The following is a 57,671-nucleotide window of genomic DNA, read 5'->3' as shown; positions in this document are numbered from 1 at the left end:
GACCTGCTGAAAGAGCTTGAGGGCTTCACGGCCAAGCAGCAGAAGCTGGAGCTGTCTAAGCTGCTGGAAACCGCTCAGCCGCATCCTGGCAAAGCGGTTTACTGTACCGAGAACAACCCGCCGTTCGACAACGGCGTGCTGAACGCACAGCTGCTGCAACAGGCGAAGCCGTATGTGGATGAGAAGCAGAGCAAAACGTTCTGGTTTGATATCCGCAACACCGACCGTTCCGTGGGTGCGTCCCTCTCCGGTTACATCGCGCAAACGCACGGTGACCAGGGTCTGGCGTCGGATCCGATTACCGCGCACTTCAGCGGTACCGCGGGTCAGAGCTTCGGCGTGTGGAACGCAGGCGGAGTTGAGTTATACCTGACCGGCGATGCCAACGACTACGTCGGAAAAGGCATGGCGGGCGGTCTGCTGGCGGTGCGTCCTCCGGTTGGTTCAGCCTTCCGCAGCCATGAAGCGAGCATCATCGGCAATACCTGTCTGTACGGCGCAACCGGCGGTCGTCTGTTTGCCGCGGGCCGTGCGGGCGAACGTTTTGCGGTGCGTAACTCCGGCGCCATCACCGTGGTGGAAGGCATCGGCGATAACGGCTGTGAATACATGACGGGCGGAATTGTGTGCGTCCTGGGTAAAACCGGCGTGAACTTTGGCGCGGGCATGACGGGCGGTTTTGCCTACGTCCTGGATGAAGACGGTGAGTTCCGCAAACGCGTGAACCCGGAGCTGGTGGAAGTGCTGGACGTTGATACGCTGGCCATCCACGAAGAACACCTGCGCGGTTTAATTACCGAACACGTGCAGCATACCGGTTCTTCGCGCGGCGAAGAGATCCTGGCCAACTGGCCGGCGTTCTCTGCGAAATTCGCGCTGGTGAAGCCGAAGTCCAGCGATGTTAAAGCCCTGTTGGGTCACCGTAGTCGTAGCGCAGCAGAGCTGCGCGTGCAGGCGCAGTAAGGAATTCAGATGAGCCAGAACGTTTACCAGTTTATCGACCTTCAGCGTGTTGATCCGCCAAAGAAACCGCTGAAGATCCGTAAAATTGAATTTGTTGAAATCTATGAGCCGTTTTCAGAAGGCCAGGCCAAAGCACAGGCAGACCGCTGCCTGTCCTGCGGTAACCCTTACTGCGAATGGAAGTGTCCGGTCCATAACTACATCCCGAACTGGCTGAAGCTGGCCAACGAAGGGCGTATTTTTGAAGCCGCCGAGCTGTCTCATCAGACCAACACCCTGCCGGAAGTGTGCGGCCGCGTGTGCCCTCAGGATCGTCTGTGTGAAGGCTCCTGTACGCTGAACGACGAGTTTGGCGCGGTAACCATCGGCAACATCGAACGCTATATCAACGATAAAGCGTTCGAGATGGGCTGGCGCCCGGATATGACCGGTGTGCGTCAAACCGACAAGCGCGTAGCGATTATCGGCGCGGGCCCGGCAGGCCTGGCCTGTGCGGACGTGCTGACCCGTAACGGCGTGAAGGCGGTGGTCTTTGATCGCCACCCGGAGATTGGCGGCCTGCTGACCTTCGGTATCCCGGCCTTTAAGCTGGAGAAAGAGGTCATGACCCGCCGCCGCGAAATCTTCACCGGCATGGGCATTGAGTTCAAACTCAACACCGAAGTGGGTCGCGACGTGCAGCTCGACGACCTGCTGAAAGATTACGACGCCGTGTTCCTGGGCGTAGGCACTTATCAGTCCATGCGCGGTGGTCTGGAGAACGAAGATGCGCCAGGCGTGTACGACGCGCTGCCGTTCCTGATTGCGAATACCAAACAGCTAATGGGCTACGGCGAGACCGCCGATGAGCCGTTCGTCAGCATGGAAGGCAAACGCGTGGTGGTGCTGGGCGGCGGTGATACCGCGATGGACTGCGTGCGTACCTCCATTCGCCAGAATGCGGCGCATGTCATCTGTGCCTACCGTCGTGACGAAGAGAACATGCCGGGCTCTAAGCGCGAAGTGAAAAACGCACGTGAAGAGGGCGTCGAGTTCCAGTTCAACATCCAGCCTCTGGGTATTGAAGTGAATGCCAACGGTAAAGTGAGCGGCGTGAAGATGGCGCGCACGGAGATGGGTGCGCCAGATGCGAAAGGCCGTCGTCGCGCGGAGATCGTGGCCGGTTCTGAACACGTGATCCCGGCTGACGCCGTGGTGATGGCGTTTGGTTTCCGTCCTCACAGCATGGAGTGGCTGGCGAAGCACAGCGTAGAGCTGGACTCTCAAGGCCGCATCATTGCGCCAGAAGGCAGCGATAACGCGTTCCAGACCAGCAACCCGAAAATCTTCGCCGGTGGCGACATCGTTCGCGGCTCTGACCTGGTGGTCACGGCGATTGCCGAAGGCCGTAAAGCGGCTGACGGGATCATGAACTTCCTGGAAGTGTAAGCCCCTCTGACTCCCCGGCAGAAGCATAAAGCGGAACGCTGGGGAGCCTGTTTTCAGTAGCCTACCCTTAAGTTAATGGTACCTTTTTAAGCCAAAAAGCAGCGCAAATCCCGACGTAAACGTTTGCTTTCATGAAAAAAATGTATATTATGCGGCGGATTTTTTGGCCAAAATTCAAGGAGGCGTTGTGTCGCAAGATAACAATTATAGCCAGGGCCCCGTCCCTCTGGCGGCGCGGAAAGGCGTGGTTCCACTCACTTTTGTGATGTTAGGGTTAACGTTTTTTTCCGCCAGTATGTGGACCGGAGGCACGCTCGGTACCGGTCTTTCCTATAATGATTTCTTCCTCGCAGTTCTCTTCGGCAATCTCCTCCTCGGTATTTACACTGCTTTTCTTGGCTACATTGGCGCAAAAACCGGCCTCTCAACCCATCTTCTTGCGCGTTACTCGTTCGGTATAAAAGGTTCCTGGCTTCCCTCCATGCTTTTAGGCGGTACGCAGGTAGGGTGGTTTGGCGTCGGCGTAGCGATGTTTGCCATCCCGGTGAGTAAAGCCACGGGCATCGACGTGAACATCCTGATTGCAGTTTCCGGCCTGTTGATGACGTTAACCATTTTTTTTGGCATCTCGGCACTGACGATTTTATCCATCATCGCCGTACCCGCTATCGTCATCCTGGGTAGCTACTCCGTCTGGCTGGCGGTGGACGGCGTGGGAGGATTGGACCACCTCAAATCCATTGTGCCGCAGACGCCGCTCAACTTTTCCAGCGCGCTGGCGCTGGTCGTAGGCTCGTTTATCAGCGCAGGCACGCTGACCGCCGACTTCGTCCGCTTTGGCCGCAATGCCAAAGGTGCCGTTCTGGTGGCGATGGTGGCATTTTTCCTTGGCAACTCGCTGATGTTTATCTTCGGTGCGGCAGGCGCTGCCGCCGTAGGACAGGCCGATATTTCTGACGTGATGATCGCCCAGGGACTGCTGCTGCCGGCCATTGTCGTTCTTGGCCTGAATATCTGGACCACCAATGACAACGCGTTGTACGCCTCTGGTTTGGGTTTCGCCAATATTACTGGCCTTTCCAGCCGTACGCTGTCGGTGGTTAATGGCATTATCGGTACGCTGTGCGCGCTGTGGCTATACAACAACTTCGTTGGCTGGCTGACCTTTTTGTCGGCAGCGATTCCGCCGGTTGGCGGGGTGATTATCGCCGACTACCTGATTAATCGCCGCCGCTATGCCAGCTTCGACCACGCAAAATTTGTGTCCGTTAACTGGATTGCCATTTTCTCGGTCGCCCTGGGTGTTGCTGCCGGGCACTACATTCCGGGAATTGTCCCCGTTAACGCAGTATTGGGTGGCGTCTTCAGCTATTTGGTGTTAAACCCATTCGCCAAACGTACCCTTGCTAATCCTTCGGAGGTTTCCCATGCAGAATAATTCCCTCACTATCCGTCAGGCCCGTTTGCAGGGGCAAGAGGGTTTATGGCAAATCACGATTGAGGACGGACGCTTCAGCCGTATCGATCCTCAGGAAACCGCCTCTGCGCCAGTCGGTCAGGTGCTGGACGCCGAATGCGGGCTGGTTATCCCTCCTTTCATCGAGCCGCATATCCATCTGGATACAACGCAAACGGCGGGTGAACCGAACTGGAACCAGTCCGGCACGCTTTTCGAGGGAATCGAGCGCTGGGCCGAACGCAAGGCGATGCTTACCCACGAAGACGTTAAAACTCGCGCGATGCAGACCCTGAAGTGGCAAATCGCCAACGGCATTCAGTACGTACGTACACACGTTGACGTCTCGGACCCCACCCTTACGGCACTGAAAGCCATGCTGGAGGTGAAGCAGGAAGTCGCCCCGTGGATCGATATGCAAATTGTGGCATTCCCGCAGGAAGGCATTCTTTCTTATCCGAACGGTGAAGAACTGCTTGAGGAAGCCGTGCGTTTAGGGGCGGATGTCATCGGCGCAATCCCCCACTTTGAATTTACGCGTGAATATGGCGTTGAGTCGCTGCATAAAACGTTTTCCCTGGCCAGAAAGTACGACCGACTGATCGATGTCCACTGTGATGAAATTGATGATGAACAATCGCGCTTCGTTGAAACCGTTGCCGCACTGGCACATCGTGACGGAATGGGTTCACGCGTGACCGCCAGCCATACCACGGCGATGCACTCCTATAATGGCGCGTATACGTCCCGACTGTTCCGCCTGTTAAAAATGTCAGGCATTAACTTCGTGGCAAACCCGCTGGTTAACACGCATTTGCAGGGCCGTTTCGATACCTATCCCAAACGCCGAGGCATCACACGCGTCAAAGAAATGCTTGAAGCGGAGATCAACGTCTGCTTTGGTCATGACGACGTTTTCGATCCGTGGTATCCGCTGGGAACCGCGAATATGCTTCAGGTTCTGCATATGGGGCTGCACGTTTGCCAACTGATGGGTTACGGGCAAATAAATGATGGGCTTAATCTGATCACTACCCACAGCGCGAAAACGCTCGATTTGCAGGACTATGGCGTGCGCGTTGGGAATACAGCAAACCTGGTGATTCTCCCGGCAGAGAATGGGTTTGATGCAGTTCGTCGCCAGACGCCGGCACGATACTCTGTTCGCCACGGCAAGGTGATTGCCGAGACGGTGCCCAGCCAGACAACCTTGCACCTGACGCAGCCGGAAGCGGTGACGTTTAAGCGCCAGAATATCGAATAACATTGCCGGATGGCGGCTGCGCCTTATCCGGCCTGCAAATTACGTTATGCCCGCAGGCCTGATAAGCGAAGCGCCATCAGGCCTATAAACTACGTATCCAGCAAGCGGGCGCGTACCTTCACCACGACTTTCTTTATCTCGCCTGGCTCAAGGATTGCGCATCCTGGCTTATGTGGCTCTCCCGGCATAAATACGGCGCACATCCCCGGCCGGAGGGTGACACACTGTTCACCTGCAATCTCACTGCACAACTGATAATCTTCTTCAGGATGAAAATCTTCACGCTGGCGTGCCGAGCCCGTCACGCCAAAGAGGATGCGCTCTTCTCCCGTCAATAACACCTGGATATCAATATATTGCTCATGCAGTTCCGCTTTCTTCTGGTCTGGAAACTGCGTGGCAAACGTCATCACGTTCATGAAGATATCCTCACCGCGAAGCTCATAACGTCCTGCCGCTTTTTCCAGCGGACGGGCAGCCAGCGCGAGGGTTAGCGCCTCCAGAAGAACGGGATGCAACCCCGTGGAGGGAAGCGTCCGAATCTCACCAAAAAACATCATCTTTCTCCCTGAGCTAACAGCGCCGCGCCCAGTAAGCCCGCATCGTGTCGATAGTGCGCGGCGGTTAATTCAACGTGATAAACAGAAGGATGCTCCTCAAGATACGCGCGGACCCGCGCCAGATACCCTCCTGCCAGCCCGATGCTGCCGCCAATCACCACGCGCTGGCAGTCCATCACCGCTTTCGTGTCGGCAATAAGCCGCGCCAGTACCTGTGCAGAACGTTGGACCAGTTCCGCCGCCTGTTTATTTCCCTCTGCCGCGCGCGCAAAAATCGTTTTTGCATCGCATCCTGCAAGCTCTCCCCTGGCTGCGGCGGCAATACCGCGACCAGACGCGATGGCTTCCACGCACCCCACGCGACCACAGCCGCATTGCGGGCCGTTTGGATCGGCGAGCGTATGCCCAAGATGCCCTGCCAGTCCGCCGCTTCCGGTCACGAGTTTCCCGTTACTGACTACGCCGCCCCCCACGCCCGTTGAAACAGTCAGGAATACCATGTCTTTAATTTCCTTCGCACTAACGTGATATTCCGCCCATGCCGCAGCCTGAGCATCATTGATCGCCAGGGTCGGCAAACCAGCAATGTCTTCGAGCGTCTGCACCAGCGGAAAATGGTGCAATCCTCCGAGATTTTGCGGGTTAATCGCCAGCAGATTGCCGTCCTGAATGATTCCGGTTGAGGCAATGGCCGCACGCGTTGCCTGGGTCTGTAACGGCTTGACCAGCTCAGCCAGCGCCTCACGCAGCGCGTCAGGCGTCTTACTGGCGGGCGTAGGGCATTCGCGTCGCGCGTGGATCTGTAAACCGTCATCCACCAGGGCGGCGGCAAGTTTAGTTCCACCTATGTCTATCGCCAGTGTCGTCATAGCACCGCCCCGCTCGGAAATGTTTTTATCCCGTTGTGACATACTTCATCCCTTACGAATGTGCCCGGTACAGGTCCGGGCAAGCGGATTAACTTTTGCTTTTCGCTAAAGCGCTTTTATCGCCGCCAAACGGGACGGCTCCGCTGAAAGGTTTACCGTCAATAGCGTCATGCGTACGCAGGGCTTCTGGCCTGATCCAGCGCTGAACGCGGGAGGGCATATCCAGACCAATAAGCAAGATCACCACAAACGTCAGGCCAAAGGAGAGCGATCCCAGGGCCGTGCCCAGCGCCATATCCTGCGACAGCAGCGCGCCAATCACCGGGGCAATCGCGCCGCCCAACGCGCCAACGTTGTAGGTAAAGCCCAGACCCGCCGCACGCTGGTCGGTATCGAAATAGCCGCCGATGAGTTTGGGTAAGATCCCGGAGATCCCCTGCCCCAGCATCTGCTGGAAAAAGAGTAACAAGCCCAACACCCAGACATTGGCTCCGCCGATCGCAAAGACGGGAACAATCAGGAGCTGTGAGGCCAACAGGCTACAGACATAGGCCTTGCGGGTGCCAAGCCAGTCACCGAGAAAACCACCCACGCAGCAGCCTACTGCCGCGCCGAAGCCGCTAAAGAACAGCACCTTCGCCACCGTTGAGGGATCATAGGCCAGGTCGGTTTTCAGATAAGTGGGTAATAGCGCCTGAATCGGCCAGGAGTAGAGAAAGGCGAAGAGCACGACAACCATCAACGTGACGCCCGTCGGCCAGCGTTTACCGCTGCTTTGCACCATAAAGCTGATAAAGACGATGGCGCAAAGCAGGCCGAGAATAACGACCAGCCCCGCGTTGTTGAGTTCGCCTGCAAAACAGAACCACAGCGCCGTACCGGCAAACAGCGTCATCGCCATATTGATGATGCGGTATTTGCCGCGATACAGAATATCAACCATGGTGCGCACCGGGGCTTTGCCTTCGTGCTTCGCTTTCCAGTCCTCAGCTTCCGGAATATTTTTCCGCAGCCACAGGGCAAAGACGATGGGCAGAATGCCGATAAAGAACAGCGCCCGCCAGCCCCAGACGGGCACGACAAGGCTGTAGACCTGGGCCGCAACCACGGCGCCGACGGAGAAACCGGAAATCAGAAAACCACTCGCCTTGTTGCGCAGGTGCTTTGGCCAGCTTTCAATCACATAGGTTGCGCTGGAGCCATATTCCCCCGCCATCCCCATGCCTATCACCATGCGGGCGATAAACAGGGTGACGTAACCCGGCGCAAAACCGCAGGCCAGCGTACCGCAGGAAAAGAGCACGATGCTGGTGATCATCGCCAGCTTGCGGCCATAGCGGTCGCCCATGGCGCCCAGCAGCAGGCCGCCGAACCAGCGCGATATAAAGGCCGCCGAAATCAGGCTCGCCGCTTCCACTGTCGTCAGGGCAAACTCGCTTTTTATTTCTGTCAGGACTAAGGCTATCAATACAAAATCGAAGCCATCAAGCAGATATCCCAGCCAGGCGGCGGAGAAGGCGCGCCACTGAGGACGGGTAAGATGGCGGTACCACGGGATGCTTTGGGTAGACTTACTCATTTCACTCTCCCGACGATTTCTCTGTCGTTTTGCCGGATGGCGGCTGCGCCTTATCCGGCCTACGTAGCATGTTTTTGTAGGCCGGCTAAGACGAAGCGCCCCCGGCTATGCGTTAGCGTTTTTCCGCCATTAGCTGCTCCGCCAGCGCTTTCAGCGCTGGCACGAATTTTTCATCCACAGGGGCAAACGGCTTACGGCACAGCGGCACGGATACCACGTCCATATAGTGCAGAACCGTTTTCAGACCACGGAACACCCCGGCTTTAATCAGCAGATCGATCACCGTGTTGCATTCGCTTTGCAGGCGCTGTGCGGTGGCGTTATCCCCTTCACGAACCGCTTTAGCGATCGCCTGGTAGCGCCAGCCCATAATGTTGTAGGTGCTGCCGATCCCCCCGTCCGCGCCGGCCAGCAGGCCGGAGGCGAAGATCTCGTCATAACCGTTGTAGAGCACCAGATCCGGCTGTTCACGACGGATCTGCTCCATCTGGAAGAGATCGCCGGAGGTTTGCTTCAGCGCGCCGACGCCGGGCAGCGTTACCAGCGTGTTGATCTGATCCAGCGTTAACTTAACGCCGCTTAGCGCAGGGATGTTATAAACCACCATCGGCAACCCCTCCGCGGAGTCAATAATTGCACGGTAATGATCGCAATGTTCTTCAAAGCTAAAGGGATAGTAAAACGGTGTGACGGCGGACACAGCGTCAAAACCGACGCGGGCGGCGGCCATGGCTAACTGCTGGCTTTCCGCCGTGCTGACGCAGCCAACATGGGCGATGAGCGTGATTTTCCCCTTCGCCTCTTCCGCCACAATCTCCATCACCTGCTCTCGTTCCGAAAGGCTCTGTACAAAGGCCTCTCCCGTTGAACCGCCGACGTACAGCCCATCGATACCCTGTTCAATATTGAACCGCACCAGACGGCGCAGGCTTTCTTTATCCAGCATCTGCTCAGAGTTAAACGGGGTCAGGAGTGCGGCCATTACGCCGCGTAATTGCGTTGCCATAGTTACCTCAATCGATCGTGTGTTTGTTATAACGACATACCTTTATACCTGTTATACCAGATCAATTAAGCAGCAGTAGAATACAGAACGCTTATATTGCGATCTGCTTCACTAAAGGATCGTTATTTTTTGGCTTTTGAATGCTGGCCGAAAGCGTGCCAGGTGGCGGAGACGCTGTTAAGGTGAGTTTGCAACGCCCGATCCGCTTCATCGGGATCGCGGCGGCGGATCGCATCCACAATTGCGATATGCTGGCGATAGCTGACTTCATTATGCTGGTAAAGCTCTGCGTCCGGCACTTTAGGACGCGCCGCAATTAACCAGTCAAGCAGCGCAACGTGGATCGCATTGAAGATCGGATTGCCGGGGATCTCCGCCAGCACGCGGTGAAAATCGACATCGGAACGAATAAATAGCGTGTTGTCATCCAGGGACTGGCTGTTGATCTCCAGGGCTTTCGTGAGCTGCGCAATCTGATCGTCAGTGGCATATTCTGCGGCATAACGAACGAGGCTGGATTCAAAGAACAGGCGAAGCTGCTCGAAATGGGCAATACCGCCGGGCTGGGTCAGAAAGTCTTTCGCCATTCCCGACAATTCACTGATGATGGTATCGGCAGACGGCATGGTTACGCGGGCACGTTCACCGTTGTTAATCTGCACCAGCCCTTTACGCTTTAGCGCCGCCAGCGCTTCGCGCACCGAGGGGCGACCCACGTTGAAGAACTCCATCAGTTCGCGCTCGGAGGGTAACTGCTCTCCCTGAGCAAATTCCTTCCGACGGATCATCTGCTCAAGCTCTTCTTCCACCATATCAGACAGTTTTTTGCGCGCCAGCGGCCGACGGCGCAGGCTGCGACCAATGGTTTCATCAGAGTTTTCAGCTTTAAGATCAGTCGGTTTCATTGCAGTCCGGTGCCATTGAAGGAAAACAGTTCATCATAACACAGGAAATTAGAGGGGGCGAAAAGGGACCGAAAGCAAAACAGGCCCGTCGGGCCTGTTTGTTTATTTCACAACGCGCAGTGCGGGACGACCACCGCGTGGTGGTGGCTCGTCATCCGGATCGGTGTCGTCATTATGATCGGGTTTATCGCCATCGATGACAGACATTACCGTGTCGCTTTCGCGTTCATCGGATGCCTCATCATCATTCAGGCTGGCAACCTCTTCATCATAAGCCGCTTCCGGCTCAAACATGGTGCCCGCACCGTTTTCACGGGCGTAGATAGCCAGCACAGCTGCCAGCGGCACGGAAACCTGACGCGGCACGCCGCCGAAGCGCGCATTAAAGCGCACTTCGTCGTTCGCCAGCTCCAGGTTACCCACTGCGCGTGGCGCAATATTCAGTACAATCTGTCCGTCGCGCGCGTATTCCATTGGAACCAGCACGCCCGGCAACGTCACATCCACAACCAGGTGCGGCGTGAGCTGGTTATCCAGCAGCCATTCATAGAAGGCGCGCAGCAGATACGGACGGCGTGGTGAAAGTTGTGACATTTCCACAGTCATTAGCCTCGGCCGAGACGCATTTCACGTTCCGGTTCAGTTAAAGATGCCAGGAAAGAGTCGCGCTCAAAGACGCGAGTCATGTAGCCTTTCAGCTCTTTCGCGCCAGGGCCGCTGAACTCTACGCCCAGGGTTGGCAGACGCCACAGCAACGGAGCCAGGTAGCAATCCACCAGGCTGAACTCGTCGCTCAGGAAGAAAGGCTTTTGACCAAATACCGGCGCAATCGCCAGCAGCTCTTCACGCAGCTGTTTACGTGCAGCATCCGCTTCAGAAGAGGAACCGTTGACGATAACGTTCATCAGCGAGTACCAGTCTTTCTCGATACGCTGCATGTACAGGCGGCTTTCACCACGCGCAACAGGATAAACAGGCATCAGCGGCGGATGCGGGAAACGCTCATCCAGGTATTCCATAATGATACGGGATTCCCACAGGGTCAGCTCGCGATCCACCAGCGTCGGTACGCTTTGGCTCGGGTTGAGATCGATCAGATCCTGAGGCGGGTTATCCTTTTCCACATGCTCGATCTCAAAACTGACACCCTTCTCGGCCAGCACGATACGAACCTGATGGCTATAAATGTCAGTAGGACCAGAAAACAGCGTCATTACCGAACGTTTGTTGGCAGCGACAGCCATGAAAACCTCCAGGTATATTCAGAATTTTTACTGCTACCAGCCCAACGGGGCCAGCCAGATGATGTATCGCCCATCCCAGAGAAGACACATTGTTCAAGAATCGAACAAAAATCGAGTATTCACCGATATTTGGGCAGAAAATTGGATGATAGTTTACCAGATTTTGATGGCTTTGTGGTGAGGGGATTCCGGAAATGTGGAAAAAGAGAAGATATATGAAATGTTACTGTGGATAACCTGCGCATTATCCATAAAAAAACCCGCCGAAGCGGGTTTTTCGCCAATCGTTCTGCGTAAGCAGAATGGATTAACGTTTGGAGAACTGTGGACGACGACGTGCTTTACGCAGACCCACTTTCTTACGTTCAACCTGACGAGCGTCACGAGTAACGAAGCCAGCTTTACGCAGTTCAGAACGCAGGGATTCGTCGTACTCCATCAGCGCGCGGGTGATACCGTGACGGATCGCACCTGCCTGACCGGAGATACCACCACCTTTAACGGTGATGTACAGATCCAGTTTTTCTACCATATCAACCAGTTCCAGCGGCTGGCGAACTACCATGCGGGCAGTTTCGCGACCGAAGTATTGTTCCAGAGAACGCTGGTTGATTACGATTTTACCACTGCCCGGTTTGATGAAAACGCGAGCTGCGGAACTTTTGCGGCGACCAGTGCCGTAGTATTGATTTTCAGCCATTGCCTATAATCCCGATTAGATGTCAAGAACTTGCGGTTGCTGTGCCGCGTGGTTGTGCTCGTTGCCTGCGTAAACTTTCAGTTTACGGAACATAGCACGACCCAGCGGGCCTTTTGGCAGCATGCCTTTAACCGCGATTTCAATCACACGCTCAGGACGGCGGGCAATCATCTCTTCAAAGGTCGCTTCTTTGATACCACCGATGTGGCCGGTGTGGTGGTAGTACATTTTGTCAGTACGCTTGTTGCCGGTAACAGCAACTTTGTCAGCGTTCAGAACGATGATGTAATCACCGGTATCAACGTGCGGAGTGTATTCCGCTTTATGCTTACCGCGCAGGCGACGAGCCAGTTCAGTAGCCAGACGGCCCAGAGTTTTACCGGTCGCGTCAACAACATACCAGTCGCGCTGTACGGTTTCTGGTTTAGCTGTAAAAGTTTTCATTAAAAGCTTACCCAAATAATAAGTTACACGTTGGTGAACACCCAAACGTTTAGTCAGTTGAGGTTCACACGACAAAGTCCGGCAAACCTACCCCTTCGAATAGCACATGCCGACACATAGAAAGTTTCGGGAAAAAAACCTTCTCGTAACGTGGGGTCGCAAGATTATAGAGAAGTTGAGGTCAAAGATCGACCCTTAAATGTGATTTGGAATGGGTTTTTCGGGGTCAGGTATTGTGCGGTCTGGTGCCCTCACCCCCAGCCCCTCTCCCACGGGGAGAGGGGAGCATTTATTACGGCATATGCTCACGCTTGAGGTACTCTTCGCTCTGCATCTCTTGCAGGCGCGACAGGCAGCGCTGGAACTCAAACTTCAGGCGCTCGCCCTGATAAACCTCATATAAAGGCACCTCGGCGCTGACCACCAGCTTAACGTGGCGCTCGTAAAACTCATCTACCAGCGCGATGAAGCGGCGCGCTTCGCTCTCCATGAGTGGGGTCATAACGGGCACATCCCACAACATAACGGTATGGAACAGACGCGAAAGTGCAATGTAGTCATGCTGGCTGCGGGCGTCCACGCAGAGCGTTGCAAACGAGACGGCCAGCGTCTGGTTTTCTACGCCAAGCGTCGGCAACGGACGATGATTAATCTCCAGCGCTGGCGCGTTATCCCGCGGCGCTCCCGCCAGCGCCAGCCACAGTTTATCCATCTCGCGGGCTGTGTCGGCATTCAATGGCGAAAGCCACAGGTGTGCCTGCGTTAATGTGCGCAGACGATAATCGACGCCGGCATCGACGTTCATGATGTCGCAGTGCTGTTTGATAGCATCAATGGCCGGCAGGAAACGCGCCCGCTGGAGACCATTGCGATAAAGCTCATCCGGCGGGATATTGGAGGTCGCCACCAGAGTGATCCCACGCGCAAACAGCGCTTTCATGAGGCCCCCCAACAGCATGGCATCCGTAATATCGGAAACAAAGAACTCGTCGAAGCAGAGCACGTCCGTTTCCGCCTTAAAGCGATCGGCCACAATGTCCAGCGGGTCGGTTTCGCCCTGGAGCGCCGTCAGCTCTTCATGGACACGCAGCATAAAACGGTGAAAGTGCAGGCGCTGCTTACGCGTGCCGGGCAGGCTCTGGTAGAACATGTCCATTAGCCAGGTCTTACCCCGCCCAACGCCGCCCCACATATATAAGCCACGAACCGGTGCGTTTACCGTGGGCTCTTTTTTGCCCAGTAAACGGCCGAATGCCGCCTTCAGCCCACTGCTCTGCACCGCATCGGCGGGTTTCGCCAGAAGTTCCTGATAAATCGTGTCCAGGCGGTTAACCGCTTCACGCTGGACATCATCCGGCTGGTGTGTGCCCTCGCTCAGGGCCAGTTGGTAACGCGATGAAGGGGACAGGTTTTGCATGATGTTGTTGTTATTCCTTTAGTTAAACCTCACCAGCGCGCGTGGCTGATGAAAAAAAGGCCGTTCTACACTACGCGATGATACGTCAGGATTCCACTTCTGCGGAAATAGCGGTTATAGTGGCATAATCAGGCACAGGCAGGAGCCGAGCCAACACCCTACGGAACAACAAGACAACGGGAGAAGTTCATGACCTGGGAATATGCGCTAATCGGTTTAGTCGTCGGCATCATCATTGGTGCTGTGGCCATGCGTTTCGGTAACCGCAAATTGCGTCAGCAGCAGTCACTGCAATACGAACTGGAAAAGAACAAAGCCGAACTGGAAGAATATCGCGAAGAGCTGGTCAGCCACTTTGCCCGTAGCGCTGAGCTGCTGGACAACATGGCGACAGATTATCGCCAGCTCTACCAGCACATGGCGAAAAGCTCCAGCAGCCTGCTGCCGGAAATGACCGCGGAGACCAACCCCTTCCGCAATCGTCTGGCTGATTCTGAAGCCGGTAACGATCAGGCTCCGGTTCAGATGCCACGCGACTATTCAGACGGCGCGTCCGGCCTGCTGCGCGGTGGCGTAAAACGCGATTAATCGCACAACCTGAATAAATTTTACGGGCGCACCTTATGCGCCCATCCTTTCTTCCCGTCCCCAGCTATTATTTAGTCAAACACCTCATTGTTCAGCGGTTGAAAATTCAATAACATCAAGATGTTTTTGGGGCCGTTCTTTTTCATTCCAGGATACGAGAGTCAGCATCAATGAAGAAAAAAAACCAGCTGTTGAGCGCCTTAGCGTTAAGTGTCGGGTTATCTCTCTCGGCGTCCTTCCCCGCCAGTGCGGCACTGCCTTCGCAGGTGCCTGGACAAGAAGCCATTCCCAGCCTTGCGCCGATGCTTGAAAAAGTCCTGCCTGCGGTAGTCAGCGTTCAGGTGGAAGGGACGGCACGCCAAAGCCAGCGTATTCCTGAAGAGCTGAAGAAATATTTTGGCGAAGACGCGCCGGATCAGCAGGCTCAGCCGTTTGAAGGCCTGGGCTCAGGGGTGATTATCGACGCGGCTAAGGGCTATATCCTGACCAATAACCACGTGATCAGCCAGGCCGATAAAATCAGCGTTCAGCTGAACGATGGTCGGGAGTTTGACGCCAAACTGATCGGCGGTGACGATCAGAGTGATATCGCCCTGCTACAGGTGCAAAACCCCAGCAACCTGACCCAGATCGCCATTGCAGATTCCGATAAGCTGCGCGTCGGTGATTTTGCCGTCGCGGTCGGTAACCCGTTCGGTTTAGGCCAGACCGCCACCTCCGGGATTGTCTCCGCCCTGGGGCGCAGCGGCCTGAATCTCGAAGGGCTGGAAAACTTCATCCAGACCGATGCCTCCATCAACCGGGGCAACTCCGGCGGTGCGCTGCTTAATCTGAACGGCGAGCTGATCGGCATCAACACCGCTATCCTCGCGCCAGGCGGCGGCAGCATCGGGATTGGTTTTGCCATTCCGAGTAACATGGCGAAAACCCTGTCTCAACAGCTGATTCAATTTGGCGAGGTTAAGCGCGGTCTGCTGGGCATCAAAGGCATGGAGATGAGCGCCGATATCGCCAAAGCCTTTAAGCTCAACGTCCAGCGCGGGGCGTTTGTCAGCGAAGTGCTGCCCAACTCAGGCTCTGCAAAAGCGGGCGTGAAATCCGGCGACATTATTGTCAGCCTGAACGATAAACCGCTGAGCAGCTTCGCTGAATTACGGTCACGTATTGCCACCACGGAGCCGGGCGCTAAAGTGAAGCTGGGCCTGATCCGTGAGGGCAAACCGCTGACCGTGGAAGTGACGCTGGACAAGAGCACCTCCTCTTCCGCCAGCGCAGAACAGATCTCCCCTGCTCTACAGGGCGCTACGCTGAGCGACGGTCAGCTTAAAAACGGCACGAAAGGCATTACCGTCACTACCGTTGAGAAGAGCAGCCCGGCCGCGCAGGCAGGTTTACATCAGGACGACGTGATCGTGGGCGTGAACCGCACTCGCGTGCAGTCTATTGCCGAAATGCGTAAGGTGCTGGAGAGTAAACCGGCGGTCATTGCCCTGCAAATTATCCGTGGCAACGACACCCTCTACATTTTACTGCGTTAACCATTTGCGACTCCGGACATCGCCGCTGCGTGTGATGTCCGGATAACTCATGTTATGCTGCAAACCGTTCCTATTTTAACGACACACGCATCATGCTTTTAAAGCTCTTTCGTTCAATTGTCATTGGTTTGATCGTTGCCGGTCTGCTGCTGGTGGCTATGCCATCTTTACGCCAGTTCAACAAACTGTCGGCTCCTCAGTTCGACAGCACGGATGAAACGCCTGCGACGTACAATCAGGCGGTACGCCGTGCTGCCCCCGCCGTGGTTAACGTCTATAACCGCGGGCTTAACAGTTCCGCTCATAACCAGCTGGAGATCCGCACGCTCGGTTCCGGTGTGATCATGGATGACCGGGGCTACATCATCACCAATAAACACGTCATTAACGATGCCGACCAGATTATCGTCGCCTTGCAGGATGGCCGCGTGTTTGAAGCCCTGCTGGTGGGGTCGGACAGCCTGACCGATCTGGCGGTGCTGAAGATCAACGCCACGGGCGGTCTGCCGACTATCCCGATTAATCGCAAACGCACGCCGCACATCGGCGATGTGGTGCTGGCGATCGGTAACCCGTACAACCTGGGCCAGACCATCACTCAGGGGATCATCAGCGCGACCGGTCGTATCGGCCTGAACCCGTCAGGGCGGCAGAACTTCCTGCAAACCGATGCCTCGATCAACCACGGTAACTCCGGCGGTGCGCTGGTGAACTCTCTGGGCGAACTGATGGGCATTAACACCCTCTCCTTCGACAAGAGCAACGACGGCGAAACGCCGGAAGGGATTGGCTTTGCCATTCCGTTCCAGCTGGCGACCAAGATCATGGACAAGCTGATCCGCGATGGCCGCGTGATCCGTGGCTACATCGGTATTGGCGGGCGTGAAATCGCGCCGATGCATACGCAGGGCGGTGGTATCGATCAGATCCAGGGGATTGTGGTCAACGAAGTGGCGCCTGGCGGCCCGGCGGCCAACGCAGGTATCCAGGTGAACGACGTTATCCTTTCCGTCAACGGTACGCCAGCGGTCTCTGCGCTGGAAACCATGGACCAGGTGGCTGAGATTCGCCCGGGCTCCATCATCCCTGTTGAAGTCATGCGTAATGACAAAAAGCTGACGATTCAGGTCACCATTCAGGAATACCCGGCCACTAACTGACGGGCATAAAAAAACGGAGCTTAGCGCTCCGTTTTTTTTACCGGGACAAGATCACTTGTTAACGAACTCTTCGCCCAGCGTGATGTCTTTCTTCAGCGTATCCAGCATGCCTTCCATCGCGTTTTGCTCAAACGCGCTCAGCGTGCCGATAGACTTACGCTCTTCAACACCGTTTTTACCCAGCAGCAGCGGCTGAGAGAAGAAGCGCGCGTGTTCACCGTCGCCTTCAACATAGGCGCATTCAACAACGCCTTTTTCGCCCTGCAACGCGCGAACCAGAGACAGGCCGAAACGTGCCGCCGCCTGGCCCATAGACAGGGTTGCAGAACCGCCACCCGCCTTCGCTTCCACCACTTCGGTGCCTGCGTTCTGAATACGTTTGGTCAGGTCAGCCACTTCCTGCTCGGTGAAGCTCACGCCCGGGATCTGCGACAGCAGAGGCAGGATGGTCACGCCAGAGTGACCGCCGATAACCGGCACTTCCACTTCCGTTGGCTGCTTGCCTTTCAGCTCAGCCACGAAGGTATTGGAGCGGATGATATCCAGCGTAGTTACGCCGAACAGTTTGTTCTTGTCGTAAACGCCCGCTTTCTTCAGCACTTCTGCTGCGATAGCAACGGTGGTGTTCACCGGGTTGGTGATGATCCCGATGCACGCTTTCGGGCAGGTTTCAGCAATCTGCTGAACCAGGTTTTTCACGATGCCCGCGTTTACGTTGAACAGGTCTGAACGATCCATACCCGGTTTACGCGCAACACCCGCGGAGATCAGCACCACGTCGGCACCCTGCAACGCAGGACGCGCATCTTCACCGGAGAAGCCTTTGATTTTCACAGCTGTCGGGATGTGGCTCAGGTCAACCGCCACACCTGGGGTTACCGGAGCAATATCGTACAGGGAGAGTTCTGAGCCTGAAGGCAGTTGGGTTTTCAGTAGTAGGGCAAGCGCCTGGCCGATACCACCAGCAGCGCCGAGGACTGCGACTTTCATCCTAAACTCCTTATTATGGTTAACTTAAGTATCTGTAACTCCGTTGCGGCGACCATAATTCAGCACGTCATTAATTACAATTTTCATCGCTAAAGAATTTGAGGTCGCACGTCTTTCGCCTTCACCTGAATACTATCGGGATGCAGGCAACAACGAATTAAGAGGGGGTTACAATACACCCTGCCACGCCACCAAAACAACATCATTTTGATAACATTTAATTTACTTTTAAGCTTATTTGCGCGGCGTGACCCAGGCATGTTTTCCGATAACGAAATCTGATAAAATCTCTCCCTTTCATAACATTATTTCAGCCTGGTGCCAGGTAGATAATTTGCATAAAAATTCATCCACATGCATAATAATGTTGTTTCTATCGTCATATTCCGGGTGACTTATGCGAAGCTCGTCTAAGCAAGAAGAATTAGTGAAGGCGTTTAAAGCGCTACTCAAAGAAGAGAAATTCAGTTCTCAGGGAGAAATTGTTCAGGCGTTGCAGGAACAAGGCTTCGACAACATCAACCAGTCGAAGGTCTCTCGCATGTTAACCAAGTTTGGTGCGGTGCGTACGCGCAACGCCAAAATGGAAATGGTTTATTGCCTGCCTGCTGAACTTGGCGTGCCAACGACCTCCAGCCCGCTGAAAAACCTGGTTCTGGACATCGACTATAACGATGCCGTGGTCGTGATCCACACCAGCCCGGGCGCAGCCCAGCTGATTGCCCGCCTGCTGGACTCGCTGGGTAAAGCAGAGGGGATCCTCGGGACCATCGCCGGCGATGACACCATTTTTACCACCCCGGCAAATGGTTTCTCGGTGAAAGACCTCTACGAAGCGATTCTGGTCCTGTTCGAACAGGAGCTGTAATTGTCTGCCCCGTAGCGCCTGGCTGCGGGGATCATTCTGCTTTTACCGCGTTTTACCCTGCTTTTCTCTGCCTGCTACTTTTGCAAATAGTGCTTTTTACCGCCTGTTAACATTCATTCAGTGAATGATCTGCCGCAAAATCGCACAAAAAATCAAATTACCATACCACTTTGATTTACATAAGAAAAAACCACAAACCTCGCATTGTGACGCCCTTTTTTATGCATTCTCGTTATAAAAAATGAATTTTTTACCGCGTAATAACAGACGAAACCATTAGTCTGGTATTAATTTTTTGCGTGATTAGTGTATACTTGATTTTGTGATGAGGGTCACAGAACAAAGACCCCAGTAAAATAATTGACGAGGTAAATAATCATGAAAATTAAAACCACTGTAGCTGCCCTGAGCGTACTGTCAGTCCTGTCATTCGGTGCGTTTGCAGCCGACACCATCAATGCTGAACAGGCACAATCCCGTCAGGCTATCGGGACTGTTTCTGTTGGCGCCATCGGTACGTCTCCGATGGACATGCACGAAATGCTGAACAAAAAAGCGGAAGAACAGGGTGCGTCATCCTATCGCATCATCGAAGCGCGCAGTGGCGACCACTGGCACGCTACCGCAGAACTGTACAAATAAACCCTCGTCGTATCTCATCATACGACTTGCCCCTGACCTCCCGGTCAGGGGCTTTTTTATCACTGGCGCACGTTGAAACGCAGTTGCCCTTCCAGCTCCTCCTCCGCTTCATCAAACAATAAAATCAATGCACCAAAGCGTCTGCGTAGTTTTTCAGGCAGATGGGTAAATTCGATTTCCAGCGGTAACGGCAGACGATCGCCGGTAACCACATCCCACAGCATATCAAGATTGCTTACGCTGCCCCGCTCCAGGTCGAACGCCCGAATAAACTCGCGATAGAAGTCTTCCTGACTCTCAATTTCGTCAAAATCAAAGGTATAAATTTTCATTGCCAGCCACCCGGTACAGGCGGGCGGCAAATGCCGCCCTGTCTATTATAATCCCCCGATATGCAGGGTTTTGACTTCCAGAAACTCCTCCAGCCCCAGCACGGACCCTTCGCGGCCCAGCCCGGACTCTTTTACGCCCCCAAACGGACCCAGCTCGGTCGAGACCGCACATTCATTAATTCCGATCATGCCGCTCTCAATGGCCTGCGAGACGCGGAACACGCGCGAGAGATTCTGGGTATAAAAGTAGGCTGCCAGCCCGTAAGGCGTATTGTTAGCGCGCATAACCACTTCGTCTTCCGACGTGAAGCGGAAGCAGGCGGCAACGGGACCAAAGGTCTCCTCTTCTGCCAGCTTCATGCCTTCATGGCAGTCACCGAGTACGGTTGGCATCCAGAAGTTGCCGCCAAGTTCGTGCGGTTTACCCCCAGCCAGCACCGTGGCGCCCTTCGCTACCGCATCTTCGACGTGCTCACGGACTTTTTCGACAGCCGAAGGCTCAATCAGCGGGCCGACAACGACGCCCTCGTCCAGACCGTTACCCACCTTCAGCGCCTTCACCGCATCGGCAAGTTGATTGACAAACTTGTCATAGACCGTCTCCTGAATATAGAAACGGTTTACGCTGACGCAGACCTGCCCGGCGTTACGGAACTTATTGGCAATCGCGCCTTTGACGGCGGCCTCAATATCCGCGTCCTCGAAAACGATATATGGCGCATTACCGCCCAGCTCCATCGATACCTTTTTCATGGTCTCTGCGGAATTGCGAACCAGCGTTTTCCCGACGGCGGTTGATCCGGTAAACGAGATTTTGCGCACGTCATGGCTGGCCATAATGGCGTCACTAATTTCTGAGGTGCTCCCCGCGACCGCATTCAGCACACCATCCGGCACACCGGCCTGCTTCGCCAGCGTCAGCAGCGCAAAGGCGCTCAGCGGCGTGTTGTTTGCAGGCTTGATGACGCCGGTACATCCTGCTGCCAGCGCCGGGCCGAGCTTACGGGTGAGCATGGCCATCGGGAAATTCCATGGCGTGATAGCAGCAACCACCCCGACAGGTTCACGAGTGGCCAGAATACGGGAGCCGGGTTTAACCGGAGGAATGATTTCACCGTTGGCGCGCTTGGCCTGCTCGGCAAACCACTGAATGAAGCTGGCAGCGTAGTCCACCTCACCTTCAGCCTCTTTCAGCGGCTTGCCCTGCTCGGTAGTCATCAGTCGCCCGAGCCAGCTTTTATTCTCGATAATCAGTTCATACCAGCGATAGAGGATCGTGGAGCGCTCTTTTGCCGTTTTTGCGCGCCATGCGGGAAAGGCCTTCGTCGCGGCCGCAATGGCCTCTTCGGTTTCGGCTTTCCCTGCTTTCGCCACTTTCGCGACCACCTCGCCCGTGGCCGGGTTTAGCACATCAAACGTGGTGTCGAGTGTTTTCCAGATACCGTTAACCAGATACCCGGTCTGAAAAAGGATACTGTCCTGAAGAGCCTGGGTTGTCATGTGTCCTCCCTTCCTGAATGTTTGAACCTGCAAGAATAAGTATAGCCACAAAAAAACCGACGCTTTTGGCGTCGGTTTTCTCTTCGTTAGCTGTCTGTCAGCGCATTCTGGTAGCGGTGCAGCATAAACACCAGCCGCTCTACCGGCTCGGTAACCTGCGGCGGCGCTTCCCAGATCCGCAGTTTCTCCTGGTAGATATCCAGTTCCTCCAGCAGTTGCTTAAAGTAGCGGCGACGTTTGTCATCACTGGATGCCGATATCACATGGTCCGCCGTTCGCCGTAGCTGGCGGTGGTAGGCGGACAAATCGTCGTTGATCGGCACTGGCGCGTTCCGCAGACGCTGGTGCGCGATAATCATGGTTAACGCCAGGCGGAAGCGGGCGACATCGCCCGGGAATTTATTCAGCAACAGGAACAGCTGTTGATAGAGCGCCGGCAGGTGGTTCTCCTTGCGCCGCGCGGTGTTGGTAGTCAATGACGATACGGCGGCCGACACAAACTGATTCAGCAGCACACGCCCTGTCCGCGCCTGAGAGTTATCCCGCACCAGCAGGATCACCATCATCGCCAGGAAACAGCCCACCAGCTGACCTAATGCGCTATCCAGGAACTGGCTGAAATGGAAGGTCATCGGGTTATCCAGCACGATGATGTTAATCGTGCTCGCCAGCGCACCCAACGATCCCAGACGGCGTTTTTGTACCTCAATCCCGATAAAGAACGCCATCACCGCCAGGCTGATGCAGAGCAAAAGCATGCTTTGCTGCGTCGAGGGAATAATCACCAGGAAGTAGAGCGCACCAATGGGTAACGCCGCAATGGTGCCGTACAGAAAATCGATCGCGACCATGCGCGGGTTGGGCAGACGCATCGCCAGCGCGGTGACGACGGCAATCATCACCATCGCGCCGCTGCCGGACGTCCAGCCGGTCCACAGCCAGAACAGCGTGCCGAGTATACAAGCCAGGGTGGTACGCCAGAAATTAACCATCGCATGGTGGCGCTCGGCGGACTCCGGTTTGATCACCACTTCGCCCTGCAATACCTCTTCTTCCGCCGCACTGATTTTGGTGTTGCTAATCACGCCGCGTTTCAGGAGCAGGTAGCGCGTTGCGGCGCCTACCCAGGTATAAATGGTGACTGGCGTATCCCGTTCTCCTGTCCAGGCAATCACACGACGCATGCGTTTAAGCTGTCGATGCACGTCCTGCACCGTCTCCACGGGCTCATCAAACAGTTCGCGGAAAGTATCCGTTACCACTTCGGGGCGGGTGTTCTGAATCAGGTAGGTTTCACACGCCTGGGTGATCAGCGTTAACGAGACGGTATTGATCGCTTTCAGACGACGATTGGCCCGCTCCCAGCGGGAAGACTCCATGTTGAGATTACTGCGCATCCCTTCCAGCGCCTGCGTGCGGCGCACCAGCGCGCTCCAGGCCTTGTCGACCTCTTCGCTGTCGCCGTGCTTAATGCACAGCTGCATAAGCTGGTACTGAGCAACAATCAGCGCGTCCAGCTCACGATCGACTTCCTGCTTGATGGATCGCGGAGAGAAGAGCAGATCTGCGACAATCGCGCAGACGATACCAATGACAATCTCGCTACAACGTTCGACGGCGAACTGCGGAGCAAGCAGCGGTTCACTCTGAATGGTGATGATAATAATCAGCGCGGTATATCCCGCCAGGCCCCAGGCGTACGAGTTCTCCACCTTCACCAGCGAAGAGACCCAGGTGCAAAAACCCGCCCAGATACAGCACACAATCAGCATCAGCAGCGGCGTACGGATCATCAGGATGATAATGGTCAGAGCGGCGATACAGCCGATAAAGGTGCCGATAATACGCAGCATCCCGCGATAGCGAATTGCCCCGGAGTAAGGTTCGCCACCCGCCGCGAAGGCAGGACCGGCGGCGACGATCGCGGCGGTCAGAACGGCCCAGCGCGGCGTTTCAAGCTGGAAATGGAAGCCAACAAACAGCGCCAGCACAATGGCGCATGCCAGCTTCACGGCGAAGCGGATGTGCTGGCTGGCGATGGAAAAAATGCCCATAGCGATCAACCAAACTCGCGCAGGCGATGGGCGATTTGACGGAAGATAGAATCCTGGCTGGCATCACGGTCTTTTTCACCCGTGATCACCACCGTCGCGGTGGTGCCTGCGGGCCAGAGGTTGCTCTGCTGCTCATCCAGACGAATGCGTACCGGTACGCGCTGCGCCAGGCGAACCCACTCGAGGTTAGAATCGACGGTCGCCATCCCTTTTGTATCATTGGTACTGCTGGAGTTGGTCACCCCCGCGGCCACGCTGTCCACGGTTCCCTTCAGGACCCGGTTGCTGCCGAGCGGCGTGATTTCGGCGCGATAGCCCGGACGCACGCCTTCCAGCTTGGTCTCTTCCATATAGGCGAGGACGTAGAAGGAGTTCTGTTTCACCAGCGCCACGGCAGTAGAGCCGCGCGTGATAAACTCACCCGCATAGACGTTGAGGTTGGTCACCCAGCCATCGGACGGGGCGCGGATAACGGTACGCTCCAGATCGAGCTTCGCCAGATCGCGCGTCGCCTGCGCTTTTGCCAGCTGATGCAGCACGGTTTGCAGCACGTTATTGGACTGATCAATCTCTTCCCGGGACATGGCCTGGATGCCCAGCTTGTTACGGCGACCTGCTTCACGGCGTTTTTCAGCGGCCAGCGCGTTGTAATACGCCACGTCGGCTTCCGCTTCTTCCAGCGCTTTTTGATAGCGCGGCTGGTCGATGGTGAACAGCACCTGATCTTTTTTCACCAGTTGGTTATCGTGGACGTTGACCGACGTAATGAGACCGGCGACATCGGGCGCTATCGCGACCACCTCCGCGCTGAAACGCGCATCGCGCGTCCACGGGGATTCGGTGTAATAAACCCAGGCGCGAAAAATAGCGATGAACGCCAGGATGACCAGCGCCATAGTGATGGCAGTGCGGGAGATTTTTCTTGTTAGCGTTTTCACATCAACCTCAGACAAACATGCGCGATATTAAATAGAACAGGCAGCAATACAGCGCGGTATTGAACAATGCAGGATGCCAGACGAAATCATAAATCCCGGTAGGGACCAGCACCTTGCGCACCAGCCAGAAGATCGCCAGTGATAAAAGAAGCTCAAAAAATATCGGTGGGAACGACAAACCGAACACCACGATAACGGGAAACAGACTCATGTTGACCTTGATTAAAGAGAGTGCAGGTTACTGGATTTTTAAGCTCGCGCCGCCGCAGGAGAGCAAGAATTGCCGGGCGAGAGTGGCGCAGCCGTTATGTAATTAATAATATATTAACGTAACTGTTATGCTGTTATCTATCATATGTGATCTAAATCACTTTTAAGCCAGAGTGAATAATGGAACGTCTAAAACGCATGTCCGTCTTTGCGAAAGTGGTTGAGCAAGGCTCTTTTACCGCCGCAGCACGTCAGCTACAAATGAGCGTCTCATCCATTAGCCAGACAGTGTCAAAACTGGAAGATGAGCTCCAGGTGAAGCTGCTCAACCGCAGCACCCGCAGCATCGGGCTGACGGAAGCGGGTAAAATTTACTATCAGGGCTGCCGTCGAATGCTGCATGAGGTGCAGGATGTTCACGAGCAGCTCTATGCCTTTAACAACACGCCTATCGGCACGCTGCGTATCGGGTGTTCTTCAACTATGGCACAAAATGTTCTCGCTGCCATGACGGCGGAAATGCTGAAAGAGTATCCCGGTTTAACCGTTAATCTGGTAACGGGCATTCCGGCACCGGACCTGATTGCCGATGGGTTAGACGTGGTGATCCGCGTTGGCGCGTTGCAGGACTCGAGCCTGTTCTCGCGTCGACTGGGCAGCATGCCGATGGTGGTCTGCGCTTCGAAAAGCTATCTGGCACAGTATGGCGTGCCGGAAAAACCTGCCGACCTGAGCAACCACTCGTGGCTGGAATACAGCGTTCGGCCAGATAACGAATTTGAACTGATCGCGCCGGAAGGGCTTTCCACTAAACTGCTGCCTGAAGGCCGCTTCGTAACCAACGATCCGATGACCATCTCACGCTGGCTGGTGGCCGGGGCCGGGATCGCCTACGTACCGCTGATGTGGGTGATCAACGAGATCAACAGCGGCGTGCTGGAGATCCTCTTCCCGCGCTACCAGTCCGATCCGCGTCCGGTGTACGCGCTCTATACCGAAAAGGACAAGCTGCCGCTGAAGGTGCAGGTCTGTATTAACTATCTGACGGACTATTTTGTGGAAGTGGCGGAGCTGTTTCAGGGCATGCGAGGTAGAAGGAAAGAGTAGGCTTTTCCCCTCTCCCCGTTGGGGAGAGGGTTAGAGTGCGGGGGAAAATTTACGCCGTGCCGCCCACCGTCAGATTATCCACTTTCAGCGTAGGCTGACCGACGCCCACAGGCAGGCTCTGGCCCTCTTTGCCGCAAACGCCCACGCCGTTATCCAGTTTCAGGTCGTTACCGACCATGGAAATCTGCTGCATGGCCTCAATGCCGGAGCCAATCAGGGTTGCGCCCTTCACCGCTTTGGTCACTTTGCCCTTCTCAATTAGATACGCCTCTGAGGTAGAGAAGACAAATTTGCCGGAGGTGATATCCACCTGACCGCCGCCAAAGTTTGGCGCGAAGATACCGTAATCAACGGATTCGATAATCTCCTGCGGCGTGGACTGGCCCGGCAGCATGTAAGTATTGGTCATGCGCGGCATCGGCAGATGTGCGTAGGATTCACGACGGCCGTTACCCGTCGGCGCAACGCCCATCAGGCGCGCGTTAAGCTTGTCCTGCATGTAGCCTTTCAGTACGCCGTTTTCGATCAGCACGTTGTACTGACCCGGTGTACCTTCATCGTCGATAGAAATCGAGCCGCGACGGTCGAGCATGGTGCCATCATCCACCACGGTACACAGCTCTGAGGAGACAAGCTGCCCCATCTGACCGCTGAATACGGACGTCCCGCGACGGTTGAAATCACCTTCCAGGCCGTGACCGACCGCTTCGTGCAGCAGCACTCCCGGCCAGCCTGCGCCCAGTACCACCGGCAACGTACCGGCGGGTGCAGCCACGGCAGACAGGTTGACCAGCGCCATGCGCACGGCTTCTTTTGCCCATGCATCCGCGCGGGCTTCGCCGTCAACATCACCCAGGAACCAGTCATAACCAAAACGACCGCCGCCACCGCTGGAGCCGCGCTCGCGCTTGCCGTCGTCTTCAACCTGCACGCTGATAGAGAGACGCACCAGCGGGCGAACATCCGCCGCCAGGGTACCGTCCGTCGCCGCCACCAGGATCAGTTCATAAACACCGGTCAGGCTGGCAGAGACTTCCTGCACGCGTTTATCCGCCGCGCGAGCCACTTTGTCCACGCGACGAAGGATGTCCAGCTTCTCTTCGCGGCTCATGCTTTGCAGCGGGTCGATGCTGGTATAGAGCGCAGCGTGCTGCACTTCACCCAGCGTTTTCACCCGTCCGTCGCCTGTATCGCGCACAATGGTTCGCGCCGCCTTCGCGCTCTGCTCCAGCGCGGCCAGGCTTATCTGGTCTGCATAGGCAAAACCGGTTTTTTCGCCGCTGACGGCGCGCACGCCGACGCCCTGGTCAATGTTATAAGAGCCATCTTTAATGATGCTGTCTTCTAAAACCCAGGATTCGTGATAGCTCGACTGGAAATAGAGATCGCCGTAGTCGAGGCGGCGTTCGGTCAGTTGACCAAGAATGGAGAACAGGTCCTGATGGCTCAGGCCGTTCGCTGCGAGCAAATGTTCACTTATCAGGTTCAGACTCATCTATTGCTACTCGTTCGTTGCCGCCAGTGGCGGTATAAAGATCGTATTTATTGAGAGTGAGGCAATTACCTGCCCACGTCAAATCATTGCTGTGCTTCTTTGCGCGGCTGGCGCAGCACCTCATTAATCTGTGGTTTATCAACCGGCCCGGTAATGCGATAGCGCAGAATCGAGACTTTGCTCCAGAGCGGTCCCAGCACTTTACTGGCCGCAAACACCGCCGCTCCGACGATCGGATTGACCACAAAGGCTGCCGCAACGCCCACGCTTGCGGAAATCTCCGGCGCCACTACGGCTTCCATATCCAGCTCGCGGCGCACAAGATCCACTGACCCTTTCATCGCGATATCCGCTTCCAGGCCGTCCACCAGCGTGTCGTCGGTGTGCAGAACGCCGTCTTTGATCCACGCCGTGCTGCGAATGGAATCGTAGTAGAAACCTTCGCTGAAGGTGTCGCTAAAGTCGAAGCGCAGCTTGCGCAGCAGCGCGTCAAAACTCAGCAGACGCAGGATCTGCCCGGCGCGCCCCGTGCTCACATCGGCAATCTCCCCCTTACCGAAGTGGGTTTTCAGGATGCCGTTAAGCGAAGCTTCATCGGGTGTCCATGGCGCTGCACGCCAGTGCAGATCGTAATTCACATCGAAGGACGATCCGCGAAGCGGCGTGCTAATGCCGAAGAAGTTAGCTGCGGCGTCCAGCTTGTTGCCTTTAATATCGCCTTTCAGCGAGGTGCGCTGTTCACCCGGTTTGTTCACCCATTCGCCAGCGGCAGTCATGCGGCCAAAGCCGGTATCCACCAGCCCACCAGAGAGGCTCAGCGTATTGCCCTGAATAGCAAAATCACCGTCGATACGGCCATATTTTTGCCCCCACAGCCAGCACTCCGCACAGCGCAACTGGAGATCGGGCCAGCCGCTGAAATCCACGCGCGACGTTCCACTGCCACTGACAGGAGAAGCGCTTGTCGACTGTGCTTTAGACGCCGTAAAGGTCGGATTGTAATAGAGATAACGGATAGCCGCCTGCCATGGCGCGTGATCGCGCATGGTCAACGAACCGTTAATCTCACGCCCCTGCGCCTCGACCTTTGAGCCGTTTACCGTCGGCCGGGAGACAATACTCAGGTTGTTCCACTGCTGCCCGCCCAGCGTCAGCGCAGGCGTGCGCAAGGTAATGGACTGTGGGAACTGCGCCGTTTGGTCGACGTTTTGCCCGACACCTTTCTGGAACAGTGCCAGCCACTCTGCGCCATCCATCGGCGGGAGATTCAGTTCAACGCCCGCCTGCTCCGGCAGCGGCGGCGTGGTACGGCTGTCCGTCGTCCAGATCGCTCTGTCCAGCGTCAGCTTGCGGTTAAGCAGCCAGCGGCTGTTGAAGTGGTTTGTTCCACCAGCGTTTCCGGTTAAATCGAAGCTGTTAAGGTTGCCCGCAACCTTAACATTGACGGGCAATGCTTCACCGCTTTTCTTATTCAGCGGCGCGGGAAGTTGGCTGCTGAGGTTTTTCAGATCGCCCGTAATGTCGACGTTATAGCGCGCACCGGCATGATAAGGCAGGTCGATGACGACCTTGCCATTCCATGACACCGCGCCGTCCACCGCATTCTCAATCGGCTTCGGCAGAACATCCATGCGTGACGGCTGCCAGTTCGCGTCCATATTGACCGCCACCTGGTAGGCTTTATCGCCCTCGGTGGTGGAGAAATCGATATTGACGGGTTGATTGAACCAGGTCGCTTTCAGCGGCTCACTTTTCAACGTGCCGTTAACAAAGCTGAACTGACCGCTGAGGTTGTTCAGCGTGCTGTCCAGCGGCTTGATATAGAGGCTGTTGTTATTAAGGCGAACGTCGCCTTTGGCGGTGGTCATTTCACCGTCCAGCGGGATATCCAGATGTAAGCGAGCATTCACATCGCCATCTAACTGCAACTGCTGAAGGGTGGCTGCCAGGGAGTCATTCAGCGGCGTATCTTCAAAGTACGGGCCAACCGCTTTACCCGGCCCCTTAATATCCGCATCAATCAGCAGTTTCTCTTTGGAGTAATCCGGGATGTTTGCCGTCAGGTTGCTTGCCGTTACGCCGCCCAGCGCAACGCTGTCCGTCTTCATCCACAGGCCGTCATTCAGGAAGTTGAGTTCGATATCCAGATTCTTCAGCGCTGGCCAGTCCGGCTGGAAGGCATAGGTGGCGTTGCGTAGCGGCACCAGAACCTGGAACTGGCCTTCGTTGTGCTTATACGGGAACAGGTGCGGGTTGCCGCCGTAGACCAGCGTGGCGTTATCCGCCTGGCCGCCCTGAATGGCGCCGCTGAGATAGTCCACCAGCGCTTTCCCCATCAGGTTTTCCGGGAAATAGCGCCACGCCTGTGAACCGTCATCCGTGCTGATGCCCGCTAGAATACCCAGCCACGGCTCATCGCCTTCAGGCTGCAGATAACGAAAATTACCGCGCGCATGGACCGCTTTGGCTTTCACATCGATATCGCGGCCATCGAGCTGAAAACCTTTGTCATTCTTCAGCCAGTTGAGGGTGGCATTTCCCTTTTCGATCTCCAGTGGCGCACGGAAGACCGTTTCGTACGGCATTTTTGCTTGCTGCATTTCTGCCGTCAGCCTGCCGTTTTCCACGCTTCCTTCCAGTTTACCGCTGAAGTGTTCAGCACCCGGCAGCAGTTTCCACTGTTTCCAGGCGAGATTTTTCCATGCCGCCTGAAAACGCGTCTTTTCCGTGGCCTGGAGCGGAATATCCAGCGCCAGCCGGTTTATCTGCCCGCTCGGCTGCGTCGCCAGCCAGATTTCGCCCAGCTCCGGGGAGAGTTTTGCGGCCATTGAACGCAGCCCTTCGATCGCCGTCAGATCCAGGTTACTGGCGCGGATACGCAGCTCGTCGCTGCGTTTACCGTTTATCCCGCCGACGTCCTGCTCCGGCATCCACGCCAGCGTCAGCGCGCCGCGCGGCCAGGGTTTGTTATCCATGGAGATGCGCGTATCCGGTATAGCGAACTGCCAGCCGCCTTTATCCTGCGTCACGTGTGCGGTGAGGTTATCGACGGAAAGTTGATGCTGATGGTTTTCCCCTTTCCAGCTCGCGCCCCCCTGCTTAAGCCAGATATCGCCGCTGGCGAACGTCCCGTTCGTCAGGGTCATCCAGCCTTCCAGGCTGAAGCGCGCGGTCTCCAGCTGCATGTTCTGCTGTAACCACTCACCGAGCCACGGCTTCACGTCCACGTCGTCCGCCTGTAGCCACACCCTGCCGTTGTTCAGCAGGCCATTGTCGTCACGCAGATCCATCCGCACCTGCATAACGCCGTGCTGCCCGTTCAGGCTGGAGAGATTCACCTGCCCCTCGGCGCGGTGGCGATCTTCTCCGTTTAACCAGGTCAGCTGTGGGATCGCCAGCTCAGCGCGCTGGCCGGAAAGAGTAATAAAGCTCACTTCGCTGTCGCGCAGATCGAAATGATCGAACTGCCGCAGGAACAGATCGCTGATACGGCTGGTTTCCAGCCCCCGATCGCTGTCGCCGCTTCGCAGCGGCGTGTTAGTCATCAGCTGTAGTTGCCAGAAGGTGAGATCGCGAAACTGCCAGCGCAGATGCAGCAGGCTTTGCCAGACATCCAGCGCCAGGGTGACGCGTTTGATTTTGAGGTGGCCGCCATCTTTCAGGCTGGCGCTGATATCCCGCGCATCAAGCGTCGGGCCAAAGTTCTGCCAGCTTGCCTCGATATGACTCACGTCCACCGGCAGGCCGGTGGCGGATTCGATTTTTGCCAGGATCTGCGGCCGCCAGCTGTCCAGATGCGGCAAGGCGAGACGCAGCCCGCTCACGAGCAACGCGACAATCACGACCAGCGTTGCCCCTGTAAGCAGTAAAATCCCCGGCAATCGCCTCACGCGTCTCTCCTTGTCAGCCTTAAATCTCGCAGCGAACTGCGTTTACATCATGACGACGTCAAACTGCTCCTGGTTATAGAGCGGCTCAATTTGCACTTTTACCTGTTTGCCGACAAAGATTTCCACTTCTGCCAGCGCGTGCGACTCTTCCCCTTTCAGGGCCTCCGCCACCGCAGGGGAAGCATAGACCAGAAAACGGTCTGAGTCGTAGGCATGATGGACACGGACAATCTCACGCATGATCTCGTAGCAGACCGTCTCCACCGTCTTTACCGTTCCGCGTCCATGGCAGGTTGGACACTCATTACACAGGACATGTTCCACGCTTTCGCGGGTCCGTTTCCGGGTCATTTCCACCAGACCGAGCTGCGAGAAGCCATTGATGCTGGTTTTCACGCGGTCCTTACTCAGCGCCTGCTCCAGAGAGTGCAGCACGCGACGGCGGTGATCTTCATTGTTCATATCGATAAAGTCGATGATGATAATGCCGCCCAGATTACGCAGACGAAGCTGACGCGCGATGGCCTGCGTCGCTTCTATGTTGGTGTTGAAGATGGTGTCATCGAGGTTGCGATGGCCGACAAACGCGCCGGTGTTGATGTCGACGGTGGTCATCGCTTCGGTTTGATCGATGATCAGATAGCCACCCGATTTCAGCTCAACCTTACGCTCCAGCGCACGCTGGATTTCGTTTTCAACGTCATAGAGGTCAAATATTGGCTGGCGTCCGGTGTAATGCTCCAGCAGACCCGGCATTTCCGGGATGTACTCGGCGGTGAACTCCAGTAAGGCTTCATACGTCAGACGGGAGTCCACGCGGATGCGGTCAAGCTGGGCGTCGGCGAAATCACGTAATACGCGCTGAGCGAGCGCCAGCTCACCGTACAGCCTGTAGCGGGTCTGGTTGCGTTTTTTACGCTCCATCACTTTGGTCCAGACGCGCTTCAGGTAGGCCGCATCCGAGGCCAGATCTTCTTCGCTGATCCCTTCCGCCGCGGTACGGATAATAAACCCGCCCTGCTCGTCGCAGTAGGCGCTGACCACCTTTTTCAGGCGCTCACGCTCGCTTTCGCTCTCAATACGCTGTGACACGCCGACGTGCGACGCCCCCGGCATAAAGACCAGATAGCGTGAAGGCAGGGTGATGTCGGTGGTCAGACGCGCGCCTTTGGTGCCAAGCGGATCTTTTACCACCTGTACCATCAGATCCTGGCCCTGACGCACCAGCTCAGAGATGTCGCGCACGGCAAACTGCTTTTGCTCTTCGCCTGCCACACATTCGGTGTGCGGCATGATATCGGAGGCATGTAAAAACGCCGCCTTATCGAGCCCAATATCTACAAAAGCCGCCTGCATACCCGGCAGGACACGACTGACACGACCTTTGTAGATATTGCCTACGATTCCGCGTCGCGCTTCACGCTCAATATGAATTTCCTGGAGAATGCCACCATCAATGTAGGCCACACGGGTTTCCGATGGCGTTACGTTTACCAACAATTCAGCCGTCATAATTATCCCTTCCCTCACGCAGTGAGTTAAAATTGCTCAGCAACTCATACGTTTCCACCAGCGGTAAGCCGACTACGGCGTGATAGCTGCCATTTATCTTCCTGACAAAACAGCCACCCAACCCTTGAATACCGTATGCACCTGCTTTATCCATAGGTTCACCGCTGGCGATATAGCCGGCGATCTCCTCGTCGGTGAGGACTCTGAACGTCACTTCCGTTACCACAAGGCAATCCAGAACGTACTGGCTATCTGCCAGCGCTACCGCCGTCATCACCTGATGGGTTTGTCCGGACATATTACGCAGCATCCGCGCCGCATGGTCTGCGTCGCGGGGTTTCTCAAGCACCTCACCATTGAGAATAACGATGGTATCCGCACCCAGCACCGGTAAGTCACGCGGCACGCATGCCACGCCCGCCTGCGCTTTTTCACGCGCCAGACGAGAGACATACTGCTGAGCGCTTTCACCCTCAGCACGTTTTTCTTCGATACCGGTAACGATGCGTTCGAAGGAGACACCCAACTGCGCGAGCAGTTCCTGGCGACGCGGAGAACCGGAGGCAAGATACAAAGACGTCATAGAAACCTTTTATTGCACGGCAAACTGCTGGCGAATTTTACGCATCAGCAGGAACAGCCACGGCCAGAGCACACCGTTTACTACACTACTCCAGAACACTTCCGGTCGGAAAGAGACGTTGATCACTAAAAACTCTGCCCAGAAAACAACGATATCCGCAGCGAGCGACAACAACATCACTACCAGCGCCTGTTGCCAGAGCGCAAGGTTACGAAAGAGCTGGAATTTGAGTGCGACGAGATACGCAATAATGCTCATGGATAAGGCGCGGACGCCAAGCGTAGAGCCACTGATAAGATCCAGTATGGCACCCATCACAAAACCTGTGCCGACATTTACGCGGTGCGGCAGGGCAAGGATCCAGTAGAGCAAAATGAGCAATACCCAGTTTGGCCGGAAAACAAGAATGTCGTCCGGCCAGGGCATAATTTGCAGCAACAGTGCAACGAGGAATGAGAGCCAGATTACCCAGCGCCCCTGGCTACGATAACTGGCCACTACTGCCCTCCACCCGAGACTTGCGGCGGTGGGGGCGCATCCGGCAGCGGCTGCGTTAACCCCGTCGCCGGAGCCGGTACGGGTGCAGGTGGTCCCATCGCATCCGGCGCAGGCAGCACCTGCGGCATCATCTGCATCAGGCGTTCGTTGGCCACGCGATGCACATCTTCCGGTGTCATCGGGTTAGCGCCGTTACGATCGGCGCCCCACAGCAGCAACAGGTAGCGCAAACGCTGCAAGCCGGCCGTTGGACGCGCCTGAATCACGGTGTAGGCACGCTGAGTGTCGAGCTTCACGGAAGAGACAACCGCAACCGGGTAGCCCTCAGGGAAACGACCGCCCAGACCGGACGTCACCAGCACGTCGCCCACGCGGATATCCGTGTTGGCAGGCAGGTGTTCCAGTTGCAGATCGTCCGTGCAGCCATTACCGGCGGCAATCACGCGAATATCGTTACGCAGCACCTGAATCGGCAGTGCATGGGTGGCATCGCAAATCAGCAACACGCGGCTGGTCAGTTTGGCAACCGCCACAACCTGGCCCACGACGCCCTTATCGCTGATGACAGGCTGACCTTCGTATACGCCGTTCACGCTGCCTTTATCAATCACCACCTGATCGCTGTACGGATCGTTTACGGTGGAGATCACCTGGGTGACCATTTTCTGTTCATCCTGGCGCAGCGGCGAGCCAAGCAGTTCGCGCAGACGGGCGTTTTCCTGCTTATATTGCCCCAGCATCAGCAGCTCGCTATTTTTCAGCAGCAGTTCCTGGCGTAACGCACGGTTTTCGAGTTCGAGCTGGTCACGCGATGAGAGCGTTTGCGACACGGAGTCGAGCAGTTCACGGGGACCATTTGAAATAAAGTAGAAAGGACTGACGGCGGTATCCATGTACGTTCGGATCTGGCTGAACGTACCGAGGCGGCTATCGGCAATAATGACCCCGAGCGCAACCAGAACCGCCAGGATCAGGCGAAACTGTAGCGACGGGCCACGGCTAAAAATTGGCTTCATAGGCTATGCGTATTCTCGCGTCAGAGAGAAAGGGTAGCGAATTGCTACCCTCTCACACCCGACTACTCTTCGCTAAACAAGTCGCCGCCGTGCATGTCGATCATTTCCAGCGCCTTGCCACCACCACGGGCGACGCAAGTCAGTGGATCTTCTGCAACTACGACAGGAATACCTGTCTCTTCCATTAACAGGCGGTCGAGGTTACGCAGCAGCGCACCACCACCGGTCAGAACCATACCGCGCTCGGAGATATCGGAAGCCAGCTCTGGCGGGCACTGTTCCAGCGCAACCATCACCGCGCTCACTATGCCGGTCAGCGGCTCCTGCAACGCTTCCAGGATTTCGTTGGAGTTCAGGGTGAATCCGCGTGGCACGCCTTCAGCCAGGTTACGACCGCGAACTTCGATCTCGCGTACTTCATCACCCGGATAGGCAGAACCGATTTCATGCTTGATGCGCTCTGCGGTTGCTTCACCGATCAGAGAGCCGTAGTTACGGCGAACGTAATTGATGATGGCTTCGTCGAAACGGTCGCCGCCGATACGCACGGAAGAGGAGTACACCACACCGTTCAGGGAGATAACGGCCACTTCAGTGGTACCGCCACCGATATCCACCACCATAGAACCGGTAGCCTCAGAAACCGGCAGACCCGCACCAATTGCCGCAGCCATCGGTTCTTCAATCAGGAACACTTCACGCGCACCGGCGCCCTGAGCGGATTCACGGATCGCACGGCGTTCAACCTGGGTTGCGCCAACCGGCACACACACCAGCACGCGCGGGCTTGGGCGCATGAAGCTGTTGCTGTGAACCTGCTTGATGAAGTGCTGAAGCATTTTTTCGGTCACGAAGAAGTCAGCAATAACGCCGTCTTTCATAGGGCGGATCGCGGCGATGTTGCCCGGCGTACGGCCCAGCATCTGCTTCGCATCATGACCTACTGCGGCCACGCTTTTTGGCGAGCCGGCACGATCCTGACGAATGGCCACAACGGAAGGCTCATTCAATACGATGCCTTGTCCTTTTACATAAATAAGGGTATTCGCGGTACCCAGGTCAATGGACAGGTCATTGGAAAACATGCCACGAAATTTTTTCAACATACTAAGGGATAATCCTGAAAGCTGGGGCGGAAAACAAAATCCGCTTACTTTACCAACCACACGCAGCAGCGACAAGGCGCAAAAATCGTCTGCTACGGTGAAAATTAGTGCAGCACGTTTCCTTTGTTACAAATTCATCCCCTGAATCCCTCAGGGCTGAGTAAACAGCAGCGTCCCTCACTTTCACTTGTAACCCACTAAAGGTCGTTCACTGGCTTTTATGCTCGTCTTACTCAAAGCTACAGGCGCGATATTCTACGTGAAAACAAAGTAAACGGCAGGTCAAACAGAGTATCTTTGCAAATATTTTTTCACATTGGTGTCAAGCGGCTGAGAGGCGGCAAAAAAATCCCCCTGACCGCCCGTCACGCCGCGCTCTGTCAACATCTGCCATTCACTACGTGAACGTACGCCTGTGGCAAATACTTGCGTTTGCGTTCCTTTGCACGCTTCCACCAGGCTTTGTACCAGCAGCTGGTTTTCCGTGCGTTTTTCAATATTCCTTACCAGACCCGGATGCAGCTTCAATAATTCAACATCCAGCTCTTTGATCCAGCGGGTGCTCACCAGCGTCAAACCCGCCTGGGTTACCGCCACGCGAGCCCCAAGCGCATTGATTAAACGCACTACCGGGCGCAACCGGCTGATGTGTTGACCTACATCTGCCTCTGCAAGTTCAAAAATAATGCGTTTGCGTTGCGATTTTTCGCATTGCATTAACGTGTCACGTAACCAGCGCTGGAAACGCGGACGGATCAGCGATTCGACGGTCACCTGTAAAGCCAGATTTTCTTCAGGCCAGTACGATAAAAACGGAATGAGACGGGTGATTTGCTGACGGTCATACTCTTCGGACAATCCGAATTGCAACACCATGGGCAGATATTCCGCGGAGATAACCTCTTCTGTGCCATCAAAAATACGGCACATCAGCTCACGATGATGAACATGACCATTCTTCATGACCGCCGGTTTTTGATAGATGCGCGGTCCGCCCCGGCTAAGCATCTGTTCAATCAGGGTTCGCCAGCGCACGTTGCCGCGCCCTTTCTCCGGCAGCGTATCATCATAGACTGCCCAGCCGTTCGCCCCCTGCAATACGGCGTTACGCGTGGCCGCTTCCGCATGTTCCATCACCTGCTCCGTCGACTGACCGCCGCGCCAGGCACAGATGCCCATATGCACCATATCGTCTCTGTCGAGCATTTTGCTCTGGGGCAGCGCATCGACGGCTTTCAGCAGCTGGCTGGCGATACTCTCGGACTCCTTTAAGGTGCGATGCGGCAGCAAGACGGCAAAGTCGCTGCGGTGGTAGCGTGCCAGTAACGCGCCGGGGTAGCGCATAATAAAGGTGGACAGCAGGTTAATCAGCGTAAAGAGGTTCTCTTCCGCCACGCGCTGACCCCAGGTATCACGGAGCAGATCGAAGTCGGGCAGGCGAATCATCATTACCACGCCATGCGTACCCACCTTTTCGGGGTCATCAAGAAGGGTAGCCAGCTGATTATCAAAGAAAAGACGGTTGTTGAGGCCCGTTTTGTTATCCTGCGCGGCGTAAGAGCGAATCAATGTGTCCATACGGCTACGCTGATCGCTGGCAAACTGGATTTCGGAGAGCAACACGTCCAGGGCGCTACTGGTGCGTGATGGCCATTCATAAACCGATCCCCGCACCTGTGGACCCCGTTCGCCATTCAGTATCCGCACGGAGCGTGTTTCCAGCAGCTCCTGGCCGGAAAGTTGACGACGCTGCCAGCGAACGGCGAGGAAAATCAGCAGTACGATAAAGGCAACGGCGATGGTTAAGGGCGCGGTGGTCATAAGCGAGCGTAAATAGTTGCTCATCGGATCCTGGTACATCAGATGAATTGTCATACCCGGATGTTTAAGTGAATTAACCGTGACGTCCCGATACTGATCTACCGTGCCGGCAGGACGATAGCTGCCCTGGCGGGTATGGCTGAAAACGGTCTGCTTCCCCTGTTTAATGTCGATCTGCACGATATCCACAGGCACCATTAACTCATCCAGCTCACGCGAAAGTGCCGGGAAGGAGGTTGCAATCAGGCGAGTGTCGATAACCGATGCAACCGATTCAACCCGGTTAACCAGCTTATCCTGGATGGCATTGTAAAAGCTCAGCGAGCAGCCGATTAGCGTGACAAATATGGTCAGCCCCGTCAGCAAGGTGATAAAAGCTGAGAACTTCGTCGTTAATCGCATCCTTGAGATTACTCCGTGGGTTGAAGGGGGGTGCAAGTGAGCACTAACTTGCATTTCAAATGCGGCATACTACCAAACCTGGCGTATCTGGCAATTTATTGCGTTAAATCGGCACTGCGTTTCATTGAGCGAGTATAGTCATCAGAACATATTTTCCCATCATCAAACCTAGTGAGGACCCAGTATGCAGGCTTTGATCTTAGAACAGCAGGACGGCAAAACCGTTGCCTCAGTGCAAGCCATCGAGGAGAGCCGCCTGCCGGAGGGCGACGTGACCGTAGATATCGACTGGTCCAGCCTGAACTATAAGGATGCGCTGGCCATTACGGGAAAAGGTAAAATCATCCGAAATTTCCCGATGGTGCCAGGAATCGACTTTGCAGGCCGCGTACATACCAGTGAAGATCCACGTTTTCACGCCGGACAGCAGGTGCTGCTCACCGGCTGGGGCGTAGGTGAAAACCACTGGGGCGGACTGGCAGCGCAGGCGCGCGTAAAAGGTGACTGGCTGGTCCCGATGCCGAAAGGCCTGGACGGTCGTAAGGCGATGATCATCGGCACGGCAGGTTTCACCGCCATGCTGTGCGTGATGGCGCTGGAAGAGGCCGGGATCCGCCCTGACTCTGGCGAAATTGTCGTCACCGGCGCCAGCGGCGGCGTGGGCAGCACGGCCGTCACGCTGCTGCACAAGCTGGGGTATCAGGTCGCTGCCGTCTCAGGCCGCGAAAGTACGCATGATTATCTACGTCAATTGGGCGCAAGCCGTATTCTGAGCCGCGACGAATTCGCCGAGACCCGCCCGCTGGAAAAACAGGTCTGGGCTGGCGCAGTAGATACCGTCGGCGACAAAGTGCTGGCGAAGGTGCTGGCGCAAATGAATTACGGCGGCTGCGTGGCGGCCTGTGGTCTGGCGGGCGGTTTTGCCCTGCCGACGACGGTGATGCCATTTATTCTGCGTAACGTGCGTCTTCAGGGTGTCGATTCGGTCATGACCCCAGCCGAGCGGCGAGCTGAGGCCTGGGAACGTCTGGTGCAGGATCTGCCAGCCTCATTCTTTGACCAGAGCGCCACTGAGATTACCCTGAGCCAGGCACCAGAGTTCGCCAGTAAAATCATGGACAATCAGTTCCACGGTCGTGCGCTGGTTAAAATCGCCTAATCTTCAAATTTTCGTGACATATTCGCGCTAACCCTCCTCCTCCGTCATGCTTAGAAAAACGCCTGACGGAGGATGCCATGAAAACCCGAAAACTGACGGAAGCCGACGTAACGTCTGAATCTGTCTTTATGCTACAGCGCCGCCAGATCCTGAAAATGCTTGGCATCAGCGCCACCGCCCTGACACTCACCCCTGCGGCCCATGCCGATCTGCTCGACTGGTTTAAGGGCAACGATCGCCCGAAAGCCCCCTCCGGCGCACCGCTTAACTTCACCAAACCGGCGCAGTGGCAGAATAAACTGGCGCTGACGCCGGAAGATAAAGTCACCGGCTATAACAACTTCTATGAGTTTGGTCTCGATAAGGCCGATCCTGCCGCCAACGCCGGGAGCATGAAAACCGATCCCTGGACGCTGAAGATAGATGGCGAGGTGGCAAAACCGCTGACGCTGGATCATCATGACCTCACCACCCGCTTCCCACTTGAAGAACGCATTTACCGTATGCGCTGTGTGGAAGCCTGGTCGATGGTGGTGCCGTGGGTAGGTTTCCCTTTGCATAAACTGCTGGCGCTGGTTGAGCCCACCAGCAACGCGAAGTATGTTTCCTTCCAGACGCGCTACGCCCCGGACGAGATGCCAGGCCAGAAGGATCGGTTTATCGGCGGCGGGCTGGAGTATCCCTACGTTGAAGGTTTACGTCTCGACGAAGCCATGCATCCGCTTACGCTGCTTACCGTTGGGGTTTACGGCAAAGCGCTGCCGCCGCAAAACGGGGCGCCCATTCGCCTGACCGTACCGTGGAAATACGGTTTCAAGGGCATCAAATCGATCGTCAGCATTAAGCTCACCCGTGAACGCCCCCCCACCACCTGGAACCTGGCAGCGCCTGACGAGTATGGTTTTTTTGCCAACGTTAACCCGCACGTTGACCATCCGCGCTGGTCGCAGGCGACGGAACGTTTTATCGGCTCCGGCGGCGCGCTGGATGTTAAACGCCAGCCAACGCTGCTGTTTAACGGCTATGCGGATGAGGTGGCATCCCTCTACCGTGGGCTGAATTTACGGGAGAACTTCTAAGTGCGTTTAACGGCAAAGCAGATAACCTGGCTGAAGGTACTCCTGCATTTAGCAGGATTGCTCCCCTTTATCTGGCTCTTCTGGGCAGCCAGCCAGGGACAGTTCAGTGCCGATCCGGCGAAAGATATTCAGCATTTTACGGGTCGGATGGCTCTGAAATTTTTGCTGGCGACCTTGCTCGTCTCACCGCTGGCGCGCTACGCTAAACAGCCATTATTGATACGCACCCGTCGGCTTTTAGGGCTATGGTGTTTTGCCTGGGCGACGCTGCATCTCACCAGCTACGCCCTGCTGGAACTGGGCATTAACAACCTGGCACTCCTTGGCAGCGAACTGGTGACGCGTCCCTATCTGACGCTGGGTATCGTAAGCTGGCTGGTTTTACTGGCGCTGACGCTGACATCCACGCAGTATGCGCAGCGAAAACTGGGTCGACGCTGGCAACTGCTGCACAACTTCGTCTATCTTGTCGCGATCCTCGCCCCGATTCATTACCTGTGGTCGGTGAAGATTTTATCCCCTCAGCCGGTCATCTACGCCCTGCTGGCCCTGGCCCTTTTAGCGTGGCGTTACAAGAAGTTCCGCCAGTGGTTGCGATAGTTCACGAAACTGTGCGTTTTCCCGCAGATTATTTATCAACCGCGAATCTTTTTCGGATAGCGGTTGATAATCTTCCCTGATAAGACCAGTATTTAGCTGCCAAATGCTACGAAATCGTTATAATGTGCGACTTCGGTTTTCCGGACAGGGGTTTTAGGCCTCTGAAAGGGTGACAATTGCGCTTTGAGGGTATATGTTGTTTTTTACCCGAAAATCGCAGGAGATAGCGGCACAATGGCTGACAAATTCCAAATTTTAGTATTGAACGGTCCGAACCTGAACATGCTCGGCACCCGTGAGCCAGAGAAGTACGGCACGCTGACATTGAGCGAAATTGTTAACCGTCTGAGTACGGAAGCAGCCCCGCTGAATGTGGATTTGGACCATTTTCAGTCAAACGCGGAGTACGCAATCATCGACCGTATTCATCAGGCTAAAGACACTGTGGACTATATCCTGATCAATCCGGCCGCGTTTACGCACACCAGTGTTGCTATACGCGACGCACTGCTCGCGGTGAGTATCCCGTTTATCGAGATCCACCTGAGTAACGTGCACGCCCGAGAGCCGTTCCGCCACCATTCCTACCTGTCAGATATCGCCGCTGGCGTGATTTGTGGGCTGGGTGCAGACGGCTATTCATACGCTTTACAGACAGCGGTAAAACGCTTGTCACAATCACACTAAACAAGAGTACGGAACCCACTCATGGATATTCGTAAGATTAAAAAACTGATCGAGCTGGTTGAAGAATCAGGCATCTCCGAACTGGAAATTTCTGAAGGCGAAGAGTCTGTACGCATCAGCCGTGCAGCCCCGGCCGCTAGCTTCCCGGTAATGCAGCAAGCTTACGCTGCGCCAGTGCAGCAGCCTGCGCTCTCCGCAGCCGTTGCACCAGTGGCAGCAGAAGCGGCACCTGCGGCTGCAACAGAAATCAGTGGTCACATCGTACGTTCCCCAATGGTTGGTACTTTCTACCGCACCCCGAGCCCGGACGCGAAGGCGTTCATCGAAGTGGGTCAGAAAGTCAACGTAGGCGATACCCTGTGCATCGTTGAAGCCATGAAAATGATGAACCAGATCGAAGCAGACAAATCAGGTACTGTGAAAGCGATCCTGGTCGAAAGTGGTCAGCCGGTAGAATTTGACGAGCCGCTGGTCGTCATCGAGTAACGAGGCGAACATGCTGGATAAAATTGTTATCGCCAACCGTGGCGAGATTGCACTGCGTATTCTTCGTGCCTGTAAAGAACTGGGCATCAAGACCGTGGCCGTGCACTCAAGCGCGGATCGCGATTTAAAACACGTATTGCTGGCGGATGAGACGGTCTGTATCGGTCCGGCTCCGTCCGTAAAAAGCTATCTGAACATCCCGGCGATCATCAGCGCCGCCGAAATCACTGGCGCGGTCGCGATTCACCCGGGTTATGGTTTCCTCTCTGAGAACGCCAACTTTGCTGAGCAGGTTGAACGCTCTGGCTTTATCTTCATTGGCCCGAAAGCCGACACCATTCGCCTGATGGGTGACAAAGTGTCTGCCATCACCGCGATGAAAAAAGCCGGCGTGCCAACCGTACCGGGCTCTGACGGCCCGCTGACCGACGATATGGATGCTAACCGCGCCCATGCTAAACGCATTGGCTATCCGGTGATCATCAAAGCGTCCGGCGGCGGCGGCGGTCGCGGTATGCGCGTTGTACGCAGCGATGCTGAACTGGCGCAGTCCATCTCCATGACCAAAGCGGAAGCGAAAGCGGCTTTCAGCAATGACATGGTGTACATGGAAAAATACCTGGAAAACCCACGCCACATCGAAATTCAGGTGCTGGCTGACGGTCAGGGTAACGCAATCTATCTGGCAGAACGTGACTGCTCCATGCAGCGTCGTCACCAGAAAGTGGTCGAAGAAGCGCCAGCGCCGGGCATTACGCCGGAGCTGCGTCGCTACATCGGCGAGCGTTGCGCTAAAGCGTGTGTCGATATCGGCTATCGCGGGGCGGGTACCTTTGAGTTCCTGTTCGAAAACGGCGAGTTCTACTTCATCGAGATGAACACCCGTATTCAGGTTGAACACCCGGTTACCGAAATGATCACCGGCGTTGACCTGATCAAAGAACAGCTGCGTATCGCAGCCGGTCAGCCGCTGTCCATCAAACAGGAAGAAGTTGTGGTTAAAGGCCATGCGGTAGAGTGCCGTATCAACGCCGAAGACCCGAACACCTTCCTGCCAAGCCCGGGTAAAATCACGCGTTTCCACGCGCCGGGTGGCTTTGGTGTGCGCTGGGAGTCCCATATCTACGCCGGTTACACCGTACCGCCGTACTATGACTCAATGATTGGTAAGCTGATCTGCTACGGCGAAAACCGTGACGTGGCCATTGCCCGCATGAAGAACGCCCTTCAGGAGCTGATCATCGACGGGATCAAAACCAACGTTGATCTCCAGATGCGCATTATGAGCGACGAGCACTTCCAGAATGGTGGGACTAACATCCACTACCTGGAGAAAAAACTCGGTCTGAACGAGAAGTAAGAGACCAGTGTTGCTAAAAGGCCGGATTATCCGGCCTTTTTTATTTCTGGGGATCGCTAAGCCCCTTCATGTACAATCCCCGCTTTCTTCATCCACAAGGGACAAAAAATGGACAAACGTTTTGTTCAGGCCCATAAAGAAGCGCGCTGGGCGCTGTGGCTGACCCTTCTCTATCTCGCCGCGTGGTTAGTAACTGCTTACTTACCTGATTCGGCGATTGGCATTACCGGCCTCCCGCACTGGTTTGAAATGGCCTGCCTGCTGCTGCCGCTGGTGTTTATCCTGCTGTGCTGGGCGATGGTGAAATTCATCTATCGCGATATTTCACTGGAGGACGATGATGCAGCTTGAAGTCATTCTGCCCCTTATCGCTTACCTGTTCCTGGTGTTTGGCCTGTCGGTTTATGCGATGCGTAAACGTTCGACCGGCACCTTTCTGAACGAGTATTTCCTCGGGAGCCGCTCAATGGGTGGCGTCGTGCTGGCCATGACGCTGACCGCCACGTACATCAGCGCCAGCTCGTTTATCGGTGGCCCCGGCGCCGCTTATAAGTACGGGCTGGGCTGGGTACTGCTGGCCATGATCCAGCTGCCTGCCATCTGGCTCTCTCTGGGCATACTGGGTAAAAAGTTTGCCATTCTGGCCCGTCGCTACAATGCCGTAACGCTGAACGATATGCTGTTTGCCCGCTATCAGAGTCGCTTGCTGGTATGGCTGGCAAGCCTGAGTCTGCTGGTGGCGTTTATTGGCGCAATGACGGTGCAGTTTATCGGCGGGGCGCGACTGCTGGAGACGGCAGCCGGGATCCCCTATGAGACGGGCCTGGTCATTTTCGGTGTGAGTATCGCGCTGTATACCGCATTTGGCGGGTTCCGCGCCAGCGTACTCAACGACACGATGCAGGGGATGGTGATGCTCATTGGCACCCTCGTTCTGCTGGTGGGTATCGTGCATGCCGCAGGGGGCCTGAGCCATGCGGTTGAAACCCTGGAAGCGATCGATCCGAAACTGGTCTCACCGCAGGGGGCGGATGACATCCTCTCTCCAGCCTTTATGACCTCGTTCTGGGTACTGGTGTGCTTTGGCGTGATTGGCCTGCCGCATACCGCCGTGCGCTGCATCTCATATAAAGACAGCAAAGCGGTGCACCGCGGGATCATTATCGGGACAATTGTGGTGGCGATCCTGATGTTCGGTATGCACCTGGCGGGTGCGCTGGGACGCGCGGTGATCCCTGACCTTACCGTACCGGATCTGGTCATTCCAACCCTGATGGTGAAAGTGCTTCCGCCGTTTGCCGCCGGGATTTTCCTCGCCGCCCCCATGGCGGCCATTATGTCGACTATCAACGCTCAGTTGCTGCAAAGTTCCGCTACGATCATTAAAGATCTCTATCTGAATTTGCGCCCTGAACAGGTCGAAAATGAGCGACGCCTCAAGCGCATGTCGGCGGTGATTACCCTGGTGCTGGGGGCGTTGCTGCTGCTGGCCGCGTGGCGTCCACCGGAGATGATCATCTGGTTGAACCTGCTCGCCTTTGGTGGGCTGGAGGCCGTTTTCCTGTGGCCGCTGGTGCTGGGGCTCTACTGGGAACGCGCGAATGCCGCGGGTGCATTAAGCGGCATGATTGTCGGGGGCGTCCTGTATGCCGTTCTCGCCACGTTTAAAATTCAGTATCTGGGCTTCCATCCGATCGTGCCTTCGTTACTGGTAAGTTTACTGGCGTTTGTGGTGGGAAACCGTTTTGGTCGACCGGTGCCACAAACTGTCCTGATTTCTACTGACAAATAAAGAGTTTTGCCATGCCGTGGATCCAATTAAAACTGAACACAACCGGCGCGAACGCCGAAGAACTGAGTGATGCGCTGATGGAGGCCGGTTCGGTCTCTATCACCTTCCAGGACACGCATGACACGCCGGTCTTTGAGCCGCTGCCGGGCGAAACGCGCCTGTGGGGTGATACGGACGTTATCGGCCTGTTCGATGCAGAAACCGACATGAAAGAGGTCGTGGCGATTCTGGAAAACCATCCGCTGCTGGGCGTGGGTTTCGCGCATAAAATTGAACAGCTGGAAGACAAAGACTGGGAACGCGAGTGGATGGACAACTTCCATCCGATGCAGTTTGGTCAGCGTCTGTGGATCTGCCCAAGCTGGCGTGAAGTTCCCGATAAAAACGCCGTCAACGTGATGCTGGATCCGGGTCTGGCGTTCGGCACCGGCACCCACCCGACAACCTCCCTGTGTCTGCAATGGCTGGATGGCCTGGATCTGGAAGGCAAAACCGTGATCGACTTCGGTTGCGGATCCGGGATCCTTGCTATCGCGGCGCTGAAACTGGGCGCGGCAAAAGCCATCGGGATCGACATCGATCCGCAGGCGATTCAGGCCAGCCGTGATAACGCCGAGCGTAATGGCGTTTCCGATCGCCTTGAACTGTATTTGCCCGATGCACAGCCAGAGGCGATGAAAGCCGATGTTGTGGTCGCGAATATCCTGGCTGGCCCGTTACGCGAGCTGGCGCCGTTAATCAGCGTGCTGCCGGTTGAAGGCGGTCTGCTGGGCCTGTCCGGTATCCTTGCCAGCCAGGCAGACAGCGTCTGTGAAGCCTACGCCGATCTCTTCGCGCTCGACCCGGTGGTCGAAAAAGAAGAGTGGTGTCGCATCACCGGCCGTAAAAAATAAGCGTTTGGCGTGGTCGTCTGACCACGCCTTTTCCCTTCGGTTTTTTCTCCCGCCTTCTTCCTTTCTTCGATAAGATAACCGCACAAATCATAATGTTAATTGTTGATTTGGATAATAAAATTCACAGGAAGAATATGATGAAACACATTTCAGGCAAGGCAGCGCTGCTGGCGCTGAGCATGATTTCGGCTACGGCTTACGCATCACACTGGAGTTATCAGGGAGAAGGCGCACCGGAACACTGGGGCGAACTGGACGAGGCGTACAAGACGTGTAAAAGCGGAATGTATCAGTCGCCGGTCAACATAGATAACACGGTCAAAGCCCACATCTCTCCGCTGGAAACGCACTATATCGACGGCCCGGTCATTCTGACAAACAACGGCCATACTATCCAGGCAAGTGAAAATGCCGATACACGCGACAGCATCACGCTTGATAAACAGCGCTGGACGTTACAGCAGTTCCATTTCCATGCGCCATCCGAAAACACGGTGCACGGTAAAAAATACGCAATGGAAATGCATCTGGTCCATAAAAACGCTGACGGCGAACTGACGGTCGTTGCCGTTATGTTCGATCAGGGCGCGGCAAACACTGAACTGGATAAACTCTGGGGCGTGATGCCTGGACAGGTTGACCAGAACGTCACGATTAAGCCAACCCTCGATATGAATAAATTACTGCCCACGGATAAAACCTACTGGCGTTTTAGCGGCTCTCTGACCACGCCACCGTGTTCAGAAGGGGTGACATGGCTGGTGCTCAAGCACCCGCTGACCGTCTCTGCTGAACAGCTGAAAAAATTCACTCACACCATGCACCATGAAAACAGCCGCCCGGTTCAACCGCTTCATGGCCGTCTGGTTGTTGAATAAGTCGATTTTTTTACGCTGATATCCTGTGCAGAAATGCGACGCAGATCGCAAAGAAGCGCCATAATCTGCTGCTTATAGCAGCAGATTATCCCGGACAATTGATTCATTTATTCAGAAATGATGAGAAGTTACGGGAAATTGTAAGCGCCCACAAAATGTTCATTTATTCATAACACAATGATTTAAATAGCGAATAATCTTATCCAAAAAGAATGACTGGCGATTCCTTGATCTACAACAGAGGATTGTTCAAAGTTTGGCCTTTCATCTCGTGCAAAAAATGCGTAATATACGCCGCCTTGCAGTCACAGTATGGTCATTTCTTAACTCATGCGCATCGGACACCACCAGCTCAGAAATCGCCTGATCGCAGCCCCAATGGCAGGTATTACCGACCGGCCGTTCAGGACGCTGTGTTACGAGATGGGAGCAGGCCTGACCGTTTCCGAGATGATGTCGTCTAACCCGCAGGTTTGGGAAAGCGATAAGTCCCGCCTACGGATGGTGCACATTGATGAACCAGGTATCCGCACCGTGCAAATTGCCGGAAGCGTGCCTGAAGAGATGGCAGATGCCGCGCGTATTAACGTGGAAAGTGGCGCCCAGATTATTGATATCAATATGGGTTGCCCGGCCAAAAAGGTGAATCGCAAGCTTGCAGGTTCAGCCCTTCTGCAATACCCCGACCAGGTGAAGTCAATCCTGACGGCGGTTGTCAGCGCAGTGGACGTTCCTGTTACGTTGAAGATTCGCACGGGTTGGTCGCCGGAACACCGTAACTGCGTAGAGATTGCCCAACTGGCCGAAGACTGTGGCATTCAGGCCCTGACCATTCATGGACGCACTCGCGCCTGTTTGTTCAACGGTGAAGCTGAATACGACAGCATTCGGGCAGTTAAGCAGAAAGTTTCCATTCCGGTTATCGCGAATGGCGACATTACTGACCCGCTTAAAGCCAGAGCTGTGCTCGACTATACGGGAGCTGATGCTCTGATGATAGGACGTGCCGCTCAGGGAAGACCCTGGATCTTTCGGGAAATCCAGCATTATCTGGACACTGGGGAGCTGCTTGCCCCACTGCCTCTGGCAGAGGTTAAGCGCTTGCTTTGTTCGCATGTTCGGGAACTGCATGACCACTACGGCCAGGCAAAAGGGTACCGAATTGCGCGTAAACACGTCTCCTGGTATCTCCAGGAGCACGCTCCAAATGACCAGTTTCGGCGCACATTCAACGCCATTGAGGATGCCAGCGAACAGCTGGAGGCGTTGGAGGCATACTTCGAAAATCTTGCGTAATGAAATAAAGAGCTGACAGAACTATGTTCGAACAACGCGTAAATTCTGACGTACTGACCGTTTCTACCGTTAACTCTCAGGATCAGGTGACTCAAAAGCCCCTGCGTGACTCGGTTAAACAGGCACTGAAGAACTATTTTGCTCAACTGAACGGTCAGGATGTTAATGACCTGTATGAGCTGGTACTGGCTGAAGTTGAACAGCCACTGTTGGACATGGTGATGCAATACACCCGTGGTAATCAAACCCGCGCTGCCCTGATGATGGGCATCAACCGTGGTACCCTGCGTAAGAAACTGAAAAAATACGGCATGAACTAATTTCGATTAGCTAACTGCTTGTTTAAAAAGGCGCTCTTCGGCATGGGGAAGCGCCTTTTTTATCGTCCGGACGGGCAACCGTCAATGCTTTGTAAACCTTCTCTTTCCCCACTTTTCAACGCCCGCTTTTCGTGTATATTTCCAGCAACTTACAGGCTCTCTTTTCGCGGAATGACACATGATTCGTAAATACTGGTGGCTGGTCGTTTTTGCTGTCTCTGTTTTCATTTTCGATGCGCTGCTGATGCAGTGGATTGAACTGATGAGCACCGAAACCGATAAATGTCGCAATATGAATTCCGTGAACCCGCTTAAACTGGTCAACTGCTCAGAGCTGGACTAACCGCTTCCATCCTGTAAACCCCCTGTTATCACTCAATAAAAACAGGGATTTAAATCACTTTTCGTCATTTCCTGACGATGATAATGTCTGTGCCCTTTCCAACCGCTCTTGCTTAACGTCTCACAACGAGTGAACAGACCATGCTGGTTAGCCAATACAACCAAATCCTCGTAGTAATCTCCTTTGTTGTTGCCATTCTTGCCGCCTATACCGCGCTGAATATGGCTGCGCGCGTTGCCGGAAGCCAGGGCGTCGCTGCACGCGTCTGGCTGGCAGGTGGCGGTGTTTCGATGGGGATTGGCGTGTGGGCGATGCATTTCATCGGTATGCTGGCGATGGATCTTTCCATGAGCATGAGTTACAACGCGGTCCTGACCGTGCTTTCGATGGTTATCGCCATCAGCTCGTCAATGTTTGCCCTGTGGCTCGTTAGCGGCGAGCAGCTACGTTTGCGCCGGCTGCTGCCTGGCGCCGTCGTGATGGGAACGGGCATTGTTGCCATGCACTACACTGGTATGGCAGCCCTGGAGGTCACACCGGGTATTGTCTGGGATAAAAAGTGGGTGGCTATCTCCGTGGTCATTGCCCTTGCCGCTTCACTGGCCGCTCTTTGGCTGACGTTCCGTTTACGTCAGGAAGCCGCACGAATGGCGTTGATGCGGCTGGGGGCGGCGATCACCATGGGCATCGCTATCGCTGGCATGCATTACGCCGGCATGGAAGCAGCACAATTTCCAATGTCGACGATGGTCCACCATCATGGCATTAACGGGAGCTGGCTGGCGATACTGGTTAGCGTGGTCGCGCTCGCTATTCTGGGGATTACGCTGCTGGTGTCGATGTTCGATGCCCGCCTTCAGGCTCGTACCTCGCTGCTGGCCTCATCACTGGCAGAAGCTAATCGTGAACTCGCACAGCTGGCGTTACATGATACGCTGACGCGATTACCCAATCGTATTCTGCTTGAGGATCGCCTCGATCAGGCCATCAGCAAGGCCGATCGCGAAGGAAGCCCTTTCGCGCTGATGTTTATGGATCTCGACGGCTTTAAAACCGTCAACGATGCCTATGGTCATGATGTCGGTGACAAGCTTCTGGTTGCGGTGACTCAGCGTTTGCTGTTGCAGCTGAAAGGTCAGTATACGCTGGCGCGTATCGGTGGGGATGAATTCGTCCTGCTGGCCGAAACCGCCACTCCGGATGATGCTGCCTCACTGGCAAATTCACTGGTGCGCGTCATTGATAGCCCGTTCCATCTCGATCCTTACGAACTGATGGTCACCCTGAGCATTGGCATTGCGCTCTATCCACACGATGGCAAAACCGATCGTGAACTGATGTTTAACGCTGATGCTGCGATGTACCACACAAAACATATGGGTCGTAACGGCTATCACTTCTTCCAGCCGTCAATGAATACGCTGGCGCAGACGCATCTACAGCTGATGAATGATCTGTGGCAGGCCATCGACCGTAATGAGTTACGCCTGCTTTATCAACCTAAATTTCACGCCCCTGCCGGGCCAGTCCTCGGATTCGAAGCGCTGTTACGCTGGCAGCATCCCAAACAGGGGTTACTCCCACCCGATCTTTTTCTACCGCTGGCAGAGAAAACGGGGCTGATTATTCCGATTGGAAACTGGGTAATCGACGAGGCCTGCCGCCAGCTGCGTGAATGGCATCTTCAGGGCCACACGGACTGGTCAATGGCGGTGAATCTTTCTACATTGCAGTTCGAACAGCCGTCGCTGCTTAAAACAGTTCTCGATTGTCTGACGCGCCATAGCGTACCGCCCGGCATGTTGATCCTGGAGGTGACCGAAACCACGGCAATGAACAATCCGGACGAAAGCGTGCGTGTCCTGACAGCGCTGACGGATGCGGGAGTAAAAGCCTCGATAGACGATTTTGGCACCGGTTACTCAAGCCTTCTGTATCTTAAGCGACTCCCCGCCTGCGAGTTGAAAATCGATCGTGCTTTTGTGAAAGAGTTAAGTGGTGAGAGCGAAGATGCGACGATTGTCTCGGCGATTGTCGCCCTGGCAAAAACGCTGAATCTGAAGGTCGTGGCGGAAGGGGTCGAAACCGCAGCGCAGCAAACCTTTCTGACAGAACTGGGATGCAATACGCTACAGGGTTACCTGCTGGGCAAACCGATTACCGCGCAAGCTATTATGGAACAGTGCCAGCACGGGGAGATGTCGCTACCCCGGACGCGGTCATGAGGCTGTATCGTAAACCACTGGCGCCACTCGGGTGATATTTAGTGTCGCCAGAATATTATCCACCAGCGCCGGTGCTTGTTTGTACAGATTAAAATTGTTGCTATCCATTAACCAGTTTTTAATGACACCGCTAAAAAAGGCGTGGAAAACAATCAGCGCCAGTTCAATATTGGTTTGCGAAGAGATAACGTTACGAGCAATGCATCGCTTTAGCGTCTTGCGAAGATAATCATCGTTTAAACCGATCCGCTTGCGTATTTCACATTCTGAAATCACATCGTCATGAAATTCACACTTATGATACAAAATTTGTAAAAGCGCATATTGCCGCGGCTCGCTCGCAATATATTGCAGTGCGACAATAAATTGTTCACGAAGCATTAACAAAGGGTCGTCATTTTCGGAAAGTATTAACCTGTCACGAATCATCTCACGCATCGGCAATTGCTGATCCCATATTGCATTAAATATTTCCGCTTTACTCGAGAAATGCCAGTAAACCGCCCCGCGAGTGAGTTGAGCAGCATCGGCGATGTCGGTAAGCGTGGTGCTGGACACGCCACGCGTCGCGAATAGCCCGATAGCGGCTTCAATCAGCTGCTGGCGGGTCTTTTGAGCCTCTTCTTTCTTTTTGCGCGCCATAACCTGCTACTCATTACTCATAAGATTGATACGTTATCAAAGGATATTGCCGTGGTCGTGTAGTCAAAGTATTAACCAAAACCCGTGTTAATTTTGCACAAAAAAAGTCAATTCATTTAATTTATAATTCACGTGAATAAATCGAATACATAAAATTCATAAAATATATGAATAGCATTCACCGAAAACATTTCGTTGATTATCCTGACAGAAAAAGAATACCGAATGCACTGTGTCAGATTCCGATTTTTACTTTTAAAAGCTCCATCAGCACTTATAAATTAAAAAACATTAAACACCCTCATTATTATACGCGGCTACATTTCTATTTTTTGCCTCACACCCTTTCACCGATTCATGGCATATATCGGCTCAAGGGTAGTTTAAGGAACAGTAATGACGAATCACTTCAGATGCTTACCCTTATCCGGTTTCATTGTCTGTGCCGCGCTGCTCACCGGGTGCGATGGGCAAGAAAACCCACAGCAGCATGCGCAAGCTCCTCAGGTCAGTGTTCATATTGTTAAAAGCGCGCCACTGGCCGTAACGACAGAATTGCCCGGCAGAACTGACGCGTATCGTGTTGCGGAGGTTCGTCCTCAGGTAAGTGGTATCATTCTGCACCGTAATTTTACCGAAGGCAGCGACGTTAAAGCGGGTGAATCCCTTTATCAAATCGATCCGGCCACCTATCAGGCAGCCTACGACAATGCGAAAGGTGAACTGGTAAAAGCACAGGCGGCGGCGAATATCGCCCATCTGACGGTGAAACGTTACGTTCCGCTGGTTGGTACGCAATATGTGAGCAAGCAGGAGTACGATCAGGCGGTGGCAACTGCCCAGCAGGCGGATGCGAGCGTGGTTGCCGCGAAGGCTGGCGTTGAAAGCGCGCGGATCAACCTGGCCTATACGAAAGTCACATCCCCAATCAACGGGCGTATAGGTAAATCCAGCGTCACCGAAGGGGCGTTAGTCACTAATGGCCAGGCAACTGCACTGGCGACGGTTCAGCAACTCGATCCCATTTATGTCGATGTGACGCAATCCAGCAGCGATTTTATGCGCCTGAAGCAGCAGACGAGCCTGCAAAAGGGAGACACCAGCAGCGTCGAGTTGCTGATGGAAAATGGCCAGCCTTATCCGCTGAAAGGGACGCTCCAGTTCTCTGATGTCACGGTAGATGAAAGTACCGGCTCAATCACCCTTCGCGCCCTCTTCCCTAACCCACAGCATATGCTGTTACCGGGTATGTTTGTCCGTGCGCGCATCGATGAAGGTACGCAACCTGATGCCATTCTGGTTCCTCAGCAGGGGGTAACCCGTACACCACGCGGAGATGCCACCGTGCTTGTGGTAAATGAGAAAAACCAGGTGGAATCACGCACTGTCGTTGCACCGCAGGCGATTGGCGATCGCTGGCTGATCACGGAAGGCCTCAAAAACGGCGACCGCGTCATTATCAGCGGCCTGCAAAAAGTTCGCCCTGGCGTCACCGTCGTGGCTATTCCTGATACCGCAGCGACTCCAGCCAGTTAAGGAATAACGACATGGCTAATTTCTTTATTCAACGGCCTGTTTTCGCCTGGGTACTCGCCATCATTCTGATGATTGCGGGCGGGCTGGCCATTTTAAAACTACCGGTCGCGCAATATCCGACCATTGCGCCGCCGGCGGTTGCGGTGACAGCAACCTACCCGGGCGCTGATGCCCAGACGGTACAGGACACCGTCACTCAGGTTATCGAACAGAACATGAACGGTATCGATAATTTGATGTACATGTCGTCCACCAGTGATTCCGCTGGTAACGTCACCATCACCCTGACGTTCGAGTCGGGTACGGATCCTGATATTGCGCAGGTGCAGGTTCAGAACAAACTTCAGCTCGCCATGCCGCTGCTGCCACAAGAAGTGCAGCAGCAGGGGATCGGCGTGGAGAAATCCAGCAGCAGCTTCCTGCTGGTTGCAGGCTTTGTGTCGGACAATAAAAACCTCACGCAGGATGATATCTCCGACTATGTCGCTTCTAACGTAAAAGATGCGATCAGCCGTACTTCCGGCGTCGGTGACGTGCAGCTGTTCGGTGCCCAGTATGCAATGCGCATCTGGCTGGACAGCAACGCGATGAACAAATATCAGCTCACGCCGCTGGATATCATTAACCAGCTAAAAACGCAGAACGACCAGATTGCTGCGGGCCAGTTGGGCGGAACACCGTCCGTACCTGGGCAGCAACTGAACGCCTCAATTATTGCTCAAACGCGTCTGAAATCGCCGGAGGAGTTTGGTCGTGTGACGCTGAAGGTGAACCAGGACGGTTCAATGGTCCACCTGAAAGATGTGGCCCGCATTGAGCTGGGTGGCGAAAACTACAATATGGTCACCAAAATCAATGGCCAGGCAGCAACGGGGCTGGGGATCAAGCTGGCGACTGGCGCAAACGCGCTGGATACCGCTGCCGCCATCAAGAGTAAACTGGCGCAGTTGCAGCCCTTCTTCCCTCAAGGCCTGAAAGTCGTGTATCCGTACGACACTACACCTTTCGTGAAGATCTCAATCCATGAAGTGGTGAAGACACTGTTTGAAGCGATTGTTCTCGTGTTCCTGGTGATGTACTTGTTCCTGCAAAACCTGCGGGCAACGCTTATTCCGACGATCGCCGTGCCCGTGGTGTTACTGGGCACCTTTGCGGTACTGGCTGCGTTCGGGTTCTCCATTAACACCCTGACGATGTTCGGGATGGTATTGGCGATAGGTCTGCTCGTCGATGACGCCATCGTGGTGGTCGAGAACGTAGAACGCGTCATGGTTGAGGACAAGCTGCCGCCAAAAGAGGCGACGCAGAAGTCGATGGAGCAAATCCAGGGCGCTCTGGTGGGCATTGCCATGGTGCTTTCGGCGGTATTTATTCCGATGGCATTCTTTGGTGGTTCAACCGGGGCTATCTATCGTCAGTTCTCGCTGACCATTGTCTCCGCGATGGCCTTGTCGGTACTGGTGGCGTTGATATTAACGCCTGCTCTTTGTGCCACGCTGCTCAAACCGGTTTCCAGCGAACATCATGAAAAGAAAGGTGGTTTCTTCGGCTGGTTTAACGCGCTCTTTGATAAGAGTGTGGAGCACTACAGCAACAGCGTAAGCGGCATTTTACGTAAGACCGGCCGCTATCTGCTGGTTTACGTCATCATCGTCGGCGGCATGGCAGTTCTGTTCCTGCGCCTGCCTTCCTCCTTCCTGCCGGAAGAGGATCAGGGGGTGTTTATGACGATGGTTCAGTTGCCGGCAGGGGCGACGCAAATGCGTACTCAGCAGGTACTCGATCAGGTTCAGGATTATTACCTGACGAAAGAGAAAGCGAACGTTGAATCGGTCTTTACCGTAAACGGTTTTAGCTTTAGCGGACAGGGGCAGAACTCCGGTATCGCTTTCGTCAGCCTGAAGCCATGGGAAGAACGTCCGGGCAAGGAAAACGGCGTTGAGGCGATTGTCAGCCGCGCGACGAAAGCGTTCAGCCAGATCAAAGACGGTCTTGTATTTCCGTTTAACCTGCCTGCCATTATTGAACTGGGTACCGCAACAGGCTTTGACTTTGAACTGATTGACCAGGCAAACCTGGGGCATACGCAGTTAACCCAGGCGCGTAACCAGCTGCTGGGCATGGTGAGAGAACATCCTGACTTACTGGTTCGCGTGCGTCCTAATGGACTGGAAGATACGCCACAGTTCAAGCTGGACGTCGATCAGGAGAAGGCACAGGCGCTGGGTGTGAGCGTGTCTGACGTCAATCAGACGATTTCAACAGCGCTGGGTGGCACCTATGTGAACGACTTTATCGATCACGGACGGGTGAAAAAAGTTTATGTCCAGGCTGATGCTCGCTTCCGTATGCTACCCGGAGACATTAACGGCCTGTATGTGCGTAGCGCTAACGGCGAAATGGTGCCTTTCTCTGCCTTTAGCAGCTCTCACTGGGTGTACGGTTCACCGCGTCTGGAACGTTACAATGGGATGCCATCAATGGAGATCCTCGGTGAGTCTGCCCCTGGCAAAAGTACCGGTGAGGCAATGGCGTTGATGGAAAGCCTTGCGTCAAAACTGCCTTCCGGCATCGGCTACGACTGGACGGGGATGTCTTATCAGGAACGACTTTCCGGGAATCAGGCTCCGGCGCTGTACGCCATCTCACTGATTGTGGTGTTCCTGTGTCTGGCGGCCCTCTATGAAAGTTGGTCAATTCCCTTCTCGGTCATGCTGGTTGTGCCGCTGGGGGTGATCGGCGCGCTTCTGGCTGCATCAATGCGAGGGCTGAACAATGACGTTTACTTCCAGGTTGGTCTGCTTACGACAATTGGTTTATCAGCCAAGAACGCCATACTGATCGTTGAGTTCGCCAAGGATCTCATGGATAAAGAAGGCAAAGGGATTATCGAAGCCACGCTTGAAGCCTCGCGTATGCGTCTGCGTCCTATCCTGATGACTTCCCTGGCATTCATCCTTGGTGTTATGCCTCTGGTCATCAGCAGCGGTGCTGGTAGTGGGGCACAAAATGCGGTCGGGACGGGCGTGATGGGCGGGATGCTGTCAGCCACCCTGTTGGCCATTTTCTTTGTTCCTGTTTTCTTTGTGGTTGTCCGGAGACGGTTTACAAAGCACAAGGATTAATGAAAACCATAAAGGCACCTCTGGTGCCTTTTTTATTTCCTGAAAACAATGTAAAAACACTTCCCCTCTTCACATTTCCTCCATTAATAATCAGTGCCCGCGCTTTTTTCTTCATAATTTTTACAATCCACACAAATTGAGATTATTCCCCGTGCTGCATGGTATTAGTGCGGTGGTAAAATAATCATCAGTTCGTTAATTGCTGTATCGGCTCTTTAGCGAATAAGCGATCATATTGAGGTAACATCATGAAAAGATTCCTTTCCGTTGCACTTCTCGCTGCGCTGCTTGCTGGTTGCGCGCACGACTCTCCATGTGTACCGGTATACGACGATCAGGGGCGACTGGTTCACACCAATACCTGTATGAAGGGCACTACCCAGGATAACTGGGAAACAGCAGGTGCGATTGCTGGTGGCGCCGCGGCAATCGCTGGCCTGACACTCGGTATTGTCGCCCTGACTAAATAAGGCTTCTAAAAGCGCGGCCATCGCCGCGCTTTTATTTTTCCCTGATATAAGGAACGTATATTCCTCATCACGAATAGCATCAGATATTAATTAAATTCAATACTCTACCTTACTCCCCGCTATACCCCATACCTGTACATAACATTTAATTGATTTAACGCTGCTGCGAGCCAGCATAATGCATTCCACAACTTCAGTTTCAGTAGGGTAAAACGCTTTAATACGTCCGTAAGGTATTAATGGCGACAGCAGGAATATCGAATGAGGGAATTGGTTTGGCTGGAGCGATAACGCAAAAAGGCCATCCTTTCGGATGGCCTTTCTACTTGTTTGATGTCTGGCAGTTCCCTACTCTCACATGGGGAGACCCCACACTACCATCGGCGCTACGGCGTTTCACTTCTGAGTTCGGCATGGGGTCAGGTGGGACCACCGCGCTAAAGCCGCCAGACAAATTCTTTTACTTCTTGCCGAACTTTAACCTAAGTATAAAGTGGTGCTGATACCCAGAGTCGAACTGGGGACCTCACCCTTACCAAGGGTGCGCTCTACCAACTGAGCCATATCAGCACGCTAAATTTGATGCCTGGCAGTTCCCTACTCTCACATGGGGAGACCCCACACTACCATCGGCGCTACGGCGTTTCACTTCTGAGTTCGGCATGGGGTCAGGTGGGACCACCGCGCTAAAGCCG

52 protein-coding genes, 1 tRNA gene and 2 rRNA genes (1 of these 55 running past the window's edge) are annotated in these 57,671 nt (G+C 54.9%); 27 read left to right on the top strand and 28 right to left on the bottom strand.

What is annotated here, in order from left to right:
- The 4 genes from gltB to ACOTX5_RS00260 form a co-directional block, all read left to right on the top strand.
- A protein-coding gene (gene gltB, locus ACOTX5_RS00275; RefSeq protein ID WP_045911915.1) for a glutamate synthase large subunit crosses the window boundary here: on the top strand, window positions 1-963 show its end. It extends 3,498 nt beyond the left edge of the window; 963 of the gene's 4,461 nt are visible here — the last part of the coding sequence; its start codon lies off the left edge, out of view; the stop codon is at window positions 961-963.
- Window positions 964-972: 9 nt separating this feature from the next.
- On the top strand, window positions 973-2,391 hold the full coding sequence (gene gltD / locus ACOTX5_RS00270) for a glutamate synthase subunit GltD (RefSeq protein WP_017382721.1): 1,419 nt from the start codon (window positions 973-975) through the stop codon (window positions 2,389-2,391).
- A gap of 187 nt (window positions 2,392-2,578) precedes the next feature.
- The gene (codB, locus tag ACOTX5_RS00265) at window positions 2,579-3,829 is read left to right on the top strand and encodes a cytosine permease (protein WP_017693905.1); all 1,251 of its coding nucleotides are present in this window, start codon (window positions 2,579-2,581) and stop codon (window positions 3,827-3,829) included.
- On the top strand, window positions 3,819-5,111 hold the full coding sequence (locus ACOTX5_RS00260; protein ID WP_047726823.1) for a cytosine deaminase: 1,293 nt from the start codon (window positions 3,819-3,821) through the stop codon (window positions 5,109-5,111). Before codB ends, ACOTX5_RS00260 begins: the two co-directional genes overlap by 11 nt.
- Before the next feature lie 89 nt (window positions 5,112-5,200).
- Here the strand turns inward: ACOTX5_RS00260 and nanQ are convergent, their stop codons facing one another.
- From nanQ to zapE, 10 genes are all read right to left on the bottom strand, one after another.
- Window positions 5,201-5,668, bottom strand: a complete 468-nt coding sequence (gene nanQ / locus ACOTX5_RS00255) for an N-acetylneuraminate anomerase (protein WP_023295505.1) — start codon at window positions 5,666-5,668, stop codon at window positions 5,201-5,203.
- Entirely contained in the window at window positions 5,668-6,540 is an 873-nt protein-coding gene (gene nanK / locus ACOTX5_RS00250) for an N-acetylmannosamine kinase (RefSeq protein ID WP_015571999.1), read from the bottom strand. Before nanK ends, nanQ begins: the two co-directional genes overlap by 1 nt.
- Window positions 6,541-6,628: 88 nt before the next feature.
- Window positions 6,629-8,119 carry an MFS transporter gene (locus ACOTX5_RS00245; protein ID WP_032655258.1) on the bottom strand — a complete coding sequence of 497 codons (1,491 nt, stop codon included), beginning with the start codon at window positions 8,117-8,119 and terminating at the stop codon, window positions 6,629-6,631.
- A 112-nt stretch (window positions 8,120-8,231) separates the two neighbouring features.
- Window positions 8,232-9,125: an N-acetylneuraminate lyase gene (gene nanA, locus ACOTX5_RS00240; protein WP_045911917.1), complete on the bottom strand. Its 894-nt coding sequence runs from the start codon at window positions 9,123-9,125 to the stop codon at window positions 8,232-8,234.
- Between the two features lie 122 nt (window positions 9,126-9,247).
- Window positions 9,248-10,030 carry a transcriptional regulator NanR gene (gene nanR, locus ACOTX5_RS00235; protein WP_017382717.1) on the bottom strand — a complete coding sequence of 261 codons (783 nt, stop codon included), beginning with the start codon at window positions 10,028-10,030 and terminating at the stop codon, window positions 9,248-9,250.
- 102 nt (window positions 10,031-10,132) lie between these two features.
- Window positions 10,133-10,630: a ClpXP protease specificity-enhancing factor gene (gene sspB / locus ACOTX5_RS00230; RefSeq protein WP_026080566.1), complete on the bottom strand. Its 498-nt coding sequence runs from the start codon at window positions 10,628-10,630 to the stop codon at window positions 10,133-10,135.
- A gap of 5 nt (window positions 10,631-10,635) precedes the next feature.
- Complete coding sequence (gene sspA, locus ACOTX5_RS00225; protein WP_003860438.1) at window positions 10,636-11,274, bottom strand: stringent starvation protein SspA; 639 nt, start codon at window positions 11,272-11,274, stop codon at window positions 10,636-10,638.
- Between the two features lie 307 nt (window positions 11,275-11,581).
- Entirely contained in the window at window positions 11,582-11,974 is a 393-nt protein-coding gene (gene rpsI / locus ACOTX5_RS00220; RefSeq protein WP_003860436.1) for a 30S ribosomal protein S9, read from the bottom strand.
- Between the two features lie 15 nt (window positions 11,975-11,989).
- On the bottom strand, window positions 11,990-12,418 hold the full coding sequence (gene rplM, locus ACOTX5_RS00215) for a 50S ribosomal protein L13 (RefSeq protein ID WP_003860434.1): 429 nt from the start codon (window positions 12,416-12,418) through the stop codon (window positions 11,990-11,992).
- A gap of 292 nt (window positions 12,419-12,710) precedes the next feature.
- The gene (gene zapE / locus ACOTX5_RS00210) at window positions 12,711-13,835 is read right to left on the bottom strand and encodes a cell division protein ZapE (protein WP_017693899.1); all 1,125 of its coding nucleotides are present in this window, start codon (window positions 13,833-13,835) and stop codon (window positions 12,711-12,713) included.
- Between the two features lie 189 nt (window positions 13,836-14,024).
- On the opposite strand from zapE, the gene zapG reads away from it, so the two are divergent.
- From zapG to degS, 3 genes are all read left to right on the top strand, one after another.
- Window positions 14,025-14,423, top strand: a complete 399-nt coding sequence (zapG, locus tag ACOTX5_RS00205) for a Z-ring associated protein ZapG (RefSeq protein ID WP_003860432.1) — start codon at window positions 14,025-14,027, stop codon at window positions 14,421-14,423.
- Between the two features lie 170 nt (window positions 14,424-14,593).
- Window positions 14,594-15,961: a serine endoprotease DegQ gene (gene degQ / locus ACOTX5_RS00200; protein WP_015572006.1), complete on the top strand. Its 1,368-nt coding sequence runs from the start codon at window positions 14,594-14,596 to the stop codon at window positions 15,959-15,961.
- 92 nt (window positions 15,962-16,053) lie between these two features.
- Complete coding sequence (gene degS, locus ACOTX5_RS00195; RefSeq protein ID WP_003860430.1) at window positions 16,054-17,121, top strand: outer membrane-stress sensor serine endopeptidase DegS; 1,068 nt, start codon at window positions 16,054-16,056, stop codon at window positions 17,119-17,121.
- Between the two features lie 51 nt (window positions 17,122-17,172).
- On the opposite strand, the gene mdh is transcribed toward degS, so the two are convergent.
- Window positions 17,173-18,111: a malate dehydrogenase gene (gene mdh, locus ACOTX5_RS00190; protein WP_003860429.1), complete on the bottom strand. Its 939-nt coding sequence runs from the start codon at window positions 18,109-18,111 to the stop codon at window positions 17,173-17,175.
- Between the two features lie 397 nt (window positions 18,112-18,508).
- On the opposite strand from mdh, the gene argR reads away from it, so the two are divergent.
- Complete coding sequence (gene argR, locus ACOTX5_RS00185) at window positions 18,509-18,979, top strand: transcriptional regulator ArgR (RefSeq protein WP_003860428.1); 471 nt, start codon at window positions 18,509-18,511, stop codon at window positions 18,977-18,979.
- Between the two features lie 378 nt (window positions 18,980-19,357).
- The gene (yhcN, locus tag ACOTX5_RS00180) at window positions 19,358-19,621 is read left to right on the top strand and encodes a peroxide/acid stress response protein YhcN (RefSeq protein WP_006812160.1); all 264 of its coding nucleotides are present in this window, start codon (window positions 19,358-19,360) and stop codon (window positions 19,619-19,621) included.
- Window positions 19,622-19,680: 59 nt separating this feature from the next.
- Here the strand turns inward: yhcN and ACOTX5_RS00175 are convergent, their stop codons facing one another.
- From ACOTX5_RS00175 to aaeX, 5 genes are all read right to left on the bottom strand, one after another.
- Window positions 19,681-19,953, bottom strand: a complete 273-nt coding sequence (locus tag ACOTX5_RS00175; RefSeq protein ID WP_003860424.1) for a barstar family protein — start codon at window positions 19,951-19,953, stop codon at window positions 19,681-19,683.
- A gap of 45 nt (window positions 19,954-19,998) precedes the next feature.
- The gene (locus ACOTX5_RS00170) at window positions 19,999-21,453 is read right to left on the bottom strand and encodes an NAD-dependent succinate-semialdehyde dehydrogenase (RefSeq protein ID WP_017382714.1); all 1,455 of its coding nucleotides are present in this window, start codon (window positions 21,451-21,453) and stop codon (window positions 19,999-20,001) included.
- Window positions 21,454-21,539: 86 nt separating this feature from the next.
- Window positions 21,540-23,507: a p-hydroxybenzoic acid efflux pump subunit AaeB gene (gene aaeB / locus ACOTX5_RS00165; protein WP_015572008.1), complete on the bottom strand. Its 1,968-nt coding sequence runs from the start codon at window positions 23,505-23,507 to the stop codon at window positions 21,540-21,542.
- Window positions 23,508-23,512: 5 nt separating this feature from the next.
- Window positions 23,513-24,445: a p-hydroxybenzoic acid efflux pump subunit AaeA gene (aaeA, locus tag ACOTX5_RS00160; protein ID WP_059453142.1), complete on the bottom strand. Its 933-nt coding sequence runs from the start codon at window positions 24,443-24,445 to the stop codon at window positions 23,513-23,515.
- A 7-nt stretch (window positions 24,446-24,452) separates the two neighbouring features.
- The gene (gene aaeX, locus ACOTX5_RS00155) at window positions 24,453-24,656 is read right to left on the bottom strand and encodes a p-hydroxybenzoic acid efflux pump operon protein AaeX (RefSeq protein ID WP_003860416.1); all 204 of its coding nucleotides are present in this window, start codon (window positions 24,654-24,656) and stop codon (window positions 24,453-24,455) included.
- Window positions 24,657-24,835: 179 nt separating this feature from the next.
- Here aaeX and aaeR point away from each other — a divergent pair, with 179 nt between their 5' ends.
- A complete protein-coding gene (gene aaeR, locus ACOTX5_RS00150; RefSeq protein ID WP_003860415.1) occupies window positions 24,836-25,762 on the top strand; it encodes an HTH-type transcriptional activator AaeR in 927 nt (308 codons plus the stop codon).
- Between the two features lie 49 nt (window positions 25,763-25,811).
- Here aaeR and tldD read toward each other — a convergent pair whose 3' ends face one another.
- The 8 genes from tldD to csrD form a co-directional block, all read right to left on the bottom strand.
- Complete coding sequence (gene tldD, locus ACOTX5_RS00145; RefSeq protein WP_045911919.1) at window positions 25,812-27,257, bottom strand: metalloprotease TldD; 1,446 nt, start codon at window positions 27,255-27,257, stop codon at window positions 25,812-25,814.
- Window positions 27,258-27,340: 83 nt separating this feature from the next.
- Window positions 27,341-31,147 carry an AsmA2 domain-containing protein YhdP gene (gene yhdP, locus ACOTX5_RS00140; RefSeq protein WP_045911920.1) on the bottom strand — a complete coding sequence of 1,269 codons (3,807 nt, stop codon included), beginning with the start codon at window positions 31,145-31,147 and terminating at the stop codon, window positions 27,341-27,343.
- Between the two features lie 42 nt (window positions 31,148-31,189).
- Window positions 31,190-32,659: a ribonuclease G gene (gene rng, locus ACOTX5_RS00135; protein ID WP_003860405.1), complete on the bottom strand. Its 1,470-nt coding sequence runs from the start codon at window positions 32,657-32,659 to the stop codon at window positions 31,190-31,192.
- On the bottom strand, window positions 32,649-33,242 hold the full coding sequence (locus tag ACOTX5_RS00130) for a Maf family protein (RefSeq protein ID WP_003860403.1): 594 nt from the start codon (window positions 33,240-33,242) through the stop codon (window positions 32,649-32,651). The genes rng and ACOTX5_RS00130 overlap by 11 nt, the downstream gene beginning before the upstream one ends.
- Window positions 33,243-33,251: 9 nt before the next feature.
- A complete protein-coding gene (mreD, locus tag ACOTX5_RS00125; RefSeq protein WP_003860402.1) occupies window positions 33,252-33,740 on the bottom strand; it encodes a rod shape-determining protein MreD in 489 nt (162 codons plus the stop codon).
- Complete coding sequence (gene mreC / locus ACOTX5_RS00120) at window positions 33,740-34,756, bottom strand: rod shape-determining protein MreC (RefSeq protein ID WP_003860400.1); 1,017 nt, start codon at window positions 34,754-34,756, stop codon at window positions 33,740-33,742. The genes mreD and mreC overlap by 1 nt, the downstream gene beginning before the upstream one ends.
- A gap of 62 nt (window positions 34,757-34,818) precedes the next feature.
- Window positions 34,819-35,862, bottom strand: coding sequence for a rod shape-determining protein MreB (gene mreB, locus ACOTX5_RS00115; protein WP_000913396.1), 1,044 nt, complete (start codon window positions 35,860-35,862; stop codon window positions 34,819-34,821).
- 282 nt (window positions 35,863-36,144) lie between these two features.
- Window positions 36,145-38,085, bottom strand: coding sequence for an RNase E specificity factor CsrD (csrD, locus tag ACOTX5_RS00110; RefSeq protein WP_032669091.1), 1,941 nt, complete (start codon window positions 38,083-38,085; stop codon window positions 36,145-36,147).
- A 184-nt stretch (window positions 38,086-38,269) separates the two neighbouring features.
- Between csrD and ACOTX5_RS00105 the strand changes: the two genes are divergently transcribed.
- The 14 genes from ACOTX5_RS00105 to ACOTX5_RS00040 all read left to right on the top strand — a co-directional run bounded on the left by ACOTX5_RS00105 (window position 38,270) and on the right by ACOTX5_RS00040 (window position 51,203).
- The gene (locus ACOTX5_RS00105; protein ID WP_017382706.1) at window positions 38,270-39,244 is read left to right on the top strand and encodes an MDR family oxidoreductase; all 975 of its coding nucleotides are present in this window, start codon (window positions 38,270-38,272) and stop codon (window positions 39,242-39,244) included.
- Window positions 39,245-39,321: 77 nt separating this feature from the next.
- Window positions 39,322-40,323 carry a protein-methionine-sulfoxide reductase catalytic subunit MsrP gene (gene msrP / locus ACOTX5_RS00100; RefSeq protein ID WP_015572016.1) on the top strand — a complete coding sequence of 334 codons (1,002 nt, stop codon included), beginning with the start codon at window positions 39,322-39,324 and terminating at the stop codon, window positions 40,321-40,323.
- Complete coding sequence (gene msrQ, locus ACOTX5_RS00095) at window positions 40,324-40,923, top strand: protein-methionine-sulfoxide reductase heme-binding subunit MsrQ (RefSeq protein ID WP_003860393.1); 600 nt, start codon at window positions 40,324-40,326, stop codon at window positions 40,921-40,923.
- 234 nt (window positions 40,924-41,157) lie between these two features.
- On the top strand, window positions 41,158-41,610 hold the full coding sequence (gene aroQ / locus ACOTX5_RS00090) for a type II 3-dehydroquinate dehydratase (protein ID WP_015572017.1): 453 nt from the start codon (window positions 41,158-41,160) through the stop codon (window positions 41,608-41,610).
- A 21-nt stretch (window positions 41,611-41,631) separates the two neighbouring features.
- Window positions 41,632-42,096, top strand: coding sequence for an acetyl-CoA carboxylase biotin carboxyl carrier protein (gene accB / locus ACOTX5_RS00085; protein ID WP_015572018.1), 465 nt, complete (start codon window positions 41,632-41,634; stop codon window positions 42,094-42,096).
- 10 nt (window positions 42,097-42,106) lie between these two features.
- Window positions 42,107-43,456 carry an acetyl-CoA carboxylase biotin carboxylase subunit gene (accC, locus tag ACOTX5_RS00080; protein WP_003860388.1) on the top strand — a complete coding sequence of 450 codons (1,350 nt, stop codon included), beginning with the start codon at window positions 42,107-42,109 and terminating at the stop codon, window positions 43,454-43,456.
- Window positions 43,457-43,564: 108 nt separating this feature from the next.
- Entirely contained in the window at window positions 43,565-43,807 is a 243-nt protein-coding gene (locus ACOTX5_RS00075) for a YhdT family protein (protein WP_003860385.1), read from the top strand.
- Window positions 43,797-45,248, top strand: coding sequence for a sodium/pantothenate symporter (gene panF, locus ACOTX5_RS00070; RefSeq protein WP_017693892.1), 1,452 nt, complete (start codon window positions 43,797-43,799; stop codon window positions 45,246-45,248). Before ACOTX5_RS00075 ends, panF begins: the two co-directional genes overlap by 11 nt.
- 11 nt (window positions 45,249-45,259) lie before the next feature.
- Window positions 45,260-46,141, top strand: a complete 882-nt coding sequence (gene prmA, locus ACOTX5_RS00065) for a 50S ribosomal protein L11 methyltransferase (RefSeq protein ID WP_015572021.1) — start codon at window positions 45,260-45,262, stop codon at window positions 46,139-46,141.
- Between the two features lie 137 nt (window positions 46,142-46,278).
- Complete coding sequence (locus tag ACOTX5_RS00060; protein WP_045141594.1) at window positions 46,279-47,019, top strand: carbonic anhydrase; 741 nt, start codon at window positions 46,279-46,281, stop codon at window positions 47,017-47,019.
- 330 nt (window positions 47,020-47,349) lie between these two features.
- Window positions 47,350-48,315 carry a tRNA dihydrouridine synthase DusB gene (gene dusB, locus ACOTX5_RS00055; protein WP_015572023.1) on the top strand — a complete coding sequence of 322 codons (966 nt, stop codon included), beginning with the start codon at window positions 47,350-47,352 and terminating at the stop codon, window positions 48,313-48,315.
- A 23-nt stretch (window positions 48,316-48,338) separates the two neighbouring features.
- Window positions 48,339-48,635 (top strand): DNA-binding transcriptional regulator Fis, encoded by a 297-nt coding sequence (fis, locus tag ACOTX5_RS00050; RefSeq protein ID WP_000462905.1) that lies wholly within the window; start codon window positions 48,339-48,341, stop codon window positions 48,633-48,635.
- A 178-nt stretch (window positions 48,636-48,813) separates the two neighbouring features.
- Complete coding sequence (locus ACOTX5_RS00045) at window positions 48,814-48,978, top strand: DUF2556 family protein (protein WP_003860373.1); 165 nt, start codon at window positions 48,814-48,816, stop codon at window positions 48,976-48,978.
- Between the two features lie 140 nt (window positions 48,979-49,118).
- Window positions 49,119-51,203: a putative bifunctional diguanylate cyclase/phosphodiesterase gene (locus ACOTX5_RS00040; RefSeq protein WP_045911922.1), complete on the top strand. Its 2,085-nt coding sequence runs from the start codon at window positions 49,119-49,121 to the stop codon at window positions 51,201-51,203.
- Here the strand turns inward: ACOTX5_RS00040 and envR are convergent.
- Window positions 51,198-51,845, bottom strand: a complete 648-nt coding sequence (envR, locus tag ACOTX5_RS00035; protein ID WP_015572025.1) for an acrEF/envCD operon transcriptional regulator — start codon at window positions 51,843-51,845, stop codon at window positions 51,198-51,200. The two genes, ACOTX5_RS00040 and envR, sit on opposite strands and share 6 nt — an antisense overlap.
- Before the next feature lie 396 nt (window positions 51,846-52,241).
- Between envR and ACOTX5_RS00030 the strand changes: the two genes are divergently transcribed.
- The 3 genes from ACOTX5_RS00030 to ACOTX5_RS00020 all read left to right on the top strand — a co-directional run bounded on the left by ACOTX5_RS00030 (window position 52,242) and on the right by ACOTX5_RS00020 (window position 56,976).
- Window positions 52,242-53,381: an efflux RND transporter periplasmic adaptor subunit gene (locus tag ACOTX5_RS00030; RefSeq protein WP_015572026.1), complete on the top strand. Its 1,140-nt coding sequence runs from the start codon at window positions 52,242-52,244 to the stop codon at window positions 53,379-53,381.
- An 11-nt stretch (window positions 53,382-53,392) separates the two neighbouring features.
- Window positions 53,393-56,506 carry an efflux RND transporter permease subunit gene (locus ACOTX5_RS00025; RefSeq protein WP_017693888.1) on the top strand — a complete coding sequence of 1,038 codons (3,114 nt, stop codon included), beginning with the start codon at window positions 53,393-53,395 and terminating at the stop codon, window positions 56,504-56,506.
- A 248-nt stretch (window positions 56,507-56,754) separates the two neighbouring features.
- A complete protein-coding gene (locus ACOTX5_RS00020; protein WP_003860364.1) occupies window positions 56,755-56,976 on the top strand; it encodes a lipoprotein in 222 nt (73 codons plus the stop codon).
- Window positions 56,977-57,311: 335 nt separating this feature from the next.
- Here the strand turns inward: ACOTX5_RS00020 and rrf (ACOTX5_RS00015) are convergent.
- From rrf (ACOTX5_RS00015) to rrf (ACOTX5_RS00005), 3 genes are all read right to left on the bottom strand, one after another.
- Window positions 57,312-57,427 (bottom strand): 5S ribosomal RNA (rrf, locus tag ACOTX5_RS00015).
- Window positions 57,428-57,470: 43 nt separating this feature from the next.
- A tRNA-Thr gene (locus ACOTX5_RS00010) sits at window positions 57,471-57,546 on the bottom strand.
- A 14-nt stretch (window positions 57,547-57,560) separates the two neighbouring features.
- Window positions 57,561-57,671: ribosomal RNA gene (rrf, locus tag ACOTX5_RS00005) — 5S ribosomal RNA — on the bottom strand; the annotation flags it as partial.

The organism is Enterobacter cloacae complex sp. IR5441, assembly GCF_049238215.1.
Lineage (GTDB): Bacteria > Pseudomonadota > Gammaproteobacteria > Enterobacterales > Enterobacteriaceae > Enterobacter > Enterobacter hormaechei_C.
This window is presented reverse-complemented; position numbering and strand designations above follow the sequence as displayed.

Coding starts and splice junctions, on each gene's coding strand:
- gltD (WP_017382721.1), top strand. CDS start 973: ATGAGCCAGAACGTTTACCAGTTTATCGACCTTCAGCGTGTTGATCCG.
- ACOTX5_RS00260 (WP_047726823.1), top strand. CDS start 3,819: ATGCAGAATAATTCCCTCACTATCCGTCAGGCCCGTTTGCAGGGGCAA.
- nanQ (WP_023295505.1), bottom strand. CDS start 5,668: ATGTTTTTTGGTGAGATTCGGACGCTTCCCTCCACGGGGTTGCATCCC.
- nanK (WP_015571999.1), bottom strand. CDS start 6,540: ATGACGACACTGGCGATAGACATAGGTGGAACTAAACTTGCCGCCGCC.
- ACOTX5_RS00245 (WP_032655258.1), bottom strand. CDS start 8,119: ATGAGTAAGTCTACCCAAAGCATCCCGTGGTACCGCCATCTTACCCGT.
- nanA (WP_045911917.1), bottom strand. CDS start 9,125: ATGGCAACGCAATTACGCGGCGTAATGGCCGCACTCCTGACCCCGTTT.
- nanR (WP_017382717.1), bottom strand. CDS start 10,030: ATGAAACCGACTGATCTTAAAGCTGAAAACTCTGATGAAACCATTGGT.
- sspA (WP_003860438.1), bottom strand. CDS start 11,274: ATGGCTGTCGCTGCCAACAAACGTTCGGTAATGACGCTGTTTTCTGGT.
- rpsI (WP_003860436.1), bottom strand. CDS start 11,974: ATGGCTGAAAATCAATACTACGGCACTGGTCGCCGCAAAAGTTCCGCA.
- rplM (WP_003860434.1), bottom strand. CDS start 12,418: ATGAAAACTTTTACAGCTAAACCAGAAACCGTACAGCGCGACTGGTAT.
- zapE (WP_017693899.1), bottom strand. CDS start 13,835: ATGCAAAACCTGTCCCCTTCATCGCGTTACCAACTGGCCCTGAGCGAG.
- zapG (WP_003860432.1), top strand. CDS start 14,025: ATGACCTGGGAATATGCGCTAATCGGTTTAGTCGTCGGCATCATCATT.
- degQ (WP_015572006.1), top strand. CDS start 14,594: ATGAAGAAAAAAAACCAGCTGTTGAGCGCCTTAGCGTTAAGTGTCGGG.
- degS (WP_003860430.1), top strand. CDS start 16,054: ATGCTTTTAAAGCTCTTTCGTTCAATTGTCATTGGTTTGATCGTTGCC.
- mdh (WP_003860429.1), bottom strand. CDS start 18,111: ATGAAAGTCGCAGTCCTCGGCGCTGCTGGTGGTATCGGCCAGGCGCTT.
- argR (WP_003860428.1), top strand. CDS start 18,509: ATGCGAAGCTCGTCTAAGCAAGAAGAATTAGTGAAGGCGTTTAAAGCG.
- yhcN (WP_006812160.1), top strand. CDS start 19,358: ATGAAAATTAAAACCACTGTAGCTGCCCTGAGCGTACTGTCAGTCCTG.
- ACOTX5_RS00175 (WP_003860424.1), bottom strand. CDS start 19,953: ATGAAAATTTATACCTTTGATTTTGACGAAATTGAGAGTCAGGAAGAC.
- ACOTX5_RS00170 (WP_017382714.1), bottom strand. CDS start 21,453: ATGACAACCCAGGCTCTTCAGGACAGTATCCTTTTTCAGACCGGGTAT.
- aaeB (WP_015572008.1), bottom strand. CDS start 23,507: ATGGGCATTTTTTCCATCGCCAGCCAGCACATCCGCTTCGCCGTGAAG.
- aaeX (WP_003860416.1), bottom strand. CDS start 24,656: ATGAGTCTGTTTCCCGTTATCGTGGTGTTCGGTTTGTCGTTCCCACCG.
- aaeR (WP_003860415.1), top strand. CDS start 24,836: ATGGAACGTCTAAAACGCATGTCCGTCTTTGCGAAAGTGGTTGAGCAA.
- tldD (WP_045911919.1), bottom strand. CDS start 27,257: ATGAGTCTGAACCTGATAAGTGAACATTTGCTCGCAGCGAACGGCCTG.
- rng (WP_003860405.1), bottom strand. CDS start 32,659: ATGACGGCTGAATTGTTGGTAAACGTAACGCCATCGGAAACCCGTGTG.
- ACOTX5_RS00130 (WP_003860403.1), bottom strand. CDS start 33,242: ATGACGTCTTTGTATCTTGCCTCCGGTTCTCCGCGTCGCCAGGAACTG.
- mreC (WP_003860400.1), bottom strand. CDS start 34,756: ATGAAGCCAATTTTTAGCCGTGGCCCGTCGCTACAGTTTCGCCTGATC.
- mreB (WP_000913396.1), bottom strand. CDS start 35,862: ATGTTGAAAAAATTTCGTGGCATGTTTTCCAATGACCTGTCCATTGAC.
- csrD (WP_032669091.1), bottom strand. CDS start 38,085: ATGCGATTAACGACGAAGTTCTCAGCTTTTATCACCTTGCTGACGGGG.
- ACOTX5_RS00105 (WP_017382706.1), top strand. CDS start 38,270: ATGCAGGCTTTGATCTTAGAACAGCAGGACGGCAAAACCGTTGCCTCA.
- msrP (WP_015572016.1), top strand. CDS start 39,322: ATGAAAACCCGAAAACTGACGGAAGCCGACGTAACGTCTGAATCTGTC.
- aroQ (WP_015572017.1), top strand. CDS start 41,158: ATGGCTGACAAATTCCAAATTTTAGTATTGAACGGTCCGAACCTGAAC.
- accB (WP_015572018.1), top strand. CDS start 41,632: ATGGATATTCGTAAGATTAAAAAACTGATCGAGCTGGTTGAAGAATCA.
- accC (WP_003860388.1), top strand. CDS start 42,107: ATGCTGGATAAAATTGTTATCGCCAACCGTGGCGAGATTGCACTGCGT.
- ACOTX5_RS00075 (WP_003860385.1), top strand. CDS start 43,565: ATGGACAAACGTTTTGTTCAGGCCCATAAAGAAGCGCGCTGGGCGCTG.
- panF (WP_017693892.1), top strand. CDS start 43,797: ATGCAGCTTGAAGTCATTCTGCCCCTTATCGCTTACCTGTTCCTGGTG.
- prmA (WP_015572021.1), top strand. CDS start 45,260: ATGCCGTGGATCCAATTAAAACTGAACACAACCGGCGCGAACGCCGAA.
- ACOTX5_RS00060 (WP_045141594.1), top strand. CDS start 46,279: ATGAAACACATTTCAGGCAAGGCAGCGCTGCTGGCGCTGAGCATGATT.
- dusB (WP_015572023.1), top strand. CDS start 47,350: ATGCGCATCGGACACCACCAGCTCAGAAATCGCCTGATCGCAGCCCCA.
- fis (WP_000462905.1), top strand. CDS start 48,339: ATGTTCGAACAACGCGTAAATTCTGACGTACTGACCGTTTCTACCGTT.
- ACOTX5_RS00045 (WP_003860373.1), top strand. CDS start 48,814: ATGATTCGTAAATACTGGTGGCTGGTCGTTTTTGCTGTCTCTGTTTTC.
- ACOTX5_RS00040 (WP_045911922.1), top strand. CDS start 49,119: ATGCTGGTTAGCCAATACAACCAAATCCTCGTAGTAATCTCCTTTGTT.
- envR (WP_015572025.1), bottom strand. CDS start 51,845: ATGGCGCGCAAAAAGAAAGAAGAGGCTCAAAAGACCCGCCAGCAGCTG.
- ACOTX5_RS00030 (WP_015572026.1), top strand. CDS start 52,242: ATGACGAATCACTTCAGATGCTTACCCTTATCCGGTTTCATTGTCTGT.
- ACOTX5_RS00025 (WP_017693888.1), top strand. CDS start 53,393: ATGGCTAATTTCTTTATTCAACGGCCTGTTTTCGCCTGGGTACTCGCC.
- ACOTX5_RS00020 (WP_003860364.1), top strand. CDS start 56,755: ATGAAAAGATTCCTTTCCGTTGCACTTCTCGCTGCGCTGCTTGCTGGT.